At 72.0% G+C, this 54209-nt stretch carries 58 protein-coding genes and 2 tRNA genes (1 of these 60 only partly in view); 38 read left to right on the top strand and 22 right to left on the bottom strand.

Going from position 1 to position 54209, the window contains the following annotated elements:
* Both KCQ71_RS20875 and KCQ71_RS20870 read left to right on the top strand, forming a co-directional pair.
* Nucleotides 1-1316, top strand: partial view of an ABC transporter ATP-binding protein gene (locus KCQ71_RS20875; RefSeq protein ID WP_223409651.1) — the 3' portion only. The gene continues 460 nt to the left of window position 1, outside the view; only the last 1316 of its 1776 coding nucleotides appear in the window; its start codon lies beyond the left edge, outside the window; its stop codon occupies nucleotides 1314-1316.
* Nucleotides 1317-1425: 109 nt separating this feature from the next.
* Entirely contained in the window at nucleotides 1426-1785 is a 360-nt protein-coding gene (locus KCQ71_RS20870) for an MmcQ/YjbR family DNA-binding protein (protein WP_223409648.1), read from the top strand.
* A 27-nt stretch (nucleotides 1786-1812) separates the two neighbouring features.
* Here the strand turns inward: KCQ71_RS20870 and KCQ71_RS20865 are convergent, their stop codons facing one another.
* From KCQ71_RS20865 to KCQ71_RS20855, 3 genes are read right to left on the bottom strand one after another with little or no spacing between them, the layout of a single operon-like run.
* Complete coding sequence (locus KCQ71_RS20865; protein WP_223409644.1) at nucleotides 1813-2088, bottom strand: acylphosphatase; 276 nt, start codon at nucleotides 2086-2088, stop codon at nucleotides 1813-1815.
* A 51-nt stretch (nucleotides 2089-2139) separates the two neighbouring features.
* On the bottom strand, nucleotides 2140-2982 hold the full coding sequence (locus KCQ71_RS20860) for an ABC transporter permease (RefSeq protein WP_223409640.1): 843 nt from the start codon (nucleotides 2980-2982) through the stop codon (nucleotides 2140-2142).
* On the bottom strand, nucleotides 2979-3707 hold the full coding sequence (locus KCQ71_RS20855; protein WP_223409637.1) for an ABC transporter ATP-binding protein: 729 nt from the start codon (nucleotides 3705-3707) through the stop codon (nucleotides 2979-2981). The genes KCQ71_RS20860 and KCQ71_RS20855 overlap by 4 nt, the downstream gene beginning before the upstream one ends.
* 130 nt (nucleotides 3708-3837) lie before the next feature.
* Between KCQ71_RS20855 and KCQ71_RS20850 the strand changes: the two genes are divergently transcribed.
* The 6 genes from KCQ71_RS20850 (at nucleotide 3838) to KCQ71_RS20825 (ending at nucleotide 9199) form a co-directional block, all read left to right on the top strand.
* Nucleotides 3838-4950 carry a sensor histidine kinase gene (locus KCQ71_RS20850; RefSeq protein WP_223409634.1) on the top strand — a complete coding sequence of 371 codons (1113 nt, stop codon included), beginning with the start codon at nucleotides 3838-3840 and terminating at the stop codon, nucleotides 4948-4950.
* The gene (locus KCQ71_RS27765; RefSeq protein ID WP_223409631.1) at nucleotides 4947-5657 is read left to right on the top strand and encodes a response regulator; all 711 of its coding nucleotides are present in this window, start codon (nucleotides 4947-4949) and stop codon (nucleotides 5655-5657) included. Before KCQ71_RS20850 ends, KCQ71_RS27765 begins: the two co-directional genes overlap by 4 nt.
* On the top strand, nucleotides 5654-6661 hold the full coding sequence (locus tag KCQ71_RS20840; RefSeq protein ID WP_223409628.1) for a phosphotransferase: 1008 nt from the start codon (nucleotides 5654-5656) through the stop codon (nucleotides 6659-6661). Before KCQ71_RS27765 ends, KCQ71_RS20840 begins: the two co-directional genes overlap by 4 nt.
* A gap of 164 nt (nucleotides 6662-6825) precedes the next feature.
* Nucleotides 6826-6897, top strand: a tRNA-Gln gene (locus KCQ71_RS20835).
* A gap of 53 nt (nucleotides 6898-6950) precedes the next feature.
* Nucleotides 6951-7023: transfer RNA gene (locus KCQ71_RS20830), tRNA-Glu, on the top strand.
* 106 nt (nucleotides 7024-7129) lie between these two features.
* Nucleotides 7130-9199, top strand: coding sequence for a penicillin-binding transpeptidase domain-containing protein (locus KCQ71_RS20825; protein WP_223409625.1), 2070 nt, complete (start codon nucleotides 7130-7132; stop codon nucleotides 9197-9199).
* An 88-nt stretch (nucleotides 9200-9287) separates the two neighbouring features.
* Here the strand turns inward: KCQ71_RS20825 and KCQ71_RS20820 are convergent, their stop codons facing one another.
* Nucleotides 9288-10010 (bottom strand): IclR family transcriptional regulator, encoded by a 723-nt coding sequence (locus KCQ71_RS20820; RefSeq protein ID WP_154794867.1) that lies wholly within the window; start codon nucleotides 10008-10010, stop codon nucleotides 9288-9290.
* 95 nt (nucleotides 10011-10105) lie between these two features.
* On the opposite strand from KCQ71_RS20820, the gene leuC reads away from it, so the two are divergent.
* Nucleotides 10106-11587: a 3-isopropylmalate dehydratase large subunit gene (gene leuC / locus KCQ71_RS20815; protein WP_223409622.1), complete on the top strand. Its 1482-nt coding sequence runs from the start codon at nucleotides 10106-10108 to the stop codon at nucleotides 11585-11587.
* 29 nt (nucleotides 11588-11616) lie between these two features.
* Entirely contained in the window at nucleotides 11617-12255 is a 639-nt protein-coding gene (gene leuD / locus KCQ71_RS20810) for a 3-isopropylmalate dehydratase small subunit (RefSeq protein WP_223409620.1), read from the top strand.
* A 77-nt stretch (nucleotides 12256-12332) separates the two neighbouring features.
* On the opposite strand, the gene KCQ71_RS20805 is transcribed toward leuD, so the two are convergent.
* Nucleotides 12333-13151, bottom strand: coding sequence for a hypothetical protein (locus KCQ71_RS20805; RefSeq protein WP_223409617.1), 819 nt, complete (start codon nucleotides 13149-13151; stop codon nucleotides 12333-12335).
* A complete protein-coding gene (locus KCQ71_RS20800) occupies nucleotides 13148-14077 on the bottom strand; it encodes an ABC transporter ATP-binding protein (RefSeq protein ID WP_223409613.1) in 930 nt (309 codons plus the stop codon). The genes KCQ71_RS20805 and KCQ71_RS20800 overlap by 4 nt, the downstream gene beginning before the upstream one ends.
* Before the next feature lie 163 nt (nucleotides 14078-14240).
* Between KCQ71_RS20800 and KCQ71_RS20795 the strand changes: the two genes are divergently transcribed.
* The 7 genes from KCQ71_RS20795 to KCQ71_RS20765 all read left to right on the top strand — a co-directional run bounded on the left by KCQ71_RS20795 (nucleotide 14241) and on the right by KCQ71_RS20765 (nucleotide 21828).
* The gene (locus KCQ71_RS20795; RefSeq protein ID WP_223409610.1) at nucleotides 14241-15626 is read left to right on the top strand and encodes a sensor histidine kinase; all 1386 of its coding nucleotides are present in this window, start codon (nucleotides 14241-14243) and stop codon (nucleotides 15624-15626) included.
* Complete coding sequence (locus tag KCQ71_RS20790; protein ID WP_223409607.1) at nucleotides 15623-16315, top strand: response regulator; 693 nt, start codon at nucleotides 15623-15625, stop codon at nucleotides 16313-16315. The genes KCQ71_RS20795 and KCQ71_RS20790 overlap by 4 nt, the downstream gene beginning before the upstream one ends.
* A gap of 147 nt (nucleotides 16316-16462) precedes the next feature.
* Nucleotides 16463-17776 (top strand): UDP-N-acetylglucosamine 1-carboxyvinyltransferase, encoded by a 1314-nt coding sequence (murA, locus tag KCQ71_RS20785; RefSeq protein ID WP_223409603.1) that lies wholly within the window; start codon nucleotides 16463-16465, stop codon nucleotides 17774-17776.
* 332 nt (nucleotides 17777-18108) lie between these two features.
* The gene (locus KCQ71_RS20780; protein ID WP_223409600.1) at nucleotides 18109-19065 is read left to right on the top strand and encodes an ABC transporter ATP-binding protein; all 957 of its coding nucleotides are present in this window, start codon (nucleotides 18109-18111) and stop codon (nucleotides 19063-19065) included.
* Complete coding sequence (locus tag KCQ71_RS20775) at nucleotides 19062-19889, top strand: ABC transporter permease (protein WP_223409598.1); 828 nt, start codon at nucleotides 19062-19064, stop codon at nucleotides 19887-19889. The genes KCQ71_RS20780 and KCQ71_RS20775 overlap by 4 nt, the downstream gene beginning before the upstream one ends.
* 62 nt (nucleotides 19890-19951) lie before the next feature.
* Complete coding sequence (locus tag KCQ71_RS27760) at nucleotides 19952-21223, top strand: sensor histidine kinase (protein ID WP_223409595.1); 1272 nt, start codon at nucleotides 19952-19954, stop codon at nucleotides 21221-21223.
* Nucleotides 21220-21828, top strand: a complete 609-nt coding sequence (locus tag KCQ71_RS20765) for a response regulator transcription factor (RefSeq protein WP_223409592.1) — start codon at nucleotides 21220-21222, stop codon at nucleotides 21826-21828. Before KCQ71_RS27760 ends, KCQ71_RS20765 begins: the two co-directional genes overlap by 4 nt.
* On the opposite strand, the gene KCQ71_RS20760 is transcribed toward KCQ71_RS20765, so the two are convergent.
* Entirely contained in the window at nucleotides 21825-22208 is a 384-nt protein-coding gene (locus KCQ71_RS20760; protein ID WP_223409588.1) for an MmcQ/YjbR family DNA-binding protein, read from the bottom strand. The genes KCQ71_RS20765 and KCQ71_RS20760 overlap by 4 nt on opposite strands.
* Nucleotides 22209-22332: 124 nt before the next feature.
* Between KCQ71_RS20760 and KCQ71_RS20755 the strand changes: the two genes are divergently transcribed.
* Nucleotides 22333-23055, top strand: coding sequence for a lysophospholipid acyltransferase family protein (locus KCQ71_RS20755; RefSeq protein ID WP_223409585.1), 723 nt, complete (start codon nucleotides 22333-22335; stop codon nucleotides 23053-23055).
* A gap of 6 nt (nucleotides 23056-23061) precedes the next feature.
* Here KCQ71_RS20755 and KCQ71_RS20750 read toward each other — a convergent pair whose 3' ends face one another.
* Nucleotides 23062-23730, bottom strand: a complete 669-nt coding sequence (locus tag KCQ71_RS20750; RefSeq protein ID WP_223409582.1) for an AMIN-like domain-containing (lipo)protein — start codon at nucleotides 23728-23730, stop codon at nucleotides 23062-23064.
* Between the two features lie 27 nt (nucleotides 23731-23757).
* Nucleotides 23758-25008, bottom strand: coding sequence for a trans-sulfuration enzyme family protein (locus tag KCQ71_RS20745; RefSeq protein WP_223409579.1), 1251 nt, complete (start codon nucleotides 25006-25008; stop codon nucleotides 23758-23760).
* Nucleotides 25009-25217: 209 nt separating this feature from the next.
* On the opposite strand from KCQ71_RS20745, the gene KCQ71_RS20740 reads away from it, so the two are divergent.
* Complete coding sequence (locus KCQ71_RS20740; RefSeq protein WP_223409576.1) at nucleotides 25218-26345, top strand: D-alanine--D-alanine ligase family protein; 1128 nt, start codon at nucleotides 25218-25220, stop codon at nucleotides 26343-26345.
* A gap of 4 nt (nucleotides 26346-26349) precedes the next feature.
* Here KCQ71_RS20740 and KCQ71_RS20735 read toward each other — a convergent pair whose 3' ends face one another.
* The 3 genes from KCQ71_RS20735 to KCQ71_RS20725 all read right to left on the bottom strand — a co-directional run bounded on the left by KCQ71_RS20735 (nucleotide 26350) and on the right by KCQ71_RS20725 (nucleotide 27601).
* Entirely contained in the window at nucleotides 26350-26544 is a 195-nt protein-coding gene (locus tag KCQ71_RS20735) for a helix-turn-helix transcriptional regulator (RefSeq protein WP_223409573.1), read from the bottom strand.
* A 3-nt stretch (nucleotides 26545-26547) separates the two neighbouring features.
* Entirely contained in the window at nucleotides 26548-26949 is a 402-nt protein-coding gene (locus tag KCQ71_RS20730; RefSeq protein ID WP_223409570.1) for a hypothetical protein, read from the bottom strand.
* Between the two features lie 79 nt (nucleotides 26950-27028).
* Entirely contained in the window at nucleotides 27029-27601 is a 573-nt protein-coding gene (locus tag KCQ71_RS20725; RefSeq protein ID WP_223409567.1) for a DUF3515 family protein, read from the bottom strand.
* Between the two features lie 94 nt (nucleotides 27602-27695).
* Between KCQ71_RS20725 and KCQ71_RS20720 the strand changes: the two genes are divergently transcribed.
* From KCQ71_RS20720 to KCQ71_RS27755, 3 genes are all read left to right on the top strand, one after another.
* Nucleotides 27696-28715: a thiamine-phosphate kinase gene (locus KCQ71_RS20720; RefSeq protein WP_223409564.1), complete on the top strand. Its 1020-nt coding sequence runs from the start codon at nucleotides 27696-27698 to the stop codon at nucleotides 28713-28715.
* Nucleotides 28716-28791: 76 nt separating this feature from the next.
* A complete protein-coding gene (locus KCQ71_RS20715; protein WP_223409561.1) occupies nucleotides 28792-29223 on the top strand; it encodes a CBS domain-containing protein in 432 nt (143 codons plus the stop codon).
* Between the two features lie 23 nt (nucleotides 29224-29246).
* Entirely contained in the window at nucleotides 29247-30227 is a 981-nt protein-coding gene (locus KCQ71_RS27755) for a methyltransferase family protein (RefSeq protein ID WP_223409560.1), read from the top strand.
* On the opposite strand, the gene KCQ71_RS20705 is transcribed toward KCQ71_RS27755, so the two are convergent.
* The gene (locus KCQ71_RS20705; protein WP_223409558.1) at nucleotides 30203-30775 is read right to left on the bottom strand and encodes a GNAT family N-acetyltransferase; all 573 of its coding nucleotides are present in this window, start codon (nucleotides 30773-30775) and stop codon (nucleotides 30203-30205) included. The two genes, KCQ71_RS27755 and KCQ71_RS20705, sit on opposite strands and share 25 nt — an antisense overlap.
* A 31-nt stretch (nucleotides 30776-30806) precedes the next feature.
* On the opposite strand from KCQ71_RS20705, the gene KCQ71_RS20700 reads away from it, so the two are divergent.
* From KCQ71_RS20700 to KCQ71_RS20690, 3 genes are read left to right on the top strand one after another with little or no spacing between them, the layout of a single operon-like run.
* Nucleotides 30807-31547, top strand: a complete 741-nt coding sequence (locus KCQ71_RS20700) for an SDR family NAD(P)-dependent oxidoreductase (RefSeq protein WP_223409555.1) — start codon at nucleotides 30807-30809, stop codon at nucleotides 31545-31547.
* Between the two features lie 7 nt (nucleotides 31548-31554).
* A complete protein-coding gene (locus tag KCQ71_RS20695; protein ID WP_223409552.1) occupies nucleotides 31555-32088 on the top strand; it encodes a MarR family winged helix-turn-helix transcriptional regulator in 534 nt (177 codons plus the stop codon).
* A gap of 36 nt (nucleotides 32089-32124) precedes the next feature.
* The gene (locus tag KCQ71_RS20690; RefSeq protein WP_223409549.1) at nucleotides 32125-33321 is read left to right on the top strand and encodes a cation:proton antiporter; all 1197 of its coding nucleotides are present in this window, start codon (nucleotides 32125-32127) and stop codon (nucleotides 33319-33321) included.
* A 61-nt stretch (nucleotides 33322-33382) separates the two neighbouring features.
* On the opposite strand, the gene sigJ is transcribed toward KCQ71_RS20690, so the two are convergent.
* Complete coding sequence (sigJ, locus tag KCQ71_RS20685; protein ID WP_223409546.1) at nucleotides 33383-34336, bottom strand: RNA polymerase sigma factor SigJ; 954 nt, start codon at nucleotides 34334-34336, stop codon at nucleotides 33383-33385.
* A 79-nt stretch (nucleotides 34337-34415) separates the two neighbouring features.
* Between sigJ and KCQ71_RS20680 the strand changes: the two genes are divergently transcribed.
* Nucleotides 34416-35360, top strand: coding sequence for an NAD-dependent epimerase/dehydratase family protein (locus KCQ71_RS20680; RefSeq protein ID WP_223409543.1), 945 nt, complete (start codon nucleotides 34416-34418; stop codon nucleotides 35358-35360).
* A gap of 66 nt (nucleotides 35361-35426) precedes the next feature.
* Here KCQ71_RS20680 and rpmB read toward each other — a convergent pair whose 3' ends face one another.
* A complete protein-coding gene (gene rpmB, locus KCQ71_RS20675; RefSeq protein ID WP_223409539.1) occupies nucleotides 35427-35618 on the bottom strand; it encodes a 50S ribosomal protein L28 in 192 nt (63 codons plus the stop codon).
* A gap of 281 nt (nucleotides 35619-35899) precedes the next feature.
* Here rpmB and KCQ71_RS20670 point away from each other — a divergent pair, with 281 nt between their 5' ends.
* Genes KCQ71_RS20670 through rsmD form a run of 4 tightly spaced genes read left to right on the top strand, consistent with a single transcriptional unit; the run spans nucleotide 35900 to nucleotide 41023 of the window.
* Complete coding sequence (locus KCQ71_RS20670; protein WP_223409537.1) at nucleotides 35900-38101, top strand: ATP-dependent DNA helicase RecG; 2202 nt, start codon at nucleotides 35900-35902, stop codon at nucleotides 38099-38101.
* Between the two features lie 29 nt (nucleotides 38102-38130).
* Entirely contained in the window at nucleotides 38131-38838 is a 708-nt protein-coding gene (locus KCQ71_RS20665; protein ID WP_223409534.1) for an ABC transporter ATP-binding protein, read from the top strand.
* Nucleotides 38835-40460, top strand: a complete 1626-nt coding sequence (locus tag KCQ71_RS20660) for a DUF6297 family protein (protein ID WP_223409531.1) — start codon at nucleotides 38835-38837, stop codon at nucleotides 40458-40460. The genes KCQ71_RS20665 and KCQ71_RS20660 overlap by 4 nt, the downstream gene beginning before the upstream one ends.
* Nucleotides 40457-41023, top strand: coding sequence for a 16S rRNA (guanine(966)-N(2))-methyltransferase RsmD (gene rsmD / locus KCQ71_RS20655; protein WP_223409528.1), 567 nt, complete (start codon nucleotides 40457-40459; stop codon nucleotides 41021-41023). The genes KCQ71_RS20660 and rsmD overlap by 4 nt, the downstream gene beginning before the upstream one ends.
* On the opposite strand, the gene KCQ71_RS20650 is transcribed toward rsmD, so the two are convergent.
* Nucleotides 41013-42218 (bottom strand): alanine--tRNA ligase-related protein, encoded by a 1206-nt coding sequence (locus tag KCQ71_RS20650; protein WP_223409526.1) that lies wholly within the window; start codon nucleotides 42216-42218, stop codon nucleotides 41013-41015. The genes rsmD and KCQ71_RS20650 overlap by 11 nt on opposite strands.
* Before the next feature lie 246 nt (nucleotides 42219-42464).
* On the opposite strand from KCQ71_RS20650, the gene thyX reads away from it, so the two are divergent.
* On the top strand, nucleotides 42465-43193 hold the full coding sequence (gene thyX, locus KCQ71_RS20645; protein ID WP_372454072.1) for an FAD-dependent thymidylate synthase: 729 nt from the start codon (nucleotides 42465-42467) through the stop codon (nucleotides 43191-43193).
* A 10-nt stretch (nucleotides 43194-43203) separates the two neighbouring features.
* Here the strand turns inward: thyX and KCQ71_RS20640 are convergent, their stop codons facing one another.
* Nucleotides 43204-43803 (bottom strand): helix-turn-helix domain-containing protein, encoded by a 600-nt coding sequence (locus KCQ71_RS20640; protein ID WP_223409524.1) that lies wholly within the window; start codon nucleotides 43801-43803, stop codon nucleotides 43204-43206.
* A gap of 122 nt (nucleotides 43804-43925) precedes the next feature.
* On the opposite strand from KCQ71_RS20640, the gene KCQ71_RS20635 reads away from it, so the two are divergent.
* The gene (locus tag KCQ71_RS20635; RefSeq protein ID WP_223409521.1) at nucleotides 43926-44951 is read left to right on the top strand and encodes an NAD(P)/FAD-dependent oxidoreductase; all 1026 of its coding nucleotides are present in this window, start codon (nucleotides 43926-43928) and stop codon (nucleotides 44949-44951) included.
* Between the two features lie 48 nt (nucleotides 44952-44999).
* On the opposite strand, the gene KCQ71_RS20630 is transcribed toward KCQ71_RS20635, so the two are convergent.
* Both KCQ71_RS20630 and KCQ71_RS20625 read right to left on the bottom strand, forming a co-directional pair.
* Nucleotides 45000-46157, bottom strand: coding sequence for a Gfo/Idh/MocA family protein (locus tag KCQ71_RS20630; protein WP_223409519.1), 1158 nt, complete (start codon nucleotides 46155-46157; stop codon nucleotides 45000-45002).
* Entirely contained in the window at nucleotides 46154-46984 is an 831-nt protein-coding gene (locus KCQ71_RS20625; RefSeq protein WP_223409517.1) for a DUF6807 domain-containing protein, read from the bottom strand. Before KCQ71_RS20625 ends, KCQ71_RS20630 begins: the two co-directional genes overlap by 4 nt.
* Nucleotides 46985-47198: 214 nt before the next feature.
* Here KCQ71_RS20625 and KCQ71_RS20620 point away from each other — a divergent pair, with 214 nt between their 5' ends.
* Nucleotides 47199-47876: a ThuA domain-containing protein gene (locus KCQ71_RS20620; RefSeq protein WP_223409516.1), complete on the top strand. Its 678-nt coding sequence runs from the start codon at nucleotides 47199-47201 to the stop codon at nucleotides 47874-47876.
* An 18-nt stretch (nucleotides 47877-47894) separates the two neighbouring features.
* On the opposite strand, the gene KCQ71_RS20615 is transcribed toward KCQ71_RS20620, so the two are convergent.
* Nucleotides 47895-49442 (bottom strand): UxaA family hydrolase, encoded by a 1548-nt coding sequence (locus KCQ71_RS20615; protein WP_223409514.1) that lies wholly within the window; start codon nucleotides 49440-49442, stop codon nucleotides 47895-47897.
* 152 nt (nucleotides 49443-49594) lie between these two features.
* Here KCQ71_RS20615 and coaD point away from each other — a divergent pair, with 152 nt between their 5' ends.
* The 5 genes from coaD to mutM are packed head-to-tail and all read left to right on the top strand — an operon-like array spanning nucleotide 49595 to nucleotide 53022.
* Nucleotides 49595-50119: a pantetheine-phosphate adenylyltransferase gene (coaD, locus tag KCQ71_RS20610; RefSeq protein WP_223409512.1), complete on the top strand. Its 525-nt coding sequence runs from the start codon at nucleotides 49595-49597 to the stop codon at nucleotides 50117-50119.
* A complete protein-coding gene (locus KCQ71_RS20605; protein ID WP_308116669.1) occupies nucleotides 50116-50724 on the top strand; it encodes an ATP synthase subunit B family protein in 609 nt (202 codons plus the stop codon). Before coaD ends, KCQ71_RS20605 begins: the two co-directional genes overlap by 4 nt.
* A complete protein-coding gene (locus KCQ71_RS20600; RefSeq protein WP_223409510.1) occupies nucleotides 50721-51338 on the top strand; it encodes a YceD family protein in 618 nt (205 codons plus the stop codon). The genes KCQ71_RS20605 and KCQ71_RS20600 overlap by 4 nt, the downstream gene beginning before the upstream one ends.
* Nucleotides 51335-52057, top strand: coding sequence for a ribonuclease III (gene rnc, locus KCQ71_RS20595; RefSeq protein WP_372454071.1), 723 nt, complete (start codon nucleotides 51335-51337; stop codon nucleotides 52055-52057). The genes KCQ71_RS20600 and rnc overlap by 4 nt, the downstream gene beginning before the upstream one ends.
* Nucleotides 52058-52059: 2 nt before the next feature.
* The gene (mutM, locus tag KCQ71_RS20590; RefSeq protein WP_223409508.1) at nucleotides 52060-53022 is read left to right on the top strand and encodes a bifunctional DNA-formamidopyrimidine glycosylase/DNA-(apurinic or apyrimidinic site) lyase; all 963 of its coding nucleotides are present in this window, start codon (nucleotides 52060-52062) and stop codon (nucleotides 53020-53022) included.
* A gap of 43 nt (nucleotides 53023-53065) precedes the next feature.
* On the opposite strand, the gene KCQ71_RS20585 is transcribed toward mutM, so the two are convergent.
* Both KCQ71_RS20585 and KCQ71_RS20580 read right to left on the bottom strand, forming a co-directional pair.
* Entirely contained in the window at nucleotides 53066-53686 is a 621-nt protein-coding gene (locus KCQ71_RS20585; protein WP_223409506.1) for a TetR/AcrR family transcriptional regulator, read from the bottom strand.
* Nucleotides 53683-54114: an LIC_13387 family protein gene (locus KCQ71_RS20580; RefSeq protein WP_223409502.1), complete on the bottom strand. Its 432-nt coding sequence runs from the start codon at nucleotides 54112-54114 to the stop codon at nucleotides 53683-53685. The genes KCQ71_RS20585 and KCQ71_RS20580 overlap by 4 nt, the downstream gene beginning before the upstream one ends.
* Nucleotides 54115-54209: the final 95 nt, after the last annotated feature.

Below are 54209 nucleotides of genomic sequence, written 5' to 3'. Positions count from 1 at the left end.
TGGCCCAGATCAGTCCGTGGCTGATCGGTGTCGCGATCCTCGCTGTTCCCCCGCTGATCCTCAGTCAGCGCAGCCGACGCCACCTCCAGAGCGCCATCGAGCGTTCCGCGCCCGCTGAGCGTCAAGAGGCTCGCTTGCACGCGCTGACCTCGAACCCGGAACAGGCTGCCGAGCTGCGGATCAGTCGGAACGAGGCAACGATCGACGATCGTTGCCGGACCTTGTGGCAGGACGCGCAGGGCATGCTGCGACAGGGACACCTGCGCGCCGGCGTGACCTCGTATGCCGGATCGCTGATCTTCACCGTCGGCTACCTCTGCTCGATCACGCTCACGCTGGTGCTGGTGATCGACGGCGAGGCCACCCTCGGTGACCTCGCGTTGGTCCTCGGCCTCGGTGAGACCCTGCGCTGGCGGGTCTTCGGCGTGGTCGCGAGTCTGTCCGCGGTCACGGACGGGGCCCGGGTCGCACGCGAGTACCTGCTGCTTCGCCAACAATACGAGCACGCTCTTCGGCCCGAGCGTGCAGCTGACCCACCGGATCGGCTGGCTGCCGGAATCGGGCTTCGCGGGGTGACCTACCGCTATCCCGATCATCAACGACCAGCAGTCGATTCGGTCACTGCCGACCTCCCCGCCGGCAGCGTCATCGCGTTGCTCGGCGAGAACGGGGCCGGGAAGACCACGCTCGTCAAGCTGCTGCTCGGTCAATACACGCCGCAGTCCGGACAGATCACCATCGATGGCATGGACCTGCAATCGATGGATCCGCGCGCCTGGGCCACTCGGTGCAGCGGACTCGTCCAGGACTTCGCGAAGCTCCAGGGCCCCGTCCGAGAGTCCGTTGCGGCCGCGGCGCTGAGACCCTTGAACCGGACAGAGATCCGAACTGCGATCGATGACGCCCACGCCGGGCCGATCATCGATGGTCTGCCTGATGGCCTGGACACCAGGCTGGGCCTTGCCTACGGCACCGCGAACCTTTCCCACGGCCAGTGGCAGCGGCTGGCCCTGGCACGTGGGCTCACCCGGACGACCCCGTTGCTGCTGGTTCTGGATGAACCGACCTCCGCGCTCGACCCGGAGGTCGAACACCAGCTCTTCGACTCGTTCTTCCGGCGGGCCCGTCAGGTTGCGACCACTCACGGCGCGATCGCGCTCGTGGTCTCCCACCGCCTCTCGACGACCCAGGACGCTGATCTCATCATCGTGATGGACCACGGTCACATCGTCGAGGTCGGCGACCATACCGCCTTGATCGACGCCGACGGCCGGTATGCCGAGCTCTTTCGACTGCAGAGCAACGCCTACCGATGAGGTGCTGACGCGCGGCTGCGGGTTCTCGCCGAGGCAGGTCATCAGCGATGAGTTCCGGCCCTCGACCCGGTCCACCATCGGGGGATGCTACGAGAGGAGCGGACCGCGGATGGCAGAACTCGAAGACGTTCGCCCGCTGGGCGCCGAGTTGGAGCGCTCGTACGAGGTGTACGTGCACGGCCGGCTGAAGTTCCGGGTCAAGCAGATCGTCTACGTGGCGTTCTCCCTCGACGAGGCGGTGATGGGCTTCGCCTTCCCCAGGGAGGAGCGGGCGGCACTCGTCGGGGGCGAGCCACACAAGTTCCAGCTGCCGTCGGAGTCGGACCTGCGCTTCAACTGGGTCCACGCCAGCCTCGCGGCACTGGACCCGACCGAGGCCCGTGAGTTCGTCGTCGAAGCCTGGCGCATGGTGGTACCGGCGAAGGTCTCGCGCGCCTACGACCTGACCCATCCCGACGGCCCGGGCTGAACCGGGGAGGGCCACGCCGTCAGCCGGTCACCGAACGGTGAAGTCGCGGTGGCCGGCTGGTGCCACCTCGTCGACCTCGACCGAGTCCACGTGCGCCTGCTCCGGACCGACGCGGGCCCAGGCGAGGACCTGCTCGACGGCGTCGGCCGGGCCTTCCACGTGCGCCTCGACCGACCCGTCGGGGCGGTTGCGGACCCAACCGGTCACGCCCGCGGCCGTGGCAGCGCGCACGCACCGGTACCGGAACCCGACACCCTGGACCCGGCCGTGGACCACGAACTGTCGCGCGATGGTGGAGTCCATGCGCCCATTCTCGCCCCGGCGCCGGACCACGTGCTCGCGGGCGCGCGCCCGTCAGCCCCGGGCCGTGACCGCTTCCCGACGGGCCGCGATCAGTGCGGCCGCCCCGAGCACCACGGCGCTGCCGAGCACCCAGATCAGGTGAACCCACGCCGGGCTGGTCCCAGCACCGGTCCAGTACACGACGTCCTCGGCGGGCATCACCACCGCGTAGGCGAGCTGGCCGTAATGGAACGTGGGCAGGAACCGGGCGATGTCACCGAGGATCGCAGGCAGCTCGCCGAGCGGCATGAAGAACCCGGACGCGAACGCGAGTGGCAGGAAGATCAGGTTCGCGATCACGGCCGCGGCCCGCGGGCGCACCAGGAACGCGATCGCGAACCCGAGCGGGGCGAACAGCAGCACACCGGCGATCATCAGGGCGCCGAGGGCAAGCCAGGTGCTGGGATCGAGTCGCACTCCGCCCGCCGTCGCGGCGAGCACGCCGATGGCGACCACGATCAGCGCGGCCAGGACGACCGCGCTGGCCACCTTGCCCGCCAGGTAGGTCCAGACCGGCACCGGCGTGGCCCGGAGCGTGCGCAGCCATCCCTGCCCACGGTCCTTGGCGACGTCCTCGCCGAACGTGAAGATCGCGAGCGAGACCACCCCGTACGCCATCATCGACACCACGAACGCGGTCGTCACCGGGGTGCCACCGGGCAGGACGGACGCGTTGGGCAGCCCGAACATGGCGTACAGCAGCACCGGGATCGCGACCGCCCCGATGGCGAACTCGGGCGTGCGCAGCTTCGATCTCACCTCGGTGATCGCGCTCAGGGTGACCAGTCCGAGGGGGCCGCCGTTGCGGACCTGCCCGACGGCGGAGCCCGGCTTGGTCGGTCGGGTGGTGGTCATCGGTCGTCTCCTTCGTCGGCGGCGGTGGAACTCTCGTTGGTGAGGGCGAGGAAGACCTCTTCGAGGTCGTCGTCGCCGTGGTGGGTGAGCGCGTCCGGCGTGGTGTCGGCGACCACGCGGCCGCCGGCGACCACCACGACCCGGTCGGCGACGGCGGCCGCCTCGGTCAGGTCATGCGTCGCGAACAGGATCGTGGCACCGTCGGCCACGCTGGCCCGGGCCTGCTCCCAGAAGGTGCGGCGGGAGGCCACGTCCATGGCCGCCGTCGGCTCGTCGAGCAGCAGTAGCTCGGGCGTGCCGACCAGTGCGAGCGCGAGGAGCAGGCGCTGCCGCTCGCCGCCGGAGAGCGACTTCACGGTCCGGGTGGCCCGCTTCGTCAGGGAGGTCCGGGCGAGCACCTCGTCCACCCGCACCGCGGTCGGGTACCCCCGCCCGATCAGCCGCACGAGCTCGCGGACCTGCAGCTGGTCCGGCAGGCCCGCGGCCTGCAGCATGGCGCCGATCCGGGTCCGTACCCGCCCACCCGGCTCCTGACCGAACACCCGCACGTCTCCGGACGTCGGCCGGATCAGCCCGAGCAGGAGTTCGAACGTTGTGGTCTTGCCGGCCCCGTTCGGTCCCAGGAGGGCGACGATCTCGCCTCGGGCGACGCTCACGTCGAGCCCGGCCAGGGCGTCCACCCCGGGGTAGGTCTTGCGCACGTCGCGCAGTTCCAGCACGGTCATTTCAGTCTCCTTCCGACTGATGAACCACGCTAGGAAGGCGGCGCGCGTGGCGGATGTGCCGGACGGCACCGATGCGACCCATGACCAATGGCACATCGCGCGCGGATGCCGCCTGGCTAGAGTTCGGAGCATGGCCCCTGGCACGTCGGAACGGATGAGCGCCGGCGCGGGGCTGCTCGCGACGCTCGCGGTCGGAGTCACGACGTTCGCGGCCGGTGCACTCGATGGCCCGTCGGCCGTCGTCTGGTGGGTCGCGTACGCCGTGTTCGCGCTCACGTTCGTCCTGGACACCGAGCTGTTCATCCGCGCCCTGCTGCCCGAGTCACTGGTGGTCGCGATCCTGGTGGTCAGCGGGATGACGGTCTGGCTCGCCGAACCACAGCTCGGCTGGAGTTCGGTCCTGCTCGTGGTGACGGCCGCCACCGCCGCCTACGTGCTCGAGCCGCGGTGGGTCGCGGCGGTGGTGGTGACGCAGACCATCGCCGTGTCCATCGGCAGCGCCCTGAGCGGAGCGACCGTTGCGAACGTCGTCCTCACCACGGTCACCTATTTCGCGTTCCAGGCGTTCGCGTCGCTGGTCATCGGGTCGGCGCGCAAGGAGGCGCGGGCCCGGGAGGAGCTCGCCGTCGCCCACGCCGAGCTGCGCGCCTCGGCCGCGGTGCTGGAGACGACCAGCCGGTCCGCCGAGCGGCTCCGGATCGCCCGGGAACTGCACGACGTGCTCGGCCACCAGTTGACCGCGCTGGCCCTCGAGCTCGAGGTGGCCGCCCACCGGACCACCGGCGACGGGCTCGAACACGTCACCCGGGCCCGTGGCATCGCCAAGGGGCTGCTCACCGATGTGCGTGCGACCGTCGGCGAGATGCGGGACGCGCCGGTCGGACTCGAGCCGACCCTGCGGGCGATCGTCTCCGACGTGCCGGGGCTCGCCGTCAGCCTGTCCGTCGCGGAGGTGCGCCCGCTCGACGAGGAGCGCACGCTGGTCGTGGTGCGCTGCGTCCAGGAGGCCCTCACGAACACCCTGCGGCATGCGCGGGCCACCCGGCTGCGGATCGACGTCCGCTCCGACGCCGACGGGCTGACCGTGCGGGCCGAGGACGACGGCCGGGGCACCGCCGCGATCGAACGGGGCAACGGGCTGCGCGGGATGGCCGAACGGGTGGAGGCGATCGGGGGCACCCTCACGCTGGCGTCCGAGCCCGGCCGCGGGTTCCGGTTGCTGCTCACGGTGGGACCGTCGTGACGGGCCGGCCCGACGGCGGCGGCTCCGACGGTGCGGCACCGGCCGGTGGGGCGCCGATCCGGGTGGCCGTGGTCGACGACCAGACCTTGGTCCGCCAGGGCATCCTCAGCCTGCTCTCGCTCAGCGACGAGGTCGCCGTGGTCGGCGAGGCGGCCGACGGCGACGAGGCGCTGGACCTGCTCGACGCCACCGGTGTGGACGTGCTGCTGCTCGACCTGCGGATGCCCCGCCGGGACGGCATCGCCACCCTGGAGGCGCTCGCCGAACGCGGCTCGGCCGTCCCGGTGCTCGTCCTGACCACGTTCGACGACGACGAACTCGTGCTGCGCGCTCTGCGCGCGGGCGCGAAGGGCTACCTCCTCAAGGACGTCACGCTGGCCCAGCTCGTCGGGGCCATCGGCACCCTCGCCGCCGGCGGCACCCTGCTCCAACCGGGCCTGACCGACCGGCTGTTCCGCGCCGTCGCCGGGCGCGAGGAGCAAGTGCGGGGCATCGAACGGCCGGAGTCGCTGACCGCCCGGGAGCTGGACGTGCTGCGGCTGGCCGCGGCCGGCTACTCCAACGCCGAGATCGGCACCGCCCTGCACCTGGCCGCCGGCACCGTGAAGAACCATCTGTCCAGCGTGTTCGCGAAGCTCGGCGTCCGGGACCGGACCCGCGCCGTCCTGCGCGCGCTCGACCTGGGTCTGCTCGAGGGCGACCGGTGAGCGGCCCGCCTGGCATCGGCGAACTGATGCTGAGCCAGGCCGACGCGGCGGCGATCGCGCGGCGCTACCGCCTCGGTCCGGTGGCAGCGCTGACCGGCCCCACCGCAACCGGGATGCAGGGTGCCGTCTGGCGCCTGAGCACCACCAAGGGCGAGTACGCGGTCAAGGTGCCGCTGCGCCGTCAGGATGAGCACGAGATGCGCGCCAACGCCGCGTTCGCCGACGCCTCGATCGACGCGGGCGTGTTCGCACCCGCCACCGTCCGCACCACCGAGGGTGATCTGCTCGCCGACCTGGCCGAGGGCCGCCCTGAGGGCGCGCCGACCCAGGTCCGGGTCTACGACTGGGTGGACCTGGACGATGCCGACCTCGGCATCGATCCGGGCGCCGTCGGGCACCTCCTCGGGGTGTTGCACCGGATCGGCGAACCGACCACGGCTCCCGTGGACCCCTGGTACACCGAGATCGTGGGGGAGCGGGCCTGGGCCGAGCTCGCCCGGGCGGCGGCCGACGGCGCGGCGCCGTTCGCCGTGGACCTCGCCGCCGTGACGGCATCGGTGAGCGACCTCGAGAAGGTGGTGCGGCCGCCGTCGGGCCTGCGGATCTGCCACCGGGACCTGTGGGCGGACAACGTGCGGACCACCCCGGGCGGGCGCGTCTGCGTGATCGACTGGGACAACGCGGGCCCGGCCGACCCGGCCGGAGAACTCGCGATGGTGCTGACCGAGTTCGCGACCGACGGCGTCGGGCGCGTCGATGCGGGCCGGGCCCGGCGGTTCCTCGACGGCTACCTGGCCGCGGGTGGACCCGCCCGGCTGCGCGCACCGGGGGACTTCTCGATGGTGCTCTGTGTGCTTGGCCACATCCTTGAACTGCACGTGCGGGCCTGGCTCGCCGGGGAGCACCTGGCCCGCAGCGAGGCCGGGGTGGCGGAGTTCCTGGACCGGCGTGTGACGGCGCGCACCATCGACGAGTTCCTCGCCGTCGCCGCGGCCGCGTCCTGAAGGGGCCGGATCGGCGTCGCTCGGCACGCCGGCGCCGGGATGTGACTTCGCCCACGGCCTCGGGTTTTGGTCAACGGGCCCGGCTCGGGTAGAGTTCCTCGCCGGTACGACGTTCACGTTTCGGGTGCGATTCGCCTGCATCCGGGCCGGACGTTATACCCCCATGGGGTATGGTGTAATTGGCAGCACGACTGGTTCTGGTCCAGTTAGTCTAGGTTCGAGTCCTGGTACCCCAGCGGTAGGCATGGCAGGCGCTCCTCGGAGCTTCCGCTATGATCTTCCAGTGCACGGCCCCGTCGTCTAGTGGCCTAGGACGCCGCCCTCTCACGGCGGTAGCGCCGGTTCGAATCCGGTCGGGGCTACAAACCGAAGGCCCCCGCTCACCGAGCGGGGGCCTTCGTCGTGTCTCCGCCGTCCGGTCCTGCGACCCAGGTTAGGCTCGTGCCGGCCCACGACGAGGAGTGCGACATGGCGGCAGGTTCGGTGCGGTTCGACCGGAAGATCGGGATCGGGCTGACCCTCGCCCTACTCGCCGGCGGACTCGCCGCCTGTACCGACACCGACCCGGACGGTGGGGACGACTCGCTCCCGCCGCAGGAGGCCGCCGCACTGGCCATCGCGCAGGCGCTGACCGCCGGAACCTTCGACGACGCGCCGCTGAGTGACGAGGACCGCGCGCTGGCGGTCGCTGACACCGAGGCCGTACTCGGCGCGCTCGCACCGGTTCCACGCGCCGTCGAGGTCTCCTGGGTGAGCAGCGTCTACGACGAGGGCGAGGGCCGTGCGGCCGACGCTGCGCTCGGTTGGACGTGGGACGTCGAGGGGACCGACGAGGACTGGTCGTACCCGGTCTCGGTGCACCTGGTCGAGTCCGACGACACCTGGACGGCCACCTGGCAACGCGACCTCCTCGGGGCCGACCTCGGCGAGACGGGCGTCTACGACCTCACCCGTACCCAGCCGGCCCGAGGTGAGGTGCTCGGCAGCGGCGGCGAGGTGATCGTGACCAACCGGAACGTCTTCCGGATCGGGATCGACAAGACGTTCATCGGTGCCGAGGAGTGGGAGCCCGCTGCGCTCGCCCTCGCCGAGGCGGTCGGACTGTCCGACCCGCAGGCCTATGCGGACCGGGTCCTCGGGGCCGGGCCGCGGGCCTATCTGGAGGCCGCAGTCGTGGCCCAGGAGGACCCGGGCAGCATCGACCTGGACGCGGTGCGCGCGCTGCCCGGGGTGAACATGCTCTCCGATGAGCGTCAGCTCGGGCCGACGGAGGGCTTCGCCGGGCCGATCCTGGGCCGGGTGGGGGAGGCCACCGCTGAGATCATCGCGGAGTCCGACGGCGTGATCGTCGAGGGCGACATGGTCGGGCGGTCCGGGCTGCAGCGCCTCTACGACGAGCAGTTGCGCGGTATCCGAGGCACCGTCATCTCGATCGTCGACGGCGAGAGCGTCACCGAGGTCTATGCCTCCGACGCCGTCCAGGGCACCGCCCTGTCCACCACCCTCGATGCAGGCCTGCAGATCCTCGCCGAGTCGCTCCTCGCCCCGATCGAGCCGGCCAGCGCGATCGTGGCGATCCGGCCATCGACCGGCGAGATCCTCGCGGCCGCCAGCGGTCCGGGCGGGGATGGGCTCTCGACGGCGACGGTCGGCCAGTACGCCCCGGGCTCGACCTTCAAGATCGTCACCCTGCTCGCCCTGCTGCGCTCCGGGATGGGCCTCGACGACACCGTGTCCTGCACCGAGACCGTCACCGTGGACGGACGTGAGTTCTCCAACTACCCCGGGTACCCGGCCGCCGCGCTCGGCGACATCACGCTGGAGACGGCGATCGCGCACTCGTGCAACACCGCGCTGATCGCCGAGTACCAGCGCGTCGGTGCCGCCGACATCGCCTCGGCGGCCGCCTCCCTCGGGCTCGCCGCGACCCCCGAGCTCGGCTTCCCGTACTACCTCGGGTCGGTGCCCAGCGAGGCTGCCGGCACGCTGCACGCCGCCGACCTGATCGGCCAGGGCCAGGTGCTCGCCTCGCCCCTGGCCATGGCCACGGTCGCGGCGTCCGTGGCCGCCGGGGCGCGCGTGGAGCCGTACCTGCTGTCCCTGCCCGAGGGGGAGCCGACCGACGCCGGGGCGACCGACGGCGCCACCGATGGGGCCACGGCGACCGCGGAGGCCACCGGTGACGCCGACGACACGGCGACCGACGACAGCACGGGCGACGCCGACGACACGGCGACCGACGCCACGGACACCGACGTCGTTGCGCTCACGAACGAGGAGGCGGCCCAGCTCCGGGCGGCGATGCGCGCCGTCGTCTCCTACGGCACGGCGTCGGCCCAGCTGACCGGCCTGGACGGGGACGACGTCGGGGCCAAGAGCGGCACCGCGGAGTTCGGCGACGCCGATCAGACCCACGCCTGGATGATCGCCTACGACGGCGACCTCGCCGTCGCCGCGTTCGTGGAGGTCGGGGACTACGGCTCGGCGACCTCGGGGCCGCTGATCCGCTCGTTCCTGGAGGTCGCTCGGCAGGGCTGAGCGGCCTCGTGCCAAGGGGGTTCGGCCCGCGGCCCGGCCCCCGACGGGCGCAAGCGACCCGCAGACGGCGAGGTGCGCCGTCGGGCGGTCAGCTCTCCTCGGTGGCGCGCAGCACGTCGGTGAGCCGGTTCGCGGCTGCCATCACGGCGTTCGCGTGCACGCGGCCGGGCTGACGGGTCATCCGCTCGATCGGTCCGGAGACGGAGACGGCGGCGATCACCCGGCCGGAGGGGCCACGCACCGGCGCGGACACCGAAGCGACACCGACCTCGCGCTCGCTGACGCTCTGCGCCCAGCCGCGCCGGCGTACACCGGACAGGATCGTGGCGGTGAACTTCGCGCCGTGCAGGCCGCGGTGCAGGCGGTCCGGCTCCTCCCAGGCGAGCAGGATCTGCGCGGCCGAACCGGCCATCATCGACAGGGTCGCGCCGACCGGGATCGAGTCGCGCAGGCCCATCTGCTTCTCGGCGGCGGCGACGCAGATGCGCTGGTCGCCCTGGCGGCGGAACAACTGGGCGCTCTCGCCGGTGTGGTCACGCAGGGCGAGCAGCACGGAGCCCGCGGCGGCGAGCAGCCGGTCCTCACCGGCGGCCGAGGCGAGCTCGGCCAGGCGCGGGCCGAGCACGAAGCGGCCCTGCATGTCACGGGAGACGAGGCGGTGGTGTTCGAGCGCCACCGCGAGGCGGTGCGCCGTGGGGCGGGCGAGATGGGTCGCCGCCACCAACTGGGCCAAGGTCGCGGGGCCCGCCTCGAGAGCACCCAGGACGATGGCCGCCTTGTCAAGAACGCCGACTCCGCTAGAGTTGTCCATAGGTCGATATTGCCGTCTCGCACCGTGAGACGCAAGTCCGGATGGCAACACAGCCCCAAACCCACGGGGTTGCAGAACGAAGAAGGTGACGTGACATGGCCGGAACTCTGGCTGAAAAGGTGTGGCAGGACCACGTGGTCCGCAAGGGCGCGGACGGCGTTCCGGACCTGCTGTACATCGATCTGCACCTGGTCCACGAGGTGACCAGTCCGCAGGCGTTCGAAGGACTGCGCCTCACCGGCCGGACGGTCCGACGCCCGGATCTGACGCTGGCGACCGAGGACCACAACACCCCCACGCTCGACATCGACCTGCCGATCGCGGACCTGACCAGCCGCACCCAGATCGACACCCTGCGCAACAACGCCAAGGAGTTCGGCGTGCGGCTGCACTCGCTCGGCGACGCGGACCAGGGCATCGTGCACCAGGTCGGCCCGCAGCTCGGCCTGACCATGCCCGGTCTGACGGTCGTCTGTGGGGACTCCCACACCTCCACGCACGGGGCCTTCGGCGCGCTCGCGTTCGGGATCGGCACCAGCGAGGTCGAGCACGTGCTGGCCACCCAGACGCTGCCGCTGGCGCCCTTCAAGACGATGGCGATCACGGTCGACGGCGACCTGCCGCCCGGCGCGACGTCGAAGGACATCATCCTGGCGATCATCGCCAAGATCGGCACCGGCGGCGGCCAGGGCTACGTGCTCGAGTACCGCGGCGAGGCGATCCGCAGGCTCTCCATGGAGGCGCGGATGACCATCTGCAACATGTCGATCGAGGCGGGTGCACGGGCCGGCATGATCGCGCCGGACCAGACCACCTTCGACTACCTCGAGGGTCGCCCGCACGCGCCGGAGGGCGCGGACTGGGACACCGCCGTCGAGTACTGGAAGACGCTGCGCTCCGACGACGACGCGACGTTCGACGCCGAGGTGGTGCTCCAGGCGTCCGACCTCGAGCCGTTCATCACCTGGGGCACGAACCCGGGCCAGGGCCTGCCGCTGTCCGCGAACGTGCCGGTTCCCGAGGAGATCGGCGACGACAACGAGCGCACCACCGCCGAGCGGGCCATCGAGTACATGGGCCTGGTGCCGGGTACGCCGCTGCGCGACATCCACGTGGACACCGTGTTCATCGGCTCCTGCACGAACGGGCGGATCGAGGACCTGCGTTCGGTGGCGAAGGTCGTCAAGGGCCGCAAGAAGGCCGACGACGTGCGCGTGCTGGTGGTGCCCGCCTCCGCACGGGTGCGCCTGCAGGCCGAGGCCGAGGGCCTGGACCGGATCTTCCTCGACTTCGGCGCCGAGTGGCGCAACGCCGGATGCTCGATGTGCCTGGGCATGAACCCGGACCAGCTGAAGCCGGGGGAGCGGGCCGCGTCCACCTCGAACCGGAACTTCGAGGGTCGCCAGGGCAAGGGCGGGCGGACCCACCTGGTGTCTCCGCTGGTGGCCGCGGCGACCGCGATCCGTGGCACCCTGTCCTCGCTCGCGGACCTCGATCTGGGTGAGGAGACCGACCTGACGTCCTTCGACGGCACGCCGCTCGCCCCGCTCGACCCGCGCCTGCAGGTCCAGGTCTGAGCCACCCCGACGAAACGAAGGAACCAGTCATGGAGAAGTTCACCACTCACACCGGCGTCGGGGTGCCGCTGCGCCGCAACAACGTCGACACCGACCAGATCATCCCGGCCGTCTACCTGAAGCGGGTCACCCGCACCGGGTTCGAGGATGCGCTGTTCGCCGCCTGGCGGGGCGACCCGTCGTTCGTACTGAACCAGGAGGCCTACTCCTCCGGTTCCGTGCTCGTCGCCGGCGCGGACTTCGGCACCGGGTCCTCACGGGAGCACGCCGTCTGGGCGCTCAAGGACTACGGCTTCAAGGCCGTGCTCGCACCCCGGTTCGCGGACATCTTCCGGGGGAACTCCGGCAAGCAGGGCCTGCTCGCGGCCCAGGTCGCCCAGGAGGACATCGAGCTCATCTGGAAGATCCTGGAGTCCGAGCCGGGCACCGAGGTGACTGTCGACCTCGAGGCACGCACCGTGATCTGCGGTGACGTCGTCGCCCAGTTCCAGATCGACGACTACACCCGCTGGCGCCTGATGGAGGGCCTGGACGACATCGGGCTCACCCTCGAGCACGAGTCCGAGATCTCCGACTTCGAGGCGCAGCGCCAGCCGTGGCGGCCGAAGACGCTCCCGGCCAAGCACCTGCCGGCCGTCGAGATCGAGGCCGCTCGGCCCGTCGGCTGACTCGCCGAAACGCGGAAGATCCCGCTCATGTCACTGGATATGAGCGGGATCTTCGGCATTGGCGTGCCCGAGCGCGCTCAGACGTCGCGGTAACGCAGGGCCAGGTATCCGACGCCGAGACCCGCGCCGGCCCACCCGGCCAGCACCGCCAGGGCGGTCGCCGAGCCATACGGATCGGCGGCGTCGGTCACCAGGACCCCGGCCGCCGTGCCGGGCAGGTAGGCCCCCAGGTCGGTGAGCCATCCCTGGCCGAAGATCGGCAGCACGCTGCTGAGGGCGTACAGGACCACGAACATGGTCAGGATGGTGCCGGCCGTGCTCCGCAGCGCTGCGGCGACACCGAGGACGAACACACTCGTCAGCGCCAGCGAGACCGCGGTGCCGAGCACAGCGTGCCCGAGCTGCGCGCCCGTGAAGGTGCCGTACTCCGCCGCGGCCGCCGAGGCCGCGAGCGTGCCGAGGAGGACCAGCGCGGAGCCGATGACGACCGACATCGCCGCGAGCACGACGGATTTCGCGATCAGCACGCGGCCGCGGCCCGGGACGCTCAGCAGCGTGGTCCGGATCGAACCGTTCGAGTACTCGGCGGTGAAGGCGAACACGGCCACGAGCAGCACCGCCACCTGGGTGAACGAGATCGTCTGGACCGCGAACAACGGAGCCGGCGCCGCCGTCGCGAATCCGTTCTCGCCGCTCGCCCGTGCGGACGCGCCGATCAGGAGCGTGCCGCCCAGGGTCAGCAGGGTGCCGGCCAGGACCAACCACAGGGTCGAGCGGACCCCGGTCAGCTTGGTCCACTCGAACGCGATCGCCGACCCCCAGCGGTGCGCCCGCCCTCGTTCGGAGGTCATCGCGGGCAGCCGGCCCGGGGCCGGCGCGGTGCGCGTGCTGCTCATGTGGGCTCCTCCGGCGACCCGACGGGTCTGCTCGTGTATTCAAGGTCCCCGCCGGTCAGGTCGAGATAGGCCTCCTCGAGGGACGGACGGCGGAACGAGAGCTCGTCCAAACGGTGACCGTGCTCGAAGGCAAGGGCGCCGATCTCCTCGAGGCCCTCGCCCGTCACGTGCAAGGCAGGCTCGGCGCCGGTCGTGACCGACATCCCGGCTCGCTCCAGCACTGCCGCGAAGGCCGGTCCCTGCGGTGTGCGGACGGTGGCCGCGCGGGCGCTTCGCTTCGCGAGCAGGGTGGCCATCGACTCGTCCGCCACCAACCGGCCCCGGCTGATGAGCACGAGGTGATCGGCGGTGTCCTGCATCTCCGAGAGCAGGTGGCTGGACACGAGCACGGTACGACCCTGCGCCGCGAGCGAACGCATGAGGCCACGGATCCAGAGCACCCCGTCCGGGTCGAGGCCGTTCACCGGCTCGTCCAGGAGCAGCACCGCGGGATCGCCCAGGAGCGCGCCGGCGATGCCGAGACGTTGGGTCATACCGAGCGAGAACGTGCCCAGCCGCTTGTTCGCGACCGCGCCGAGGCCGACGGTCTCGAGGACGGCGGGCACCCGGCCAGGGGCCAGCCCGTTGCTCCTGGCGATGCCGAGGAGGTGGCTCCGGGCGGACTGTCCGGGATGGCCGGCCCGGCCGTCGAGAACGGCTCCGACGGTTCGCAACGGGTCGACGAGGTCCACATAGCGTCGACCCGTGATCCGCGCGCGGCCGGCGGTCGGCCGGTCGAGGCCGAGGACCATGCGCATCGTCGTCGACTTCCCTGCGCCGTTCGGTCCCAGGAATCCCGTGACCATTCCGGGTCGGATATTCACGGTCAGATTGTCGACCGCCTTCTTCGAGCCATAGGCCTTGGTGAGGCCATCCAATTCGATCATATGATTGCTCCGGGCGTCATGGATCGACCTTATGGAACATGCGACAGGTATCGCCACGGCCGAAGGTCAGGAACCCCACCTGACGAAGGTCAGGGGTGGCGGGCCCGTTCCTCCGTCCCGCGACGGATATCGGCCGCAGCGTTGCGACTGTTAGCCTTTCCGGATGAGCAGCCACGGAACGGAGCGCCTCCTCGGGGTGGCGCTCGTGGTCGCCACGGTCCTGCTTCCCTTCGGCACCGGCAATGCGGGCCTTCTCGTCGTTCCGGTCCTGATTGCGCTCGCCTTCTTCGTGGGCCGCAGAATGTATTCCCTGAGAATGGCGCTCATCGCATTCGGGATCGGGACGCTCATCAATCTTTTCGCGACGTGGCTGCGGAGTCCCGACGCTTTTCTGTCCGAGTGGCTCGTTTCCGTCATCGCACAGTTCGCCGGGCTCATCCTGCCGTGGTGGATCGGACGGTCCCTGCGCCTGCGTGAGGAACAGCGGCTACGGCTGCGGGAGATCGTCTCAGACCAGGCCCGGCTGCGCGAGCGGGCGCGGATTGCGCAGGAGGTGCATGACACGATCGGGCACGACCTGGCGATGATCGCCCTCGGCAGCGGCGCGCTCGAGCTGGCCCCCGACGCCCCGGCCCGGGTGCGGGAGGCAGCTGCCGAGGTGCGCTCCCGGGCCGTGGCCGCGACGGACCGCCTGCACACCGTCGTCGAGCTGCTGCGTGAGGACGGGACGGCGGCCTCGAACGTGCCGGCGCACGAGAGCGTGGACGACCTGGTCGAGCGTGCCGAGCGGGCCGGCGCACCGGTGCGGTTGCGACGGGTCGGCGCGCTGCCGCCGTCCCTCGAGCGGGTGGCGTACCGGGTGGTGCAGGAGGCACTCACGAACGCGGCCCGGCACGCGCCCGGCGCGGCCGTGACGGTGACGATCGATGCCAGCGAGGACCCGGTGTCGGTCTCGGTCGTCAACGAGCCCAGCACCGCACAGCCGGTGGGCGAACCTCCGGCGCCACGCGCGGGGCAGGGACTCATCGGCCTGAGCGAGCGGGTCCGGCTCGCCGGCGGTCACCTCGACGCCGGCCCACGCGCGGCAGGTTTCGAGGTGATCGCCCACGTTCCCCGGTCCGCGTCCCAAGGGACGCCCGTTCCCGATGATGATCGGGCGACGGACCGGATCGTGGCACACGCCCGCCGCCAGGAACGGCGCCGCCAGTGGCAGACCGCGATGATCCCGCTGGCGCTCGGCTGCCTCCTGGCCGCGGCGCTCCTGGTGCTGCAGGTGCTCACCGTGCGCACCACAGGCCTCGCGCCGGAGGCGTACAGCCAGATCGAGACGGGCGACGAGCGCACGGAGATCGCCGACCTGCTCCCACCCCGAAGCATTCCGCCCGAGGGGGTACCGGTGCCGATCCCACCGGCGCCCGAGTCGAGCGAGTGCGAGTTCTACCTCGCTCGCAGCCACGCCCTCGATCTCGGCTCGGACGTCTTCCGGATCTGCTTCGACGAGGGTGTCGTCGTAGCCACCGACCGGCTCACCCCGGACGGCCCTCGATGACGGGCACCGATCCGGGTGGCACCGTGGACCGGGCGGTGCGGGTACTGATCGTCGATGACGAGGCCATGATCCGCGCGGGGATCCGGGCTGTGCTGGCCTCGGATCCCACGATCGAGGTCGTCGACGAAGCCGCCGACGGACGTGCCGCCGTCGACCTCACGCGCCGCATGCGACCGGACGTGGTCCTGATGGACATCCGGATGCCGCAGCTCGACGGGCTCGCGGCCTGTCGCGAGATCGTCGGACTCGGTCAGGGCGCCCGGGTGGTGATGCTGACCACGTTCGGCGAGGACTCCTACATCGCCGAGGCCCTCGAGGGCGGCGCGTCCGGCTTCCTGCTCAAGGCCTCCGACCCCCGCGAACTGGTGACGGCGGTGCACGCCGTCGCCGACGGCGCCGCGTACCTCTCACCGCGCGTGGCCCGACGGGTGATCGACCGGCTCCGCATCGCAGGGGCACCGGCCGCAGCCGACGACCGGGCCCGGGTGGCGGTCCTCACCGAGCGCGAGACCGACGTGCTGGCGCTGCTCGCAGCCGGTTCCTCCAACGCCCAGGTCGGTCGCGAGCTGCACCTGACGGAGGGGACCGTCAAGGGGTACGTCAGCGCGATCCTGGTGAAGCTCGGTGTGGAGAACCGGGTGCAGGCGGCGATCCTCGCCCACCGCGCGGGCCTGGTACCGCACACCTGACCCCGGCCCGAGCGGCACCGACCTGCGTGCGGATCGTGCGTAGTCGCGCCGGGGCTGCCGGGCGCATCCGGGCACACGTCGTACCCTTGATCGGTTGCCCGCCGCACGGTGGGAGTGAGGTCGGGGTTCCGACGTGAGGATGAGTGGATGAATCAGCTTCGGGTGCATGGCGGGTCGCCGTTGTCGGGCGAGATCACGGTCCGTGGGGCGAAGAACTTCGTCTCCAAGGCGATGGTCGCGGCGCTGCTCGGCGAGGAACCGAGCGAGCTGCGCAACATCCCGGACATCAGCGATGTCAACGTCGTCAGCGGCCTGCTCAAGCTGCACGGGGTGATCGTCGAGCGCGACGTCAAGGGCGGCGTGATCCGCCTCGACCCGCGCAATGTCGAGTCTGCGCACAAGGCGGACATCGACACCCACGCCGGTTCCAGCCGGATCCCGATCCTGCTCTGTGGTCCTCTCGTGCACCGCCTCGGCGAGGCGTTCATCCCCGACCTCGGCGGCTGCCGGATCGGGGACCGGCCGATCGACTACCACTTGGGCATCCTGCGCCAGTTCGGCGCCCAGGTGGACAAGCTGGACACCGGCATCCTGATCACCGCGCCGCGCGGGCTGCACGGCACCAAGGTCGAGCTGCCCTACCCGAGCGTCGGGGCCACTGAGCAGCTGCTGCTCACCGCGGTCCGGGCCCAGGGTCTGACCGAGCTTCGCAACGCCGCCATCGAGCCCGAGATCATGGACCTGATCGCCGTGCTGCAGCGGATGGGCGCCATCATCTCCGTGGACACCGACCGGACCATCCGCGTGGAGGGGGTGGACCGTCTCGGCGGGTTCACCCACACCGCGCTGCCGGACCGGATCGAGGCTGCCTCGTGGGCGTCGGCGGCACTGGCCACCCGCGGCGACGTGTACGTGCGTGGTGCCCGGCAGGCGGACATGATGACGTTCCTGAACACGTTCCGGAAGGTCGGCGGCGCGTTCGACATCGACGACGGCGGGATCCGGTTCCGACACCCCGGCACCGACCTGCACTCGATCGTCCTGGAGACGGACGTGCACCCGGGGTTCATGACCGACTGGCAGCAGCCGCTCGTCGTTGCGCTGACCCAGGCCGCCGGCCTCTCGATCGTGCACGAGACGGTCTACGAGAAGCGGTTCGGGTTCACCGACGCACTGGTCCGGATGGGCGCGACCATCCAGGTCTACCGGGAGTGCCTGGGCGGCCTGCAGTGCCGCTTCGGCCAGCGGAACTTCCAGCACTCCGCGGTGATCTCGGGTCCGACCCCGCTGAAGGCGGCCGATATCGAGGTGCCGGACCTGCGCGGCGGCTTCTCCCACCTGATCGCGGCGCTCGCCGCCGAGGGCACCTCGCGGGTGCGGGGGATCGGGCTGATCAACCGCGGCTACGAGAACTTCACCGCCAAGCTCGAGGCGCTCGGCGCCAAGGTCGAGACGGACTAGCAGCCGCCGGGACCACCGATGAACTGGCAGGTGGGTACCAGCGGTTTCCCAGGGATCTCCCAGTCGCGTCGCGCACAGTAGGTCATGAGGCACCCACGGGTGCCGCGGGGTCGCCTGGACAACGACCCCGAGAGACCGTCACCCGGGACGTGATGCCCGGGTGGCCTGCGCGGCGCGACTTTCCCCCCGTGCCCGCGCGGGGCGCCGGTTCCCCTCCCCCGGGAGCCGGTGCCCCACCCATGACATTTCTCACGAGTGAGTGGTGCGCTTCGGCGCCGAGGCCGTGATGGCATGCACTGGGCCGGTCCTGGATCCGGCGGGAGTCTGGATCCATGGACTCCAACATCATCACGATCGACGGGCTGCGGCGCAGGTACCGTCCCTCCACACCCGGCGCCCCGGCGTTCGAGGCGGTCCGGGGCGTGGACCTGCGCGTGCGACGCGGCGAACTGTTCGCCCTGCTCGGCACGAACGGCGCCGGGAAGACCTCACTGATGGAGGTCGTGGAGGGGATCGCCCCCGCCACGGACGGCCAGGTGCGCGTCCTCGGGCACGACCCGTACACCGCCCGGGCCAAGGTGCGCCCGCACATCGGGATCATGCTCCAGGAGGCGGGCTTCCCGACCGACCTCCGGGTCGCCGAGATGGCCCGCACCTGGGCCGCCACCCTCCCGGCGCCGATGCCGCCGGAGGACGTGCTCGCCGCCGTCGGCCTCGCCCACCGCGCCGGCGTCGCGGTCAAGAGCCTGTCCGGCGGTGAGCGCCGCCGGCTGGACCTGGCCCTGGCCATCATGGGCAGGCCACAGGTGCTGTTCCTGGACGAGCCCACCACCGGCCTCGACCCGGAGAGCCGACGGGACGCCTGGGAGCTCGTGCGGTCCATGCTGGCCGACGGCGTGACGGTGGTCCTGACCACGCACTACCTCGAGGAGGCCGAGGACCTCGCCGACCGGATCGCCATCATGCACGAGGGTGTCGTGGTCGCCGAGGGCACGCCCGCCGAGATCGGCGCTGACGCTCCGGCCACCATCTCCTTCACTCTCGCCACCGGCCGACCACTGCCGCCCCTGCACGGACGCGACTCGGCCAATGAGTCCGCCCGCGGCGTCCGGCACCTGATCCGCACCCAGCACCTGGAGGCGGACCTGCGCATCCTGCTCGACTGGTCGCAGGCCCAGGACGTCACCCTCGACGGCCTGGACGCACGAGCGGCATCCCTCGAGCAGGCCTTCCTGACGATCGCCGCCGGCGGTCGTCCCACCCACGATCTCTCGGAGGTCCCCGCATGAGCACCGCGACCACCGCCGCCGTCCGCCCCGCCCCCGGCACCATCGCCCGGACCCGGGCCCTGACCCGGATGGAGATCACCCTCCTCGGACGCAACAGGACCACGCTCTTCAACGCGATCGCCCTCGCCCCCCTGATGGTGCTGCTCCTGATGGGCGTCATCGGCGACCGGACCGACGGGGCCGGCGCCGGCGTCTTCGGCGGCGCCCTGCTGACCACCCTGGTCGCGTTCGGCCTGCTGTTCGTGGCCTACTACAACCTCACCACCACCGCGGTCGCACGCCGCGAGGAACTCACGCTGAAGCGGCTGACCTCCGGCACGTCCAGCCGCAGGGAGGTCCTGTTCGCGATGAGCATGCCGGCCCTCATCATCGTGATCGCCCAGGCCGTGCTCGGGCTGGCCGCCGTGGTCGCGGTCATCGACGTGCCGCCGCTGACCAACCCGATCCTCGTGGTGCTCGCGCTCGGTCTCGGCTTCGCCATGTTCGCCGGACTGGCGTACGCGAGTTCCGGCCTCACCAAGACCGTCGAGGCCGCCCAGCTCACCACGTTGCCGGTCCTGATGGTCACCATGCTCTTCAGCGGGTTGACGCTCCCGCTCTCGGTGCTCCCGGAACCGGCGCAGGTGATCGCCGAGCTGACCCCGCTCTTCCCGGTGGTCACCCTGCTGAACCTGGGCCTGACCGGCCTCACGCCCGACGGCGGCCAGGTCACCTTCGTCGGTTCGCTCGCCGAGGCGGTGGTGCCGTTGATCGTCCTGATCGCCTGGACCGCGGTCGGAGTGCTCGCCACCCGTCGGTGGATGCGCTGGGAGCCGCGCCGGTGACTCCTGCCGGCCACCCGGTTGCGACAACGCCGGTCGCGGCGACCGCCGGTAGCGTGGGGACCGTGAACCGTGCTCCCGCGACGACCGGTGCCACCGGGCTGGCCGGCTGGTCCCGGGCCAGCAACCCACAGCGGTTCGAGACCTACAACCGCTGGACCCTGTACATCATCCTCGCCTTCGAGCCGTTCCTCGCGCTCGGCCTCCTCGCCGGCGCCACCGAGTACACGGGAGCCGGCGCACTGGCCTTCGTGGTGGTCTCGATCGTGCACTGCGGCGTGGCGATCGCGACCACCCGGAGCACCCTGGAGGTCTACCTCGGCCGAGCGGCAAGTGCACGGCGGGAGGTCTGGCTCCTCGGCGCTGTCACGATCGTCGCAACCGTCGTCGCGATCGCGTGGGCGAACGGGGGGCGCAACCCCGACCCGATCGTGACCGGGAACGTGGCGGCCATCGCCCCCGTGGTGGCGATCCTCGCGCTCTCGCCGCTGCTGACCACAGGAAGGCTGATGCTGGCCACACTGGCGGTGCCCCTGACCGCGGCCATTGCCGCGCTGGTGGCCGGCGGCACGCTCGTCCAGGCAACCGTGCCGGTGATCACGACGGCGCTCATCGCCGCCGGGGCCGCGCTCTCGTTCCGGGTCTCGGTGTGGATGATCGGCGTGGTCTGGGAGCAGGAGCAGCGCCGGGCGGTCGATGCCCGGCTCGCCGTCGCCGAGGAGCGCCTGCGGTTCTCCCGCGACCTGCATGACGTGTTCGGCCGCACCCTGTCCACGGTGGCGGTCAAGAGCGAACTCGCCGCCGAACTCGCCCGCCGGGGCGACGACCGGGCGCCGGAGCAGATGCTCGAGGTGCGTCGGATCGCCCAGGACGCCCTCCGGGAGGTCCGTGCCGTCGTGGACGGCTACCGCGCCGCGGACCTGCCCACCGAGCTCGCCGGTGCCCGCGAGATCCTCCGGTCGGCCGGGGTGGAGGTGCTCGTCGCGGGGGAGGCCACGGCCCTCCCACCCCGAGCGCAGGAGGCACTCGCGTGGGTGGTCCGGGAGGCGGTCACCAACGTGGTGCGGCACGCGGACGCCAAGCGGTGCGTGATCGAGCTGCGCGCCGGCGCGGGAGCCGCCACCCTGAGTATCAGCAACGACGGTGCCCGCACCGCCGCTGCGGCCCGGGCCGGTTCCGGGCTGAACGGACTGCGGGAGCGTCTCGCGACCGTCGGTGGCACGCTCGAGGTGCACCGGGACCAGGCCCAGTTCACGCTGACGGCCGCGGTGCCGCTCGACTCCGGCACCACCGCGTCGGCCCTCACCACCCAACCGACCCCTGGAGTCACCACGTGAGCATCCGGCTGCTGCTCGCCGACGACGAGAACCTCATCCGCGACGCCCTGGCCATGATGCTGGGCATGGAGGATGACCTCGAGGTGATCGCGCAGGCTGCCTCCGGACCCGAGGCCGTGGCCGCCGGTGCCCGGTTCACCCCGGACGTCGCGGTGCTGGACCTGCAGATGCCGGGACTCGACGGCATCGAGGTGGCCCAGCGCCTCGCCGTCGACGTGCCCGGGTGCCGGTGCATCATCGTCACCAGTCATGGGCGCCCCGGCTACCTGAAGAAGGCGCTCGAGGCGGGCGTGCGCGGCTTCCTGCCGAAGACCGCGTCCGCGAAGGTGCTCGCGGACGTGATCCGGCAGGTGCACGACGGCGGCCGGTACGTCGATCCGGAACTGGCCGCCGACGCCATCGCGGCGGGTGCGAGCCCACTGACCGCCCGCGAGGCCGACGTGCTCGAGCTCGCCGCCGACGGCGCACCGGTGGAGGAGATCGCCACCCGCGCCTCGCTGTCCCCGGGCACGGTGCGCAACTACCTGTCCGCAGCCGCCACCAAGCTGGGCGTCGGGAACCGGCACGAGGCCGCCCGCCTGGCGCGCGCCCGGGGCTGGATCTAGCCCGGCGAACCGGGCTGTGGGACCTGCTCGGCCAGCCGGGCCGGCGCCTGGATCCGGTAGGAGTCGGTGAGCATCTCGGCGAGCTCGTCCCAGTCGGTGCTGGAGTCCAGGAGCATGCCGACGACGTTGGGCCCCCAGTCCGTGCGGAAGTACGGCGGCCCCATGTGCTCCAGGGCGAACACCTCCTCCGGTTCGGCGCGGAACGTGATGCGGAACAGCCCGTCCTCGCCGCCGAACACGTGCGCGATCGTCGCCCCACCGACCCGCCACCGCATGCCCACCCAGGCCGACTCCAGGTGCGCGCGGGGAAGCCCCGCCATGATCCGGTCCAGTCGGTCGAGCCACTCGGCGGGTACGTCGGGTCGGTCTGCGGTCGCCACCTGGACAGCCTGCCACCGACCGCCGACATTGGTGCCCGCCCCGGCCACGGGCCGTGGCGACCGGCCTACGGGAGCCGGGCTCCGCCGTCGGGCAGGCACCCGGCCCAGCCCCTACGATCGGTGCGTGCCCCGACCCCCTGCGCCGACGTCCTACCGGGTCGCGGTCGCCATCGCCCGTCCGTTGGTGCGTGTGCTGACGAAGCCGACCCACCGCGGCACCGAACACCTGCCCGACGGCGGGTTCATCGCCGCCGCGAACCACGTCACGAACTTCGACCCGCTGACCCTCCTGGACTTCCTCACGAAGGCCGGCTGCTACCCGAAGGTGCTCTCGAAGGCGTCCCTGTTCCGGGTGCCGCTGCTCGGGCCACTGCTGCGCTCGGTCGGGTACATCCCGGTGCACCGCGGTACCGGCTCGGCCGCCGCGTCGCTGACGGCGGCCGCCTCGGCGCTCGCCGCGGGGGAGTGCGTGTCGGTGTTCCCCGAGGGCACCCTCACCCGGGACCCGGAGCTGTGGCCGATGCGCGCGAAGACCGGGGTGGCCAGGATGGCCCTGACCACCGGCGTGCCCGTGGTGCCGATCGCGCAGTGGGGCGCGCACGAGGTGATGGCCCGGCACGCGTCGATGATCCGGCCGGTGGTGCGCCGCCCGGTGCAGGTGGTGGCCGGCCCGCCCGTCGACCTCGGCGACCTGGCCGGGCGCGCCGAGGACCCCGCGGCCGTGCGCGAGGCGACGGACCGCATCATGGCCGCGATCACCGCACTGCTGGTGACCATCCGCGACGAGACCCCGCCCACGGAGCCGTTCGTCTGGCGCCCGGACCCGCAGGCCGGTTTCGCGCAATAGCCGGCCCTAGTCGTCGACGTGCTGCACGTCCAGGACCACGCGGACCGGGTCGGTGAGCGCGAACACCCGGAACGGTGCCCCCGCGGTGTCGACGCCCAGGACCACCTGGGTCTGACCCTCGAACGTCCCGGCGACGTGAACCTCTTCGACCTCCTCACCCTCCGGCTCGAACTGACGCGGGCCGTCGTAGTAGCCGGCCTCACCCTCGTTCGGGTAGCGGGTGTTGGTGACGAAGATCTGCAGGTCGGTGTCGCCCTCGAGGTCGATCGGGTTGCCGCTGCCGTCCTCGACCGCCTGGTCGGTGTAGGCGGCCGTCCACCCGGGGGTGCCGGTGCCGATGAACTCCAGGACCACACGGTCGAAGCCGTCGTGCTCGGCGGCCCGGACGTCGGCGAGCAGCAGGTCCGGCTCACCGGCGGGCTCGCCGGTGTCCTCGCTGGCGTCGGCCGGGAACGGCGGCGGGTCGTCGATGTCGTCGTCGGTGTGCCCGGGGGCGGTCGATCCGGTCTCGCTCGGGCTCGGTTCGGTGGCGGTCTCGGTGGCCGACGGCGTCTCTTCCGCGGTCGTGGCGGTGGGGGTCGGGTCGTCGTCGCCCGGGCCCGAGGTGCATCCGCCCAGGAGCGCGAGGGCCGCGCCGGCGGCCGCCAGGGTCAACAGGTGGCGGGTTCTCGTCATCGTGGCCTCCTGGTCCGGTCCGCTTGGTCACCCAGCGTACGTGGCGGCGACCGCCAGGGCCTGCTCCAGGTCTGCGAACAGGTCGTCGGCGTGTTCGATGCCGACGGAGAGCCGGAGCAGGTCCTCGGGCACGGTGGGCGCCTCGGCGCCGAGTCGACGGCGGCGCTCAAGTGAGGACTCGACCCCGCCGAGGCTCGTGGCCGGCACCCAGAGCCGCACCGCACGAGTGAGCGCATCGGCGCCCGCGGCACCGCCGACCGGCCGCAACGTCAGGATCGAGCCGAAGCCGTTCATCTGGATAGCGGCCCGCTCGTGCTGGGGGTGCGTGGTCAGACCGGGGTAGGAGACCGCCACGACGTGCGGATGCCCGGACAGGCGCTCGGCGAGATCCGCGGCCGTGGCCTGTGAGCGTTCGACCCGCAGGGCCAGGGTGCGCAGCCCGCGCAGGGCCAGCCACGCCTCGAACGGCCCGGCGATCGCACCGCCGAGGCTGCGCCGGTCCAGCAGCGCGCCGTGCAGCGCCGGATCGTCGGTGACGACCGCGCCGAGGACCACGTCGGAGTGGCCGGAGAGGTACTTCGTGACCGAGTGCACCACGACGTCCGCACCGTGGCTCAGCGGCCGCTGGCCGAGCGGGGTGGCGAACGTGTTGTCCACGAGCACCAGGCCGCCCACGTCATGGGTGGCAGCCACCAGAGCAGGCAGGTCCGCGACCTCGAGCATCGGGTTCGTGGGGGTCTCGAGCCAGAGCACTGGCCCCACCCGTCCGGCAGCGCCGGTGGGCACGGCGGCACCGGCGCCCTCGCCGGACAGGCGACGGGCGGCGGCCCGCACGGCGGCGACCGCGGCGCCGGTGTCCTCGATGGCGACCTCGGTGACCCGCACCCCGGAGCGCGCCGTCAGGTCACGTGCGGCCACGAGCGAGGCGTGGTAGCCGTGCCGGGGGACGATCAGCTCGCCGCCCACCGGCACCAGGCTCAGGGCCGCGGTGACGGCGGCCATCCCGGATCCGAACAGCAGCCCCGGCAACTCGGCGCCCTCCAGCTTCGCGATGGCCTCCTCGAACGGCAGCCACGTCTCGGTGCCGGAGCGGGCGTAGATCAGGTCACCCGGGCCGGGCTCCCCGGTGCTGATGTAGGTGGACGAGAGCACGATCGGCGGGTTGACCGGCGCCTGCTCGGTGCGCTGCGGCCGGCCCGCCGAGACGACCACCGTCTCGGGATGCAGGCCCTCGGGGTGGTCGGTGGGCTCGGGCGGGGTGGCGGATGCGTCGGTCACGGATTCAGGGTAGAACCATCACGGCCGCTCGCCGGCTCCGGGTCCGTCGCCGTTCGGTACCCGGACCGGCTGGACCCGGACCGGCTGGACCCGGACCGGCCGGACCCGGCCCGGCCGGACCCGGCCCGGCCCGGCCACCGACCGACCCGGCGCACGCAGACCACGGCGCGCTCCGCCGTCGGGCCCTTGGTACGCCTGTACCCTCGACGATGATGAATGAGCCGAGCCCCCGCGTCCGCGTCGCCGTCGTGTTCGGCGGCCGCAGCGACGAACACGCCATCAGTTGCGCGACCGCGGCGGGCGTCCTCGCCGCGATCGATCGCGAGCGCTTCGACGTGGTCCCGATCGGGATCACCCGGGCCGGGCAGTGGGTGATCGCCGCGGACGACCCGCAGCAGTGGGCGATCACCGAGGGCGTGGTCCCGGAGGTGGGCGCCCAGGCGACCGCCGGCGTCTCGATCCCGCTCGGCGACGAGCCGCGCGACCTGGTCGTCTCGAGCGCGGGGGAGGTTCCCGTCGCGCTGAACGCCGTCGACGTGGTGCTGCCGCTGCTACACGGCCCGTTCGGTGAGGACGGCACGGTCCAGGGCCTGTTCGAGCTGGCCGGGCTGCCCTACGTGGGCTCCGGCGTGTTCGCCTCCGCGGCCGGTATGGACAAGCACTACATGAAGGTGGTGCTCGCCGCGGCCGGCCTCCCGGTGGGCCCCTACGAGGTGATCACACCCCGGCAGTGGCGGGTCGCCCGCTCCGACGCCCTCGAGCGCGTGGCCGGGCTCGGCTGGCCGGTCTTCGTGAAGCCCACCCGGGCCGGATCCAGCATCGGGATCACCCGCGTGGATGGTCCGGAGGGGCTCGAGGCCGCGATCGCCGAGGCGCAGCGGCACGACCCCAAGGTGATCGTGGAGGCCGCGATCGACGGCCGGGAACTCGAGTGCGCGGTCCTCGAGGGCCGCGGCGACGCCCCGCCCCGGACCACCCAGCCGGGGGAGATCGTGGTCACCGGAACCTCCCACGGCTTCTACGACTACCAGGCGAAGTACTTCGATGCCGACGGCGTGACGCTGGCCTGGCCCGCGGACGTGCCGGCCGCGGTCGGCGAGCAGGTCCGCGAGCTGGCCGCTGCGACGTTCGAGGCGCTCGGGTGCGAGGGGCTGGGCCGGGTGGACTTCTTCTACACGCCCGCCGGCGAGCTGATCGTCAACGAGATCAACACCATGCCCGGGTTCACCCCGTTCTCGATGTACCCGATGATGTGGCAGCGCTCCGGCGTCGAGTACCCGGACCTGATCACCGAGCTGATCGAGCTCGCGCTGGAGCGGCCGACCGGCCTGCGCTGAGGCGTCAGGGCTCCGGGTCGAACAGGTCCTCGATCGAGGTGCCGAACTCGCGGGCGAGCCGGAACGCGAGCGGCAGGCTGGGGTCGAAGCGGCCCTTCTCGATCGAGATGATCGTCTGTCGCGAGACGCCGAGGCGCTCCGCGAGCTCCGCCTGGGACCAGCCGCGTTCGGCGCGGCGTTCGGTGAGGGAGTTGCGCACGGCTCAGCGCTCCCGGCGGGCGGTCACGACGTACCGGATCGCGACGTCGCACATGGCGACCACCACGGCCCCGAGGAGCAGGAGTTGCGGGTCCGGGGACCGGCCCGAGACCGAGACCACGGCCAGCGCGATCGAGAGCAGCACGAGCAGGTCCACGAACGCCGCGGACGCGGCCTTCTCCAGCCAGGTGTTCTCGACGTTGTCCTCGGCGTTGGGATCCGGTGTCACGGTCTTCGGGCTCACGAACAGGAACCAGCCGAGCGCACCGGCCGGGCCGAGAGTGGCTGCCGCGAAGACCAGCCCGGTGACCAGCGGCGCCTCCGGGTTGAACACCGAGGCGACCGCCCCGATGAGGGCCGCGACGACGAGCGCGAAGGCGATGGTGAGGGTCCAGCGAGCGAACATGGGGTCTCCCGACGTGCGATGTGTGAAGCATGCTTGACGTCAAGTGTGCTTCACGCGAGGAGGGCGTGTCAAGCGACCTTTACAGCAGGTCCTCGGATCCGATGCAGGCGCGCGTCTGCGGGATCACCGAGACCGCACCGTTGAGCGAGATGAGCACCGAGGTCGCGTCCTCACCCGCGTACTCGACGGGCACCACGACCTCGATCGCCGGGCTCCGCCCGTAGCTGGTGAACGTCCACGAGCCCGACTCCGAGCCGGTGTCGTCCTCGGCGAGCTCGGCGACCACCCAGTCGACCGTGGTGCCGTCCGCGGCCTCGGCCGTGATGCACCGGTCGGTGGTCGGTCCCGGCGGCGTGACGCCGCACCGGAGGGTGATCGCCGGGTCTCCCCACGCGCGCGAGGCCTGCGACGTGGTGGATCGGCGGTCGGCACCGGCCAGGGTGTCGGGGAGGGCGATCAGCACGTCCGCGCAGACCGGTTCGCTCGCGCTCGGAGCCGGCTCCACCGTCGCCGGGGTGGCGCACCCTGCGAGGAGCGCGGCACCGACCAGCGCCAGGGCCGCGGTCGAGCCGGCATCGCGAGCACCGCGAGGGCCCCGACGGGTGCGGCGCGGTGCGGAACCGCTGGGTGGGCGAGGGTGCGTCGAACTCACCCCCTCACGGTAGCCGCGTTCGGGTGCCCCACCCGCACCCGGCCGGAGCACCCCGATGCGGCCCGAGCGGCGCCGCCGGGCTAACCTCGCCTTCATGCGCGTGGGTGAGTTGTCCGAGGAACAGCTGCTCGCCCGGATCGTTCCCCGGCTCCCGGCCGGCACCGACACCCTGCTCGGCCCCGGCGACGACGCGGCCGTGATCCGCGCCGCCGACGGCCGCTTCGTGGTCAGCACCGACGTGCTCGTCGAGGAGCGCCACTTCATCCGTGCCTGGAGCACCGGGGCGGACGTCGGCTGGCGGGCCGCCATGCAGAACCTCGCCGACGTGGCCGCCATGGGTGCCCGGCCAACCTCCCTCGTGGTCTCGCTGGTGCTGCCCGACGACGTCGAGGTGGACTGGGTGCTCGACCTCGCCGACGGTCTCGCGCAGGCGTGCGGCCCACACGGAGTGGGTGTCGTCGGTGGTGACCTGTCCGGCGGGCCGGCGATCATCGCGGCCGTCACCGTGCACGGCGACCTGGCCGGCCGCGCGCCGGTGCTGCGCTCGGGCGCCCGGCCCGGCGACGTCGTGGTGCACTCCGGGGTGCTCGGGCACTCCGCGGCCGGCCTCGAACTGCTCCGCGGGCAGGGTCCGGCGGCGGGCGACGGCTCGGCCGAGCACGCCGCCTTCGTGCGCGCGTACCGGCGCCCCGACCCGCCGCTCACGGACGGCCCCGCGGCGGCCGCCGCCGGGGCGAACGCCATGATGGACGTCAGCGACGGGCTCCTGAAGGACCTCGGTCGGATCGCCCGTGCCTCCGGCGTGTCCGTCGACCTCCGCACCCGCGACCTCGGCCCGGCCCTGGACGAGCTCGACGTCGTCGCTCAGGCGTGCGATGCGAGTGCGCTCGACTGGGTGCTCACCGGGGGAGAGGACCACGGCCTGGTCGCGACGTTCCCGCCCGGGGCGTCGTATCCGGCGGGATTCCGCCGAATCGGCGTGGTCGGTCCGGCCGTGGACGGTGACGACGAGGGGATCTCCGGGGCAATGCCCGACGGCGGAGCCCGGGTCACGCTCGACGGCGCGGCTGCGCCGGTGGGCGGTTCCGGCTGGGACCACTTCGGGTCGTCCTGACGCCCGTGCGCACCCGTCGCCGGGTGACTCCGCTGCTCCACCATGTGAGCAACGTCACAACGGGCTATCGTGGAGTATGCGTATCTCAGAGGTGATTCGACGCAAGGGCGCGGCCGTGGTCACGATCCGGCCGGATGCCACCGTGGCCGACCTTCTCGCGCAGCTGGACGAGCACCACATCGGAGCCCTGGTGGTCTCCGAGGACGGCGGGCGCTCCGTGTCCGGCATCGTCACCGAGCGTGACGTGGTCCGCGAGCTGCACCACCGCGGCCCCGCCGTGCTGCAGGTGCAGGTCGCCGAGGTGATGACGGTCGAGGTGCAGACCTGCCTGCCCGAGGACCACCTGGAGGACCTCGCCCGCCGGATGACCGACCTGCGGATCCGGCACCTGCCCGTCGTCGTCGACGGCGAGCTCAAGGCCATCGTCTCCATCGGTGACATCGTGAAGAACCGCATCGACGAGCTCCAGGCCGAGCGGGACCACCTGGTCGACTACGTGCGCCGCTGACCGCGGACGGTAGCCTGACCCGCGTGCGAGCGGATCACGTCGCGACTGCGCCCGCGACCGTGGCCCGGATCTACCTCGCCGGCCAGGCGGTCGCCGGTGTCCTGTGGTGGGTCGCCGTGTTCGCCTCCGACACCGTGCGGGTGTGGACGCTCGGCGCCTGGGATCCGCGTCTGCTCGTCGGGCCGGACCTGCTGCTCTTCGTCGGCTGCTCCGCGCTCGCGGCGGCCCGCGGCAGTTGGCGGGTCGCCGCCGTCACCGCGGCCTGGTCGACGATGCTCACGATCGCGCTGCTCGGCCAGGGCCTGCTCGATCGTGCCGCAGGGTGGGGCGTGCTCCTCATGCTGGCCGCGACGGTCGGGTCCGTGGCCGCTGCCGGAACCCTGCGATTCGGCCGGATCCCGACGGCCTGGTACTTCGTCGGGCCGTTCCGGTTCCGGCCGGCCCGGGCCCGGTCCCGACTGCGGCACGTGGCCGCGAGCCTGATGCAGCTGGTCGTGTTCTGGGTCGGCTTCTTCGTCGTGGTCCCACTGTTGCTCGTCGCGTTCGAGCGCCGATTGCGGGTGGACTGGTCCGCGGTGGCGGCCGACCCGTGGCCCACGGTGGGCGCGGCGCTGTTCCTCGTGGCCAGTCCGCTCGGCCTCGCCTCGTGCCTCACGATGGCGATCGCCGGCGAGGGGACACCCCTGCCGGCGCAGACCGCCCGCAGGCTGGTCGTGGCCGGTCCCTACCGATGGGTGCGCAATCCGATGGCCACCGCCGGGGTGCTCCAGTGCATCGGGGCCGGCCTCTGGTTCGGCTCGTGGACGATGATCGTCGCGGCCGTGCTGGGGGCGCTGGCGTGGCACTTCGGCATCCGAGCCGCCGAGGAGGCGGACCTGCTGGCCCGCTTCGGCGAGCCCTACGAGCGGTATCGGGCGTCGGTGCGCGTGTGGGTGCCCAGGCTGCCCGGCCGGAGCGGCGACCGGTCGCCCGGCACCGGTCAGGTCACCGGGTCGCGCCGGTAGCGGACCTCGAGGATCTCGGTCCCGGCGACCTCGAACACGCTCGTCGCGCCGTCGGGGGTGAACCCCATCCGCTCGTAGAACCGGCGGGCGTTCGCGTTCGCCTCGAGGACCCAGAGGACGATGGTCCGGTCGGCGTCGAGGGTCGCGAGCGCGGCGTCGAACAAGGCTCGGCCGACGCCGCGGGACCAGTGGTCGGGATGCACGTAGATCGCGTAGATCTCGCCCCAGCAGGGGCCGTCCGCGGGCACGTCGTCCTCGCGGTACGGGCCGGCGTTCACGAACCCCAGCACGGCGCCGTCGGTGTCGTCGGAGCCGGTCGCCACGAGCGTCGGCACCGTCCCGGACACGGCGTCGGGACCGAACCGGCGGCTCAGCTGCTGGGCGCGCACGGACACGTCAAGGGAGTCGAGGTGATCCGCCGGCACGATGCCCGCGTAGGCACGCTGCCAGGCCCGCACGTGCACCTCGGCGATCCCGGGCACGTCGGCGGCGGTGGCGAGGCGGACGGATGGCGGTGGCGAGGTCGGCACGACCGCCATGCTAGACATTCCGATATCCCTTAGCGCTAAGGTATCTCCCATGACAGTTGCAGTGATCACGGGAGCAGGAAGTGGGATCGGCGCCGCGACGGCCGCACGGTTGGCCGGCGACGGGTACACCGTGGCCCTGTGCGGACGTCGGGCGGAGCGTCTCGAACGCACCCGCGCGGGCCTGCCGGGTGCGGGCCACTCGGTCCATCCGGGCGACCTCACCGACGTCGCCCAGGTGCGGCGCGTGGCCGCGGAGATCGCCGAACGGCACGACGGCGTCGACGTCCTCGTGCACGCCGCCGGCGGCCTCGTAGCGCTCGAGCCGGTCGACGACGGCGACGGGCTCGGCACGGTGGCGGCCGACCTGAGCTCCTCGTTCGCTGTGAACGTGCTCTCGACGGCGTTGCTCACCCATGCCCTGGGCCCGGCCCTCCGTGGCGGGCGCGGCCGGGTCGTCGCCGTCGGCTCGATCGCCGGGCAGCGTGGCGGCGGGCTCGGCTACGCGAGCGCCAAGGCGGCGCTGCACGGGTGGGCCTACGACCGGGCCCGCGCCCTCGGGCCGCGGGGCATCACCGTGAACGTGGTGGCGCCGGGCTACACGTCCGGCACCGAGTTCTTCGGTGACGCGATGACAGATGCGCGCCACGAGCGGCTCGTCGGCGAGACCCTCACCAAACGGGCCGGTGAACCGGGCGACATCGCCGCGACGATCGCGTTCCTGGCCTCCGCCGACGCCGGGCACCTGACCGCTCAGGTGATCGGCGTCAACGGTGGCGCGCTGCCCGGATGAGCGAGCGATGACCGACCCGTCGGCCGACGCCTCGACCGGACCGCCGATCGATCCCGTGGACGCCATCGAACGGGACTGGCACCGCGAACGCCCCGATCTGGACGTGTCCTCGATCGCGGTCATCACCCGGATCCGCCGCACTGCGAAACGGCTCCAGCAGCGCCGGTCCCGGCTCCTGCGAGAACTCGGCACGGACGACGCCACCCTCGATCTGCTCAGCACGATCCGCCGGTCCGGGCCGCCGTACGAGCTGACGCCGGGGCAGCTCGCCGAGCGCACCCTGATCACCAGCGGGGCCGTGTCCCAACGCCTCACCCGTGCCGAGGCTGCCGCCCTGGTGACCCGCCGGACCTCCGCCCGGGACTCCCGGTCGGTGGTCGTCGCGCTCACCCCGGCCGGGCTCGACCTGCTCGAGGCGACCGTCACCGCCCTGTTCGCCGACGAGGAGGCGACTCTGGCCGGCTTCGACGCGGCGGACCGGTCGGCGTTCGTCGACCTGTTGCGCCGCTACCTCGATTCGCTCGGCTCGCTGCAGGAGTAGACCCGGGTTCGAACCGGTGGTCACTACGCTGGGCCCGTGGAGGACGCCGACGTCGCGCTCGTGGTCATTCCTTTGCTGGCCGTCCTTGCGCCGCTGCTGACGCGAGGGCTCGGACGGTGGGTGCGCATCCCCGTCGTCGTGTTCGAGCTGGTGCTCGGCATCGTGGCCGGGCCGAGCCTGCTCGGGTGGGTGCAACCGAACGAGTTCATCGACCGACTCGCGGATCTCGGCCTCGCGATGCTGTTCTTCGTGGCAGGCACCGAGATCCAGACGTCCGCTCTGCGAGGGCGGACGGGCCGCAACGCAGGGCTCGGGTGGCTCGTGAGCCTCGTCGTCGGAGTGGGCCTCGGGTGGCTCATCGCGCCCGGCCAGGCCGCCGTGATCCTCGGTGTCGCGCTGGCCTCGACGGCGCTCGGGACGCTGCTGCCCATCCTGCGGGACGCCGGCGAACTCGACACGCCGTTCGGGCACAGCGTGAGCGCGCTCGGCGCGGTCGGCGAGTTCGGCCCGCTCATCGCGATCTCGATCCTCCTCGGGACCCGGTCGCCCGGGGCCGCGACGATCGTGCTGGCCGTGTTCGCGCTCGTCGCTGGGTTCGCGATCTGGTACGGGATCCGTGGCCCGCACGGCGCCCTCCACCGGGTGGTCAACGCGACGCTGCACACGTCGGGCCAGTTCGCGGTCCGCGTCGTGTTCCTCCTCCTCGCCGCGCTCCTGGTGCTCAGTCTCGCTCTCGACGTCGACTTCCTGCTCGGCGCCTTCGTCGCCGGCCTCGTCTGGCGCCTGCTCATCCGGGACGCGAAGCACGAGGACCAGGAGGCTGTCGAGAGCAAGATCGAGGCCATCGCGTTCGGCTTCCTGGTGCCGGTCTTCTTCATCAACACCGGGGTCTCCTTCGATCTCGCTGCGCTGCTGGCGGACCCGATGTTGCTTGGGGTGCTCGCCGTCGGCTTCGCCGCCCTGTTCGTCGTGCGCGGCATCCCGTCGATGCTCGCGGCACCTGTCGGCGCGTCGCGGCGGGAACGGATCTCCATCGGTCTCATGGGCGCGACAGGGCTGCCGATCATCGTCGCGGTGACAGCGATCGGCGTCGCCGAAGGTCTTCTCACGACCGGACTGGCAGCCGCGCTCGTCGGCGCCGGCATGCTGTCGGTGCTCGTCTTCCCACTCGTGGCGATGTCGCTGCGCGGGGCCGTGCCGCTGCTGACCGCGCTGGCGGACGACGACGCCTGACCTGCCGAGGAGCGCCACCCGGTGGACCGGGGACCACGTCGGCGGCCGGCCGCCGGATCTCTCAGCCGGCCGTCCCGGGTGCCCGGCCGTCACCGCCCGCCAGCAGCGCCGCGAGGTCCCCGACCGGCCCCAGGTGCGCGAGCTTGTCCGGGTTGATCTGATTCTGCAGACCCACCACCCGGCCACCGGCCACCTGCACGGACATCAGGGCCAGCCAGGCACCGTCGGCGCCCCGCGCCCGCAGGGCCGGCCCGCCGTTGGCCTCGATCACGTCGAGCTCGATCCCGAGAGGAGCGCCCCGCCGGGCCAGCCCCACCAGGAACCGGGCCACGGCCTCTGCCCCCTCGAGCGGCCGCGCGATCGCCGGCGCCCGGCCACCGCCGTCGGCGTGGAAACGAACATCCGCGGCGAGCAGTGCCTCCACGCGCGCCACGTCCTGACGGTGCAGAGCGTCCACCAGTGCCTCGGCGACGGACGCGCGGTCGGGACCGGCGCCGTCGGGCGGTGTGGCCGCGGCCAAGCGGCGACGCGCCCGCGAGTACAGCTGCCGGCAGGCCTGCGGGGACCGCTCCACGATCTCGCCGATCCGCGGGTAGTCGAGGCCGACCGCCTCGCGGAGCACGTACACGGCGCGCTCGACCGGCCCGAGCTCCTCCATCAGCATGAGCACGGCCACGGCCAGTGACTCCCGCCGCACCGCGACGTCGGCCGGGTCCGGTGCGGCCGACGTCCCGGACATGAGCGGGGCGCCCGACGTGACGAGCGGTTCGGGCAGCCACGACCCCACGTACCGCTCCCGGCGGACCCGGGCCGAGCGCAGCGCATCGATGGCCAGGCGCGTGGTGACCGTGGTCGCGTACGCCTCCACGGATTCGACGTCCCGTGCACCCTGCAGCCGGATGAACCCCTCCTGCACCACGTCCTCGGCCTCGGCGACGCTGCCGAGCATCCGGTAGGCGATCGCGAACATCAGCGGTCGCAGCCGGTCGTGTGTGGCTTCGACGTCCAGACCCACCACCCCATCGTGACACGTCCCGTCACAGCCTGGCCCTCTGCCTCGTCGGACGGGGTGGACGAGAGATGAGGAGAGCGACATGAGGATCTTCCTGGCCGGCGCGACCGGTGCGATCGGTCGGCCCCTGGTGCCGATGCTGGTGGCCGACGGGCACACGGTGATCGGCTCCAGCCGTGGCCATACCCACGACGATGCGCTGCGCAGCGTTGGCGCCGAACCGGTGGTGCTGAACGGGCTCGACCGTGCCCAGGTGCTGGACGTGGTCGGTGCCGCCGCGCCCGAGGTGGTCATCCACCAGATGAGCGGCCTGGCCGGCAGCGGCGGCGACCTGTTGCACTTCGACGACGAGTTCGCGGTGACGAACGAGCTCCGGGTCGCGGGCACGGACAACCTGATCGAGGCGGCCCGGGCGGCCGGCGCGAGGCGGTTCATCGCCGCCAGCTACACCGGGTGGCCGAACGCACGCACCGGGGCGGCGGTGCATGACGAGTCGGCACCGCTCGACGCCGACCCCGCGCCGGAGTCCCGCCGCACGCTCGCGGGCATCAAGCACACCGAGGCGGCCGTCACCGCCGCGACCGGCATCGACGCGCTCGCACTGCGGTACGGCACCTTCTACGGGCCCGGCACCGGCATCGGTCCGGGCGGCGACCAGCTCGCCATGGTCCGGGCCCGCAAGCTTCCGGTGGTCGGTGGGGGCGGCGGGGTCTGGTCGTTCGTGCATATCGCCGACGCCGCCCGGGCCACCGCCCTCGCGGTGGGCCGGGGCCGGCCGGGGATCTACAACATCACCGATTCCGACCCCGCGCCGGTCGGCGTGTGGCTGCCGTACCTGTACGAGGTGCTCGGCGTGCGCCCACCGCGGCGCGTCCCGGCCTGGCTGGCGCGGCCGCTGCTCGGCCGGCACGGACTGAACATGATGACGGCCGTGCGCGGGGCGGACAACACCCGGGCGCGCACCGAGCTGGGCTGGGAGCCGGACTACCCGAGCTGGCGCGACGGCTTCCGCACGCTGACCACCTGACTTCCGGCCGTGGAAGCACGAGAGCCGCCCACCTCGACGGTGGACGGCTCTCGGAGTCTGTTGGCGTCAGCCGGCGCGCAGGACCTTGCCAGCCTTGAGGCAGGAGGTGCACACGTTCACACGCTTGGGCGTGCCGTTCACGACGGCGCGAACCTTCTGGATGTTCGGGTTCCAGCGACGCTTGGTGCGACGGTGGGAGTGCGAGATGCTGTGGCCGAAGCTCGGGGCCTTGGCGCAGACGTCACACGTAGCAGCCACGGTGTGTCTCCTCTTAGGTCAGTGCTCGCCACAGGGTGAAGCGGCAAAGTTCGTTGGGGTCGGCCGTGGCGCAACGCCTGCCGTACCGTGCCCATGGTTGGGCAACCGGTCCAGAGTACTCCACGCGGGCCGTCTGGCCCAAACGCCAAGGCCCGACGGCGGTGCGTGGGCTTGGCCACATCCTCTCACCCTCCTGCTGTGGCCGGTTGGGCACGAATGGACCCGGTGCCGGGCGCAGCGCTGTCGGCGCCTGGCGATAGCATCGCGGAGGAGGGATGCAGATGGCCGAGAAGCCCACGCCGACCAAGGAGTTCAGCCGCCTGGTCGGTCCGGGTGCTGCCAAGGCACTGCTCACCCTCGGCATCAGCGACCAGCGCGGTCTGCTCTTCCACTTCCCGCGCCGCTACCTCAAGCGAGGCGAGTACACCACGCTGTCCGAACTGCGGGTGGGCGAGAACGTCACGGTCGCGGCCGAGGTGGTGGACTTCTCGTCCCGTCGCGCGCGCAGCGGGACGATGACCCTGGTGGACGTCACGGTCAGCGACGGACGTACCCGGCTGCCGATGCGCTTCTTCGCTCGGCACCAGGGCACCGTCCACGGGCTGGCGCACGCCTTGAAGATCGGCACCTCGGCGATCTTCTCCGGGGAGGTGGAGAACTTCAATGGCACCATTCAGCTCAAGCACCCCGAGTTCGAGCCGTTCGACACCGGCGACGTGCTCGACGACCTGCGCGCCGCCCACGAGGCCGAGCGGCCGGTCCCGGTCTACCCGGCGACGGCGAAGGTCAGCTCGCTTCTGATCAGGCGGGCGATGCGCATGGTCGTGGACCCGCTGCACGACGGCGAGGTCAACGACCCGGTGCCGCCCGAGATCGTCGCGCGCCGCGGCATGCTGGACGCGACCCAGGCGATGCGAATGATCCACCGGCCGCATGCCGAGGCCGACTATCGCCGTGCTCAGCACCGGTTCCGCTACACCGAGGCGTTCCTGCTGCAGACCGCCCTGGCCCGCCGGCGCGCGGACATCGCCGCCTACGAGGCCACGCCCCGCCCGCCGAGGCCCGGGGCCCTGCTGGACGCGCTCGACACGCAGCTGCCGTTCGCCCTGACCGCCGGGCAGCTCGAGGTGGCCGCGGAGATCTCCGCGGACCTGGCCGCCCCCAGCCCGATGCAGCGGCTCCTGCAGGGCGAGGTCGGCTCCGGCAAGACCGTGGTGGCGCTCCGGGCGATGATGCAGGTCATCGACGCCGGCGGGCAGGCGGCGCTGCTCGCACCCACGGAGGTGCTCGCCCAGCAGCACGCGCGGTCCATCCGGAACCTGCTCGGACCGCTCGGTGAGGCCGGCATGCTCGGCGGCGCCGACGACGGTACCCGGGTGGCGCTGCTGACCGGTTCGCTGAGCGCGTCCCAGCGGCGGCAGGCGCTCGCGGACGCGGCGTCCGGGGCGGCCGGCATCGTCATCGGCACACACTCGCTCCTGAACGAGAAGGTCCAGTTCGCCGACCTCGCGCTCACCGTGATCGACGAGCAGCACCGGTTCGGGGTGGAGCAGCGGGACGCGCTGCGGGCCAAGGGCCGAACCGTGCCGCACCAGCTCTACATGACCGCTACCCCGATCCCGCGGTCGGTCGCGATGACGTTCTTCGGGGACGTCGAGGTGTCCACCCTGCGGGAGGTGCCGGCCGGGCGCTCGCCGATCACCACGCACCTGGTGCCGGTGGACAAGCCGAAGTGGATCGCGCGTACCTGGGATCTGGTCGCCGAGGCGGTCGCCCGTGGCGAACGGGCCTACGTGGTGGCGCCCCGGATCACCGCGAACGGCGGCGACGACGGCGCGGACCTGCTCGACGCACCCGACGACAAGCGCCCACTGGCCACCGTCGAGGAGGTCGCCGACCTGCTCGCGGCCGAACCGGTGCTCTCCGGGATCGCCGTCGGCGTGATGCACGGTCGGCTCCCGAGCGACGAGAAGGACGCCGTGATGGAGGCGTTCTCCGCCGGCCGCACGCCCGTGCTGGTCACCACCACGGTCATCGAGGTGGGCGTGGACGTGCCCGAGGCGTCCGTGATGGTCGTCATGGACGCGGACCGGTTCGGGCTGTCCCAGCTGCACCAGCTCCGCGGCCGGGTGGGCCGGGGCAGCGCACCGGGCACCTGCCTGCTCGTCACCGGCGCCGGCGAGGACACCCCGGCGCTGCAGCGGCTCAAGGTCCTGACCGAGACCACCGACGGGTTCGTGCTCGCCGAGAAGGACCTCGAACAGCGCCGTGAGGGCGATGTGCTCGGCGCCGCGCAGTCCGGCCGCGGCAACTCCCTCAAGCTGCTCCGCGTGTTCACCGACCGGGGTGTGATCGAGGAGGCCCGCGAGGACGCGCGTAGGCTCATCGCCGAGGATCCCAACCTGGTCCACCACCCGGACCTGTTGGTGGCGATCACCCAGCTCGTCGACCCGGACCACGAGGAGTTCCTCGACCGTGCCTGAACGGCCCTACCACCTGGAGTTGCCCGACCGTGGCTAAGAAGCAGACGTCCGCCCCCATGATCCGCGCGGACAAGGTCAGCGTCGGCTACGGCTCGGACATCGCCAGCGCCGTGTGCCCCCCGATCTCGGTGAGCATGAAGCCCGGCGAAGGCCTGGCAGTGGTTGGCGCGAACGGCACCGGGAAGTCGACCTTCCTGCGCGCCGTGGCGGGCCTGCTCGACGTGCTCGGTGGGCAGATCGACGTGTTCGGGCGCCCCGTCGACGAGCGCACCCGCCGGTTCCGCGCCGACGTCGCGATCGTGCTGGACGAGGACTCCTATCTGCCCGCCCTCACCGTCCGCGAGCACCTCCTGCTGACCGCCCGCGGGCACGGCATGGAGCGCGTCTCGGAACTGGTCACCGGCATCATCGAGGAGTTCGGGCTCACGGCCCGCCAGCAGGCCGCACCCACGGCGCTGTCCTCCGGGCAGCGTCGCCGGCTGTTGCTCGCCTCCGCGTTCGTCCGGCCCCGCCGGCTGATGGTGCTCGACGAGCCCGAGCAACGCCTCGACTCCGGCATGCGCGACCGCCTCGCGGAGCGCCTGGCCGCCGAGCGCAAGACCGGCGGTGGCGTGGTCATGGCCACCCACGACCCGGTCCTGGTCCGGGTGGTCGCCACGCGTGCGGTCCTGCTCGGCGAGGACGAGGTCCGGGTCGTCAGCCCCGAGGTCGCGGCCCAGGCGATCGAGGCGATGTGAGCAGCACGGACACCGGCGACGACCTGCCGATCGACGAGAATGTCTCCGCCGACGACGCGTGGCCGACCGGGCGGCAACTGCGCTCGCTGACCAGGGACGCGACCGAGGCGCACACCGGCGGGAGCTTCTTCGAGGTGATCTCCGAGGTCTACTCGGTGGTCTTCAGCGCCGCCATCGCCCTGGCGGTCGCACTCGGCGCCGTGCAGGGACTGAACGCCACGATCACCACCGGGCCGGAGGTGCACACCCTGGACCCGACCTGGCTCGCCGTCGTCGCGGCGCTCATCGTGGCCGGCGCGGTCGTGGGGCTGGCAGGGCGGATCGGGCCCATCGGGATGGGCGGCGGTCAGGCCGTCTGGTGGCTACCGACTCCGGCGGACCGCCGCGGACTGCTGCGGCCCCGGTCGGTGCTGGTGCCGATCATGGGCGCCGTGGTCGGCGCCGCCGGTGGTCTCCTGATCGCGTTCCTGGCCCTGGGCGAGCCCGGGCCGGTGCTCGGGTCCATCGTCGCCCTGTGCACGCTCGGGGGCACGGCGCTCGCGCTCGCCGTGGCCGCCGGCCAGGTGCAACTCGGCAACAAGCGCGCAGCACGGGTGCGTCCGGCCGCCCTGATCGGGGACATCCTGATGGCCGCGGGCCCGCTGCTCGGGCTGCTCCTGGTGTTCGTGCGACCCTCTCCGCTGACCCTGCCGAGTGGCACCGTCGCCCTGATCGCGATCGCTGTGCTCGCGGTCCTGGTGGTGGCCCTGCTGGTCCGGGTGGACACCGGTCTGAATGCGATCTCAGGGCGGGAGCTGCGTGCCCGCGGGGCCGTCTCGGCGTACGCCGCGGGCGCGGTCACCTCGGTGGACACCCGCGAGCTCGGCCGGGCCCTGAGCGTGAGCACCGCCCCGGACCAGCGTCGCCGCTCGGCGCGGCTGCCCTGGGTGCGCGGTCCGATCAGTGCCATCGTCACCGGGGACGCCCTGGTGCTGGCCCGTTCTCCGCGGCATGTGATCCAGATCGGCGTGGCGGCGTCCGTGGCCCTGATGGCACTGCTCGCCGGGTGGCCCACCGGCGTGAACGTGGCGATGCTGCTGATCGGCGGCTACCTGGCTGCCATGGCGACGGCCGAGAGCGCCCGCCGCGCCGAGATGGCGCCGGTGCTGGACCGGTTCTTCCCGATCTCCGCGTTCGACGTGCGCCGGGTCCGGATCATCTTGCCGGGCGTGATCATGGTGCTCTGGTCCGCCGGGGTGTTCGCCGTCTGGGGCGCCACCCATGGCAGCCTGCCCGGCTGGATCCTGCTCGGCGTGATCGCGGCCCCCACGTTCGCCGCAGGTGTGGTCCGGGCGGCCTACCGGAAGCCCCCGGACTGGAGCAAGCCCCTGGTGACGGGCCCGATGGGTCCGGTACCGCCCGGTGTGCTGCTGGCGGTCGCCCGAGGACCGGACCTGGTGGTGCTCTGCCTGATCCCGACCCTCGTCGCACTGATCGCGTTCGGGCCGACCTTCGTGCTGGTCTGGTTGCAGGCCGCCACATCGGCGATCGCGTTCGCGATCGCGACCCATGTCAAGGACGAGAAGAAGCCGTCGATGATGGAGCGGGCCGCGGACGCACAGAAGGCGAGCGGGGCGCGATGACGAGGATCGTGGCCGGCACCGCAGGTGGCCGGACGCTCAAGGTGCCGCCCGCCGGGACCCGGCCCACCAGCGAGCGGGTCCGGGAGGCCCTGTTCTCCCGCCTCGACCATCTCGGGGTGGTCCGCGGCGCCCGCGTGCTGGACTTGTACGCCGGCTCGGGCGCGCTCGGTCTGGAGGCCGCGAGCCGCGGCGCTGCCGAGGTGGTCGCGGTCGAGGCCGCGAAGGCCGCCGCGGCGCTGTGCCGGTCCAACGCGGCACAGGTGGGCCTGGCGGACCGGGTGCGCGTGGTCGCGACCCGGGTGGAGCGCTACCTCGACGGCGGCCCGCCCGGCGCCCCGTTCGACCTCGTGCTGGTGGACCCGCCCTACGACGTCGGCGGACTCGACGAGGTCCTGGCCGCCCTCACCGGCCCCGGTTGGCTCGCTCCGGGCGCCCTGGTCGTGGTGGAGCAGGCCCGGCGATCGGGCGAACCCACCTGGCCCGAGGGCCTGGCCCCGGATGGCGAGAAGACCTACGGCGACACGACGTTGTGGTTCGCGACCACCGCCGGACTCACCCGCTGAGGTCGCCCGTGACTGTCTGACATCGCTCCCGCGTCACGGACTGGGCGACCAGCGACCGGACGAGCTCGTACGGGAGCCCGTGGGTCTGGTGCAGATACTCGAAGTCGTCGTGGTCGAGGGTCTTCTGGAAGCGGTCATGACTGAGGATCCGCCGGCCCCGTGCGAGCAGGTCGGTGAACCGGATCTCCTCGTCGACCAGCATCTGCTGCACCACCGGGACGCGCTCCCCCTGGTGGAAGTGGCGCAGCGTGTGCTCGAGCACCTCGAGCGGCAGATCCGACAGCGTCCTGGACCGATCGGAGCCCCACAGGAGGGTCAGCACCCGCCGGATCAGCCGGCGCAGCACGTATCCACGGCCGGTGTTCGACGGGCGGACGCCGTCGCCGATGATGACGATGCTCGAGCGGAGGTGGTCGATCACGATCCGTTCGGACACCTCGTCCAACGTCCACAGTTCCGGGAGGAGGCGCATCCACGGCTCGAACAGCTCGGTCTCGTAGACCGAGCTCTTTCCCTCGAGCAGCATGCTGAGCCGCTCCAGGCCGAGACCGGTGTCCACGTTGCGTTGCGGCAGTGGTTCGAGCGACCCGTCCTCGTGGCGGCGGAAGCGCACCATGACGTGGTTCCACACCTCCATCCACCGGTCGTCGGTGGTCGGCGTGCCCTCCGGTGAGCCGTCGCCGGTCCACAGGAAGATCTCCGAGTCCGGGCCGCACGGACCGGTCGGCCCGTTCGACCACCAGTTCTCGTCGGTGGTCAGTTCTACCGGGACACCGAGGCTGCGCCAGGTACGCAGCGATTCCCGGTCGAGCTCGACCCGGTCGTCACCACCGAAGACGGTGACATGCATCCGCACCGGGTCGATGCCGAACCCGTCCCGGAGCAGCTCGTATCCCCACCGCAGGCTCTGCTGGCTGCCGTAGTCGCCCAAGGACCAGGAGCCGAGCATCTCGAACACGGTCAGATGGGTCGGATCACCGATCTCATCGAGGTCGGTCGTGCGCAGACATCGCTGGACGCCGACGAGCCGTCGTCCGAGTGGATGGGGCTCACCCTCCAGGAAGGGCGTCAGCGGATGCATGCCGGCGGTGGTGAAGAGGACGGGGTCGCCGGGTCGTGGGATCAGCGAGGATCCCGTGGTCGGGATGTGACCGCGCTGGACGAAGAAGTCGATGAAGGTCTTCTCGACGCTCATGGGAGTGGTCCTTTCGGGGGAAGACCGGAAAGGGCCGCTGGCCAGGTGCGGACAGCACAACACCGGCGGACCGTTTCCGGTCGCCGGTGTGGGAGAGATGGATGTCAGGCAGCGGCAGCCGGCGAGCGAGGAGCTCGTGCGGCGGCGGCGAAGCGCGACATCTGATGCATGTCGTCAACGGTACCCCAACGATCCCGGCCGGCCGAGTGCGCGGAGCGGGTCGGCGTGCTCGCTATGGTGAAACTCGTGGCTCAAGAGATCTCGTTCCGGTCCGATGTGTCCGTCGAACTCGTCCGCTCGAGCGCGTCGGATTCCGACGTCCTCTTCGCCGCCCGGGTGTCGACGCAGGGCGAGCAGACCCTCGGCTCCGCCCAGGACACGAGTCTCGACGCCTCCCGCTCGAAGGGCCTGATCAACTACCTCATGCGCGACCGTCACGGATCGCCGTTCGAGCACAACTCGATGACGTTCTACGTGCAGGCGCCGATCTTCGTCTTCCGCGAGTTCATGCGTCACCGCATCGCCTCCTACAACGAGGAGAGCGGACGGTACCGGGAGCTGAACCCGGTCTTCTACGTGCCCGGCCCCGAGCGCAATCTCGTGCAGGTGGGCAAGGCCGGTGCCTACGACTTCCTCCCGGGGACGGCCGAGCAGACCGACCTCGTCTCCGCCGAGGTCCGCGCCGTCTGCACCGAGGCCTTCGGCTCCTACCAGCGGATGCTGGACGCCGGTGTCGCCCGCGAGGTCGCTCGCATCGTCCTCCCGGTCACGATCTACTCCTCGATGTACGTGACGATGAACGCCCGCGCGCTCATGAACTTCGTCTCCCTGCGCACGAAGAGCGAGGGCAGCCGATTCCCGTCGTTCCCACAGCGTGAGATCGAGATGGTGGCGGAGCAGATGGAAGCCTTCTGGGCCGGCCTCATGCCGCTCACCCACGAGGCCTTCAACGAGAACGGACGGGTGGCACCCTAGGGAGCGCGCGTTATCCCTGCCTGCTCTTGGGGCGGGCCCGCACGTGGATGCGTTCGCCCTGCGGTCCGAAGATGCTCAGCAGTTCCGTCGTCCCGCGGCCGGGGTTGCCGAACCAGTGCGGAGTGCGGCAGTTGAACTCGGCCACCTCACCCTCGGTCAGCACCACGTCGTGCTCGCCGAGGACCAGGCGCAGCCGCCCGCTCAGGACGTACAGCCACTCGTAGCCTTCGTGGGTCTGCAGGTCCGGCGGCGTGACGACGTCGACCGGCGGCAGGATCAGTTTCGCCGCGAGCTGTCCGCCGACCCGCCGGGTGAGCGGCACGTGAGTCACACCGTGGTGGACGACGGGCCGGATGTGGACGCGTGGGTCCGCGGTCTCGGGCGCGCCGACGAGGTCGTCGAGGGTCACCTGATAGGCGCGGGCGAGCGGCAGCAGGAGCTCCAGCGTCGGGCGCCGCTGTCCGGTCTCCAGGCGGGACAGGGTGCTCACGGAGATCCCGGTGGTCCGCGACAACTCGCTGAGGCTGGTGCCGCGGCGGGTGCGCAGGGAGCGCAACCGCGGGCCGACGGCGTCCAGCACGTCGCCGAGTTCGGTGGCTGTTGAGGTCATGGGTCGAGTTTGCCAGACCGGCAAAGATCGTTGGCGCTCGCGGCGGTGTGGTGTGAACTACTAAACGAGATCAGTTCTCAACAGTGCCGGATGTCCCGGCCGACCGACGCCAGGAGCCCTTCATGCAGACGAATCCGAACCCAGACCCGACGCCCGGCCCGAGCCCGGCACCCGACGCGCCCGGACTGCGCAGCCGCTACGACGTGGTGGTGATCGGCGGCGCGGCAGCGGGTCTGAGCGCCGCCCTGACCCTCTCCCGCGCTCGTCGCAGCGTCCTCGTCGTCGACGCCGGGCAACCGCGCAACACGCCCGCGGACGGCGTCCACAACTACCTCGGCCGTGAGGGCACGCCACCGGGCGAACTACTGGCCATCGGCCGCGCCGAGGTGAGCGGCTACGGCGGCGAGATCACCGCCGGGGCGGTCACCGCCGTCGGGCGGGCCGAGACGGAAGGCTTCGAGATCACCCTCGCCGACGGCCGCCGCACCGGCGCCCGGCAGGTACTGCTCGCCGCCGGTGCCCGCGATGAGCTGCCCGACGTCCCGGGCCTGGCGGAGCGCTTCGGACGGGACGTGCTGCACTGCCCGTACTGCCACGGCTGGGAGGTCCGGGACCTTCCGATCGGGGTGCTCGCGTCCTCGCCGATGGCGATGCACCAGGTGCTGCTGCTGCGGCAGTGGAGCGCGGACGTGACGCTGTTCCTCAACGATGTGCTCGAGCCGACGGAGACCGAGTGGGAGCAGCTGACGGCGCGGGGCATCGCGGTCGTCGACGGCGCCGTCGCCGCGGTGGAGAGCGCCGACGACCGGCTCACCGGGGTTCGGCTGGCGTCCGGCGCGTTCGTGCCCAGGTCGGCCCTCGCCGTGCAGACCCGGGTGTTCGCGCCGGTCGGTCCGCTCGAGGGCCTCGGGCTGAGCGCCGAGGAGTTCCGGATGGGCGAGGCCCTGTTCGGGACGTACCTGCCCACCGACGCGAAGGGCGAGACGTCGGTGCCGGGGATCTGGGCGGCCGGGAACGTGGCCGACGTGAGCACGCAGGTGATCACGGCGGCTGCGGCCGGGATGCGGGCCGGTGCACAGATCAACGCCGCCCTGGTGACGCAGGACACCGCGGCGGCGGTCGAGTCGGCGCGGCTCGCGCCGGCCTGAGTCAACGGCGCGGCGGTCCTCGGCCTGCGGGCGGTCGGCCCTCGCCGATCAGGTCGAGGGCTGCTGCGAACCGGTCGGGGAGCTGCTCCTGGCCCACGGCGCCCCGAGCTCGGTGAATGTCGCATACTCGCTCGCGACGCGCTCGCACCACTGCTCGACGTCGGTCACCACCGGGTGGCGGCCGTGCTCGTCGTCGCGCCACTGCACGAACTCGGCGGGGATCGGCGCGGGGTCCGGCGCGGTGCGGACCGCCTCGAGCACGCGGATGAACGCCCCGGTGTGCCGGGCGTCGGCAAGCAGGGGCGCTCCGGTGGTGATGTGGTCGACGAGGTTGCGCTGCAGACTGGTCCGGTCGAATCTCTCGGTGCGCTCGCCGTCGGGCGTGCGGACGGTCAGGACGTCGTCGGTGTAGCGGAACTCGGCCGTACCGCGGGTGCCGCGCACGATCAGCCTCGCCGCGCTCTGGGTCGCAGACGTCAGGGAGAGCCCGAGCGCGACCGGGATGCCGCTCATGGTGCGCAACCGCACGGCCGACGTGTCATCGGCCTCGATGTCGTGCGCGCGGTACAGGTCCACGACCACCTCGGCGACGTCCGCCGAGGTGGTCGCGCCCGCGATCCGCAGCGCGGTGGCCACGGCGTGCGCGAGCGGGTTCGTGACGGCGCCGTCGACCACCGCCACACCGTCAAGGGTGCGCCGCCCGGCCCAGCGGGAGCGGGCGTAGTACCGCGTGTCCCGCAGCCAGGTACCCACGCCGCCGACGCCGACGAGTTCGCCGATCTCGCCGCCGGCGATGAGCGCGTCGATGGCCGGCAGCGCATGCGACCCGAAGCTCTGGAAGCCGACCTGCACCGACAAGCCGGTCTCGGCCGAGACCGCGATCAGTTCGTCGAGCTCGGCGAGGGACGCCGTCGTCGGCTTCTCCAGGAGCACGTGGGAGCCGGCCCGCAGTGCCTCGACGGCGAGCGGAAGGTGCGTGTGGATCGGCGTCGCGATGATCACGACGTCCGGGCTCTCGGCCGCGAGCAGTGCGGTCAGATCCGGGTAGGCACGGGCCGTCGCGGGCACGTTCTCGGCGCCCTCGGCGCCGCGCGGGTCGGCGACGGCGATGACCTCGGCGAGGCCGTCCGCGGTCAGCCCGACGAGCTCACGCAGGTGGTGGCTGCCGAACCCGTGGATGCCGACGACGGCGAAGGTGGCGGTCATGGCAGTCGCTCCAGCCGGTCGCAGTGGGCCTGGGCGGTCTCGGGCGACAGGCTGCCGTCCACGAGCAGCGCCCACAGGTGCAGGTCCAGGCTCGTCCCGGCGGCGATGGTCCGGGGCGCGTCCCAGGCGATGGCCGGTCCCGCACCGACGTACCCGTCCGTTCGCACGAACCACGGCAGCACCTGCCCGGAGGGCTGCGCCAGCAACAGGGAGACCGGACCCCTCTCGCGCGCCTGGGTGAGCAGGAGCCAGGGCGACGTCGAGCCCAGGGCAGGGTCGCCGTCGGCCGTGGTTGCCGTGGTGGCGATCGATGCGGCCGAGAGCCGCCAGAACAGCCCGCCGTACCCGGCGCCGGTGCGCCCGCGGGTCGCCGGAGAGCCGAGCTCGAGGTCACCGGCGTCGGCATGCAGCGTGCTGTGCCAGCGCAGCGCCCAGGCCGGGTGCTCCGGGAGCAGGTCCGCGGTGACCTCGCGGTCCTCGGTGAGGACGTGCTCGCCGTCGCTGCCGAGCCACTCAAGCGTCTGGGTGATGCGGTGGTCGGTGGTGTCGATGCTGCGCGGCACCTGGCGGCCGTGGTTCTCGAGCAGCTCGTAGCCGGTCGGATGCACGTAGGACCCGCCGCCCCAGAACATGTGCCCGTTCACCTCGACGACGGCGTTGCTCACCCCATGGTGGTGAGGGTGGTCCTCCGGTTCGACCTCGGTGAGCACGGTGCCCTCGAGCGTCGTCACCGGGTGCAGGTAGGGCCGTGGGGAGAGGTGCTGGGCCAGGTCCTGGCCGTCGTTGTAGGTGGCGACGGCGCGCGCACCGATGTGCAGTGCGGTCACGGAACTCCTTCGGTTGCCTCGGGTCCGCGTCCTGGACGAGGTGCGGGTACGGCTGACGCGGACATGCTACCGGAAACCGCTTACCGAGTCGCCCTTGGGCCGGTGGGTCAAGGTGGGGGCCACCGGGAATCCTGGGCACCGATAGGTTCGTGCGAGATGCCGCACTGGTCCGCCGAACTCGACGAGACCACCAGCAGGACCCGGAGGGCGACCGATGAGCACCGACCAGAACCCACGCACCGCCGTCGTGCTCACCGGGGTGGGGCGCTACGCCGACCCGTGGCATGACTTCGCGGGCACCTCGGCCGAGATCGTGAAGCGACTCGGGGAGCTGGGCCTGTCCGCCACGATCAGCGGCACCGACGAGGCGACCTTCTCGTTCGACGACGTGTCCCTGCTCGTGGTCGATGCCGGTGGGGGCAGCACGCCCGCACCCGACCTGGCGGAAGGGCATGCGCGTGAGGCGGTGCTCGGGTTCGCTCGCGCCGGCCGGCCGGTCCTGGCCACGCACGCGGCATCCAACACCTTCTTCGAGACGCCCGAGTGGGCCGAGGTCCTCGGTGGCCGATGGGTGCCGGGTATCTCGATGCACCCGCCCCTGGACACCACCGTGGTGCGGGTGACCGGCGCCGACCACCCGATCGCCGCGGGTCTTGGCGACTTCGAGGTCACCGACGAGCGGTACTCCTACCTCGAGACCGCGCCGGACGTGACCGTCCTCGTCACCCACACCCACGACGAGCAGGACCATCCGCTCGTCTGGGCGCGCGAGCATGGCGACGCCCGCGTGGTCTACGACGCTTTCGGCCATGACCCACGGGCCTACGCCCAAGCCGGGCGTATCGAACTCCTGCGTCGCGAGGTGGACTGGCTGCTGCGCCGGACCGGATGACGCAACTCCACCCGCGGGTCAGGTGACGGCGCCGACGTGCCAGGGGATGAACTCCTCCTGGCCGATGTCGAGGTCCTCGCTGACGGTCTGCTCACCGGAGGCCACCGCGATGATCTTCTCGAAGATCTCCCGGCCCACGTCCTCCAAGGAAGCCGTGCCGTCGACGATCCGGCCGCAGTTGATGTCCATGTCCTCGGACATCCGGTCGAACATCTCGGTGTTCGTGGCGAGCTTGATCGACGGCGTCGGCTTGCATCCGAACACCGAGCCACGGCCGGTGGTGAAGCAGACCACCGTCGCGCCACCGGCCACCAGCCCGGTCACCGAGACCGGGTCGTAGCCGGGGGTGTCCATGAACGTGAATCCCTTGTCCGTGATGGGCTCCGCGTACTCGTAGACCGCCGTCATCTCGGCCGTGCCGCCCTTGGCGACCGCGCCGAGGGACTTCTCCAGGATCGTGGTGAGCCCGCCGGCCTTGTTGCCCGGGGACGGATTGTTGTCGAGGGTGCCCTCGCCGGCCTCGGTGTAGGCCTTCCACCACTCGATCCGGTCCAGCAGCTTCTGACCCACCTCGGGGGTCGTGGCCCGGCGGGTGAGCAGGTGCTCGGCGCCGTACACCTCGGGGGTCTCGGCGAGCACGGACGTCGCACCGGCCGCCACGAGCATGTCCGAGGCCACGCCGAGCGCCGGGTTCGCGGTGATCCCGGAGTAGCCGTCGGAGCCGCCGCAGTTCAGGCCGAGGACCAGGTGGGAGATGTCCGCGGGGGCGCGGGTGGCCTCGTTGACCCGGGGCAGCATCTCCTTGATCTTCTCGACGCCGGCCCGCACCGTGGCGCGCACGCCGCCGCTGTCCTGGATGGTCATGGTCTCCACGAGCAGCCCTTCGGGCAGGTCCAGGCCCTCCGCGAGGGAGGAGACCGGGATCATCTCGCAGCCGAGGCCGAGGACCAGCAGCCCGCCGAAGTTCGGGTGCTGGGCGTACCCGCGCAGGGTCCGCAGCAGCATCTGCCCGCCCTCGGAGGCGGGCACCAGGCCGCAGCCGCTCTGGTGGGTGATGGCCATGACGCCGTCGACGTTCGGGTAGGCGTCCATGGCCACGCCACGGAACTGGTCCGCGATCATCTTGGCCGCGCTCGCCGAGCAGTTCACCGACGTGATCACGCCGATGAAGTTGCGGGTGGCCACGCGTCCGTCCGCGCGGTGATAGCCGAGGAACGTCCGGGGCAGGTCCGCCGGTGCCTCGGGCGTGACCCGGGCGGTGCCGAACTCGTGTTCGCGCTCGGTGGCATCCATGCCCAGGTTGTGGGAGTGGATGTGCTCGCCGGCCGCGATCGGCGCGGTCGCGCGGCCGATGGACTGCCCGTACTTGAGAACCTGTCCGCCCTCGGCCACGTCCCGGACGGCGACCTTGTGCCCCCGGGGCACGTCCACCAGGACGGTCAACGGTGCGCCGTCGGCCAGCGTCAGGGAGGTTCCGGTGGCGAGGTCGCGGGTGGCGACGGCCACGGAGTCGTCGGGGCGCAGCAACAGGGCGACGTCGCGCAGGGGCAGGGGCAGGTCGGTCATCGTGAGCCTTTGCAGACGAGGGACGGCAAACGTGCCGCAACCGTTCCCACCATATATGAGAAACCGCTTCCCGATGACGGGTCAGGCCTCGGCGGTGGGCGGCGGGGCCCGGCAGAAGTGGCCAGGGCCCGCGGTGGCGGTACGTTAACGGGGTGACGTCTCGAATCGCCGTGTGCCCGGGTTCCTTCGACCCGGTGACCCTGGGACACCTCGACATCGTGCGCCGGGCGCTCACCCTCTTCGACGAGGTCGTGGTGGTCATCGGCATCAACGCCGCCAAGACCACCCTGCTCACTGTGGACCAGCGCCGGGATCTGTTCTCCGCGGCCGTCACGGATCTGCCCGGCGCGCGGGTGCTCACCGCGCCCGGCCTGATCGCGGACGTGTGCCGGGACCTGGGTGCGTCGGCCATCGTCAAGGGCCTGCGAGGCGGCGCGGACTTCGACTCCGAGCAGCCGATGTCACTGATGAACCGGCACCTGGCCGGTGTCGAGACCGTCTACCTGAGCAGCGAGGCGACCCTCGCGCACATCTCCTCCTCCATGGTGAAGGAGGTGGCCCGTTACGGCGGGGAGATCACCGACCTCGTCCCACCCGGCGTGGCCGACGCCGTATACACCGCGCTGGGCACCGTCCCGAGCGCACGCCTGACCGAGAGCAAGGAAGACCCCAGATGAGTACTGCAGCCGAGCACGGGGAGTCGCTCGTCGCGATCCTCGACGAGCTCTCCGACCTGGTCGCCTCGGCGCGGTCGATGCCGATGTCCGCGTCCGCGCTGGTGAACCGGGCCGAGGTCCTGGAGCTGGTCGAGTCCGCCAAGGCGGTCCTGCCGAGCCAGATCTCCCAGGCCGACACCGTCGTCGCGGACGCCGACGCCGTCCTGGAGCGTGCCCGCTCCGAGGCCGGACGGATCGTCGAGAAGGCCAAGGAGCGCGCCGCGGACCTCGTCTCCAAGGAGAGCGTGGTGAAGGACGCGAACGCCAAGGCGGAGCAGATCATCGCCGACGCGAAGGCCTCCGCGGAGAGGCTGTCCCGCGAGGCCGACGACTACTGCGACCGTCAGCTCGCCCAGTTCGAGATCGACCTGAACGCGATCAACACCCAGGTCGCGGCCGGCCGGGCCCGACTCGTGGAGCGCAACCGCAGCCGCGCGGTGCGTGAGGACGCCGCCGACGATCAGGGTCCCACCCGCGTCGGCCCCGCCAACCCACCCCGCCGGCTCGCGACGAAGGACCGCGCGGGCAACCACCAGGGTCCGCGCGGCGGTCAGGAGAAGTCATGAGCCACACCCCGCAGAGCCCGTTCGTGATCAGCACGCACGACCTCGGCAGGCGCCCCGGATCGATGCGCGAGCTGAACCTGACCGTTCCGGCCGCGGAGCTGATGGGCACCGAGGTCATCGGCGTCCAGGCCGGCAACCCCATCGAGCTCGACCTGCGTCTCGAGGCCGTGATGGAGGGCGTGCTGGTCACCGGCACCGCTGAGACCGAGGCGACCGGTGAGTGCGTGCGCTGCCTGCGCGACATCATCCACGACGTCGAGGTGGACCTGACCGAACTGTTCGCCTACGCCGGCGGGCGCCACCCGAAGATCGAGGAGGAGGACGGGGAGGCGGAGCCGCTCAAGGAGATGAACGGCGAACTGCTCGACCTCGAGGAGACGGTGACGGACGCCGTCGTGCTGTCCCTGCCGTTCCAGCCGCTGTGCCGCCCGGACTGCCCGGGCCTGTGCCCCGAGTGCGGGATCCGACTCGAGGACGCCGAGCCCGGGCACGCCCACGAGATCCTGGACCCGCGCTGGGCCGCGCTGAGCGGTCTGACCGCCGCCGAGGACTCCGCAGAAGCCGCAGCGAGCGACCGACCCAAGCCCGGCCCGGGCCCGGAGGCGCGCGGATGAACGCCGCGGACGACCAGGCGGTCGACGTCTCCGCCCCGAGCGCGACGAGGCTGATGGCGTCCCTGGGCATCGAGCTCGATCCCGAGCTCCTCGTCCTCGCCCTGACCCACCGCTCGTTCGCCCACGAGGCCGGCGGGATCCCGACGAACGAACGGCTGGAGTTCCTCGGCGACGCGGTCCTCGGTGTCGTGGTGACCGAGCACCTCTACCGGGCCCACCCGGACCTGTCCGAGGGCGACCTGGCCAAGATGCGTGCCGCGACCGTCTCCCAGCGGGCGCTCGCGGCGACCGCCCGCGGCATCGACCTGGGCGACTACCTCCTGCTCGGCAAGGGCGAGACCGGCACCGGCGGCCGGGACAAGGACTCGATCCTGTCCGACACGCTCGAGGCCGTGATCGGTGCCGTCTACCTGTGCCACGGGCTCGAACTCACCCGGGCGATGGTGCAGCGCCTCGTCGGACCCACCCTGCAGGCCGCGGCGGACCTCGGGGCCGGTCTGGACTGGAAGACCAGCGTGCAGGAGCTGGCAGCCAACCGTGGCCTCGGCGCCCCCGTGTACGACGTCTCCGGCACCGGGCCCGACCACGAGCGCTCGTTCACCGCCCGGCTGCTCCTCGGCGACGTCGCCTGGGGCGAGGGTGAGGGATCCTCGAAGAAGATCGCCGAGCAGAACGCGGCCGAGCAGGCGTACCGCGCATTGGCCGCCGAGCGGGACTGAGGGTGCCCGAACTCCCCGAGGTCGAGACCGTCCGGGCCGGCCTCGCCGACCACGTACTCGGCCGCCGCATCACCGCCGTCGAGGTGCTCCGGGACCGCGCCGTGCGGCATCAGGAGGGCGGCGCCGACGAACTCACCGCGATGCTGACCGACCGGACGCTCAGCGCCGCCGTGCGCCGCGGCAAGTTCCTCTGGCTCACCCTGGACGGCCCTGACGGCGTCGCCGAGGACCACGCCCTCCTGGCCCACCTCGGCATGAGCGGCCAGCTGCTCGTCTCGGGTGCGAGCGCGCCCGGCGCCGATCGCAACCCGCACCTGCGCGCGCGCGTCGGCTTCGCCGACGGCTCCGAACTGCACTTCGTGGACCAGCGCACCTTCGGCTACCTCACCGTGGTGCCGCTCGTGCCCACGCCCGACGGCGGCCCCGGCGGTTTCGCAGGCACGTCGCCCGATCGGGCGTACCTGCCGGCGCCCGTGGCGCACATCGCGAGGGACCTGCTCGACCCACTGCTGACCGCCCTCGACGCAACCCCGACGCCGGCTCGGAGGGCACTGAACCGGCGGATCCGCTCCGGGTCGCGCGGCATCAAGCGCGTGCTGCTGGACCAGGAGACGGTCTCCGGCGTCGGCAACATCTATGCCGACGAGGCACTCTGGCGGGCCCGGCTGCACTACGCCCGGCCCACGGACCGGCTCCGTGCCGGCCAGGTCGCGGAGGTCCTGGACGCCGCCACCGAGGTGATGACCGAGGCACTCGTGGCCGGCGGCACCAGCTTCGACGCCCTGTACGTCAACGTGAACGGGGCGAGCGGCTACTTCGACCGGTCCCTGGCCGTGTACGGGCGGGAGGGTGAGCCGTGCCCGCGGTGCGGCACCGCCATCGTGCGGGAGGCCTTCATGAACCGGTCCTCGTACTTCTGCCCGCGCTGCCAGCGGCGGCCCCGAGAACGCTCGGCCGGCCACTGAGCGAGCGGGTGGTGCCACCCGAGAAGCGGGAGCCGGCCAGCCATCACGGTCCCGTCACCGCAGGCAGGCCCAACACTCCTCGCGCAGCACGCTCCGCGAGCTCGACATCGTGTGGAGGCTGGCCACCTCCATGGATGCCGACGGCTTCGAGCACGGCGAGGAAGGCGGACGCGGTGCTGTGCGCCGGGGGACCGTCCGGAATCCGGCCGGTGGCCCGGCCCTGCGTGATGAGTTCGGCGCACCAGGTCTCGAGGTCTCCGACCGCGTCGGCAACAGCCGTGCCAACCGGATGATCCTGTCCGAGGAACTCGATGCGAAGCGTCAGCATCACTTGTGCGATGGGGCGGCGGCAGAAGAGCGCATGCGCTCTTGCGACCGCGAGCAGGGCTTCGTCGGGCTCGCTCTGGTCCTTGCCGCACCGCCCTACTTCGGCATCCCAGAGTCCGGCGACCCATTCCACGACCGCCAGTGCGAGCTCGTCCTTGCCCGCGAACTGGTGGTACACCGCTCCGCGTGTGTAGCCCGCGTCGCGCGCGACCTGCTCGAGGACGAGCCCGGCGTAGCCGGCAGCCGAGAGTCGGATCGCGGCCGCCTCGATGAGCGCGCTCCGGGACAGCGCCCGGCGCTCCACCTGCGTACGCCGGACCGGGAGCTCCTCGGTCATGAGACCGCTCCGCCCTGTGCTTGCGATCGAGCACGGCGCGGAGCCAGCGCGACCGCGAACGCGATCGTGGCGACGGTGAACGTCACCAGCGGCGGCCCCGGGATCAGCACCACGGCGACGGCAAGCAGTGCGGCGCTGCTGACCAGCGCCACGACGCCGAACCGAAGACCGCGCTCGGGCCCGGACCGGACGAGATCCGCGATCATCCACAGCAGGACACCCACGACGATCATCGTCAGGCCCATGGCCAGGCTCACGCCACGGTTCAACAGCTCGGCATTGAGCGTCGCGGGCCCCACCTGGATGTTGGAAGCCCGCATCGCCGCCGTCAGCTCAGGATCCACGGGGAGTACGAACTCCAGGATGTCGTGCGCCACGCCGGTGAACACCCATGCGATCGCGCCGACCCGGAACGCCGTCCACCTCATCCCGGCTCTCCCGGAAGGTGCGGCCGGCCCTGCGTATCCGTGCTCTGCCTTGGGGGCCGCACGATTCGCCTGCACACCACTCATCGTCTTCACCT

Source organism: Occultella gossypii (genome assembly GCF_019947135.1).
Classification (GTDB): domain Bacteria; phylum Actinomycetota; class Actinomycetes; order Actinomycetales; family Beutenbergiaceae; genus Occultella; species Occultella gossypii.
This window is presented reverse-complemented; position numbering and strand designations above follow the sequence as displayed.

What these genes read in the sequence shown, in the direction of transcription:
- KCQ71_RS20870 (WP_223409648.1), top strand. Translation starts at nt 1,426, where the DNA reads ATGGCAGAACTCGAAGACGTTCGCCCGCTGGGCGCCGAGTTGGAGCGC.
- KCQ71_RS20865 (WP_223409644.1), bottom strand. Translation starts at nt 2,088, where the DNA reads ATGGACTCCACCATCGCGCGACAGTTCGTGGTCCACGGCCGGGTCCAG.
- KCQ71_RS20860 (WP_223409640.1), bottom strand. Translation starts at nt 2,982, where the DNA reads ATGACCACCACCCGACCGACCAAGCCGGGCTCCGCCGTCGGGCAGGTC.
- KCQ71_RS20855 (WP_223409637.1), bottom strand. Translation starts at nt 3,707, where the DNA reads ATGACCGTGCTGGAACTGCGCGACGTGCGCAAGACCTACCCCGGGGTG.
- KCQ71_RS20850 (WP_223409634.1), top strand. Translation starts at nt 3,838, where the DNA reads ATGGCCCCTGGCACGTCGGAACGGATGAGCGCCGGCGCGGGGCTGCTC.
- KCQ71_RS20825 (WP_223409625.1), top strand. Translation starts at nt 7,130, where the DNA reads ATGGCGGCAGGTTCGGTGCGGTTCGACCGGAAGATCGGGATCGGGCTG.
- KCQ71_RS20820 (WP_154794867.1), bottom strand. Translation starts at nt 10,010, where the DNA reads ATGGACAACTCTAGCGGAGTCGGCGTTCTTGACAAGGCGGCCATCGTC.
- leuC (WP_223409622.1), top strand. Translation starts at nt 10,106, where the DNA reads ATGGCCGGAACTCTGGCTGAAAAGGTGTGGCAGGACCACGTGGTCCGC.
- leuD (WP_223409620.1), top strand. Translation starts at nt 11,617, where the DNA reads ATGGAGAAGTTCACCACTCACACCGGCGTCGGGGTGCCGCTGCGCCGC.
- KCQ71_RS20805 (WP_223409617.1), bottom strand. Translation starts at nt 13,151, where the DNA reads ATGAGCAGCACGCGCACCGCGCCGGCCCCGGGCCGGCTGCCCGCGATG.
- KCQ71_RS20800 (WP_223409613.1), bottom strand. Translation starts at nt 14,077, where the DNA reads ATGATCGAATTGGATGGCCTCACCAAGGCCTATGGCTCGAAGAAGGCG.
- KCQ71_RS20795 (WP_223409610.1), top strand. Translation starts at nt 14,241, where the DNA reads ATGAGCAGCCACGGAACGGAGCGCCTCCTCGGGGTGGCGCTCGTGGTC.
- KCQ71_RS20790 (WP_223409607.1), top strand. Translation starts at nt 15,623, where the DNA reads ATGACGGGCACCGATCCGGGTGGCACCGTGGACCGGGCGGTGCGGGTA.
- murA (WP_223409603.1), top strand. Translation starts at nt 16,463, where the DNA reads ATGAATCAGCTTCGGGTGCATGGCGGGTCGCCGTTGTCGGGCGAGATC.
- KCQ71_RS20780 (WP_223409600.1), top strand. Translation starts at nt 18,109, where the DNA reads ATGGACTCCAACATCATCACGATCGACGGGCTGCGGCGCAGGTACCGT.
- KCQ71_RS20775 (WP_223409598.1), top strand. Translation starts at nt 19,062, where the DNA reads ATGAGCACCGCGACCACCGCCGCCGTCCGCCCCGCCCCCGGCACCATC.
- KCQ71_RS20750 (WP_223409582.1), bottom strand. Translation starts at nt 23,730, where the DNA reads ATGACGAGAACCCGCCACCTGTTGACCCTGGCGGCCGCCGGCGCGGCC.
- KCQ71_RS20740 (WP_223409576.1), top strand. Translation starts at nt 25,218, where the DNA reads ATGATGAATGAGCCGAGCCCCCGCGTCCGCGTCGCCGTCGTGTTCGGC.
- KCQ71_RS20730 (WP_223409570.1), bottom strand. Translation starts at nt 26,949, where the DNA reads ATGTTCGCTCGCTGGACCCTCACCATCGCCTTCGCGCTCGTCGTCGCG.
- KCQ71_RS20720 (WP_223409564.1), top strand. Translation starts at nt 27,696, where the DNA reads ATGCGCGTGGGTGAGTTGTCCGAGGAACAGCTGCTCGCCCGGATCGTT.
- KCQ71_RS20715 (WP_223409561.1), top strand. Translation starts at nt 28,792, where the DNA reads ATGCGTATCTCAGAGGTGATTCGACGCAAGGGCGCGGCCGTGGTCACG.
- KCQ71_RS20705 (WP_223409558.1), bottom strand. Translation starts at nt 30,775, where the DNA reads ATGTCTAGCATGGCGGTCGTGCCGACCTCGCCACCGCCATCCGTCCGC.
- KCQ71_RS20700 (WP_223409555.1), top strand. Translation starts at nt 30,807, where the DNA reads ATGACAGTTGCAGTGATCACGGGAGCAGGAAGTGGGATCGGCGCCGCG.
- KCQ71_RS20695 (WP_223409552.1), top strand. Translation starts at nt 31,555, where the DNA reads ATGACCGACCCGTCGGCCGACGCCTCGACCGGACCGCCGATCGATCCC.
- KCQ71_RS20680 (WP_223409543.1), top strand. Translation starts at nt 34,416, where the DNA reads ATGAGGATCTTCCTGGCCGGCGCGACCGGTGCGATCGGTCGGCCCCTG.
- KCQ71_RS20670 (WP_223409537.1), top strand. Translation starts at nt 35,900, where the DNA reads ATGGCCGAGAAGCCCACGCCGACCAAGGAGTTCAGCCGCCTGGTCGGT.
- rsmD (WP_223409528.1), top strand. Translation starts at nt 40,457, where the DNA reads ATGACGAGGATCGTGGCCGGCACCGCAGGTGGCCGGACGCTCAAGGTG.
- KCQ71_RS20650 (WP_223409526.1), bottom strand. Translation starts at nt 42,218, where the DNA reads ATGAGCGTCGAGAAGACCTTCATCGACTTCTTCGTCCAGCGCGGTCAC.
- KCQ71_RS20640 (WP_223409524.1), bottom strand. Translation starts at nt 43,803, where the DNA reads ATGACCTCAACAGCCACCGAACTCGGCGACGTGCTGGACGCCGTCGGC.
- KCQ71_RS20635 (WP_223409521.1), top strand. Translation starts at nt 43,926, where the DNA reads ATGCAGACGAATCCGAACCCAGACCCGACGCCCGGCCCGAGCCCGGCA.
- KCQ71_RS20630 (WP_223409519.1), bottom strand. Translation starts at nt 46,157, where the DNA reads ATGACCGCCACCTTCGCCGTCGTCGGCATCCACGGGTTCGGCAGCCAC.
- KCQ71_RS20620 (WP_223409516.1), top strand. Translation starts at nt 47,199, where the DNA reads ATGAGCACCGACCAGAACCCACGCACCGCCGTCGTGCTCACCGGGGTG.
- KCQ71_RS20615 (WP_223409514.1), bottom strand. Translation starts at nt 49,442, where the DNA reads ATGACCGACCTGCCCCTGCCCCTGCGCGACGTCGCCCTGTTGCTGCGC.
- KCQ71_RS20605 (WP_308116669.1), top strand. Translation starts at nt 50,116, where the DNA reads ATGAGTACTGCAGCCGAGCACGGGGAGTCGCTCGTCGCGATCCTCGAC.
- KCQ71_RS20600 (WP_223409510.1), top strand. Translation starts at nt 50,721, where the DNA reads ATGAGCCACACCCCGCAGAGCCCGTTCGTGATCAGCACGCACGACCTC.
- rnc (WP_372454071.1), top strand. Translation starts at nt 51,335, where the DNA reads ATGAACGCCGCGGACGACCAGGCGGTCGACGTCTCCGCCCCGAGCGCG.
- KCQ71_RS20585 (WP_223409506.1), bottom strand. Translation starts at nt 53,686, where the DNA reads ATGACCGAGGAGCTCCCGGTCCGGCGTACGCAGGTGGAGCGCCGGGCG.
- KCQ71_RS20580 (WP_223409502.1), bottom strand. Translation starts at nt 54,114, where the DNA reads ATGAGGTGGACGGCGTTCCGGGTCGGCGCGATCGCATGGGTGTTCACC.